This window comes from Agrobacterium deltaense RV3 (genome assembly GCF_900013505.1).
Lineage (GTDB): Bacteria > Pseudomonadota > Alphaproteobacteria > Rhizobiales > Rhizobiaceae > Agrobacterium > Agrobacterium leguminum.
On the sequence record NZ_LT009746.1, the window covers coordinates 869,163 to 926,833 of the forward strand.

At 60.0% G+C, this 57,671-nt stretch carries 50 protein-coding genes and 1 tRNA gene (2 of these 51 cut by a window edge); 21 read left to right on the plus strand and 30 right to left on the minus strand.

The genetic code is table 11. From position 1 onward, the window contains the following. From AGR7B_RS18360 to AGR7B_RS18390, 7 genes are all read right to left on the minus strand, one after another. Window positions 1–155, minus strand: partial view of a DUF6538 domain-containing protein gene (locus AGR7B_RS18360; protein WP_143240705.1) — the 5' portion only. It extends 1,183 nt beyond the left edge of the window; 155 of the gene's 1,338 nt are visible here — the first part of the coding sequence; it begins with the start codon at window positions 153–155; its stop codon lies off the left edge, out of view. 83 nt (window positions 156–238) lie between these two features. Continuing rightward, window positions 239–328 (minus strand) — tRNA-Ser (locus AGR7B_RS18365). 196 nt (window positions 329–524) lie between these two features. Continuing rightward, the gene (locus AGR7B_RS18370; protein WP_078052110.1) at window positions 525–1,406 is read right to left on the minus strand and encodes a dihydrodipicolinate synthase family protein; all 882 of its coding nucleotides are present in this window, start codon (window positions 1,404–1,406) and stop codon (window positions 525–527) included. Then, window positions 1,403–3,046 carry an ABC transporter ATP-binding protein gene (locus AGR7B_RS18375; RefSeq protein WP_080857527.1) on the minus strand — a complete coding sequence of 548 codons (1,644 nt, stop codon included), beginning with the start codon at window positions 3,044–3,046 and terminating at the stop codon, window positions 1,403–1,405. The genes AGR7B_RS18370 and AGR7B_RS18375 overlap by 4 nt, the downstream gene beginning before the upstream one ends. After that, window positions 3,039–3,962, minus strand: coding sequence for an ABC transporter permease (locus AGR7B_RS18380; RefSeq protein WP_065656588.1), 924 nt, complete (start codon window positions 3,960–3,962; stop codon window positions 3,039–3,041). Before AGR7B_RS18380 ends, AGR7B_RS18375 begins: the two co-directional genes overlap by 8 nt. A gap of 15 nt (window positions 3,963–3,977) precedes the next feature. Next, the gene (locus AGR7B_RS18385; RefSeq protein WP_035262398.1) at window positions 3,978–4,892 is read right to left on the minus strand and encodes an ABC transporter permease; all 915 of its coding nucleotides are present in this window, start codon (window positions 4,890–4,892) and stop codon (window positions 3,978–3,980) included. Between the two features lie 76 nt (window positions 4,893–4,968). Beyond that, entirely contained in the window at window positions 4,969–6,477 is a 1,509-nt protein-coding gene (locus AGR7B_RS18390; RefSeq protein ID WP_080857528.1) for an ABC transporter substrate-binding protein, read from the minus strand. A gap of 321 nt (window positions 6,478–6,798) precedes the next feature. Between AGR7B_RS18390 and AGR7B_RS18395 the strand changes: the two genes are divergently transcribed. The 3 genes from AGR7B_RS18395 to AGR7B_RS18405 are packed head-to-tail and all read left to right on the plus strand — an operon-like array spanning window position 6,799 to window position 10,072. After that, on the plus strand, window positions 6,799–7,995 hold the full coding sequence (locus AGR7B_RS18395; protein WP_080857529.1) for a sialidase family protein: 1,197 nt from the start codon (window positions 6,799–6,801) through the stop codon (window positions 7,993–7,995). Next, window positions 7,992–8,948 (plus strand): 4-hydroxythreonine-4-phosphate dehydrogenase PdxA, encoded by a 957-nt coding sequence (gene pdxA, locus AGR7B_RS18400; protein WP_078052116.1) that lies wholly within the window; start codon window positions 7,992–7,994, stop codon window positions 8,946–8,948. The genes AGR7B_RS18395 and pdxA overlap by 4 nt, the downstream gene beginning before the upstream one ends. Continuing rightward, window positions 8,945–10,072, plus strand: a complete 1,128-nt coding sequence (locus AGR7B_RS18405; protein WP_080857530.1) for an iron-containing alcohol dehydrogenase — start codon at window positions 8,945–8,947, stop codon at window positions 10,070–10,072. The genes pdxA and AGR7B_RS18405 overlap by 4 nt, the downstream gene beginning before the upstream one ends. Window positions 10,073–10,117: 45 nt before the next feature. On the opposite strand, the gene AGR7B_RS18410 is transcribed toward AGR7B_RS18405, so the two are convergent. The 4 genes from AGR7B_RS18410 to AGR7B_RS18425 all read right to left on the minus strand — a co-directional run bounded on the left by AGR7B_RS18410 (window position 10,118) and on the right by AGR7B_RS18425 (window position 14,910). Beyond that, the gene (locus AGR7B_RS18410; RefSeq protein WP_080857531.1) at window positions 10,118–10,825 is read right to left on the minus strand and encodes a FadR/GntR family transcriptional regulator; all 708 of its coding nucleotides are present in this window, start codon (window positions 10,823–10,825) and stop codon (window positions 10,118–10,120) included. Window positions 10,826–10,829: 4 nt separating this feature from the next. Beyond that, window positions 10,830–11,870, minus strand: a complete 1,041-nt coding sequence (locus AGR7B_RS18415; protein ID WP_080858164.1) for a four-carbon acid sugar kinase family protein — start codon at window positions 11,868–11,870, stop codon at window positions 10,830–10,832. Window positions 11,871–12,103: 233 nt separating this feature from the next. Continuing rightward, window positions 12,104–14,347 carry a polysaccharide deacetylase family protein gene (locus AGR7B_RS18420; protein WP_080857532.1) on the minus strand — a complete coding sequence of 748 codons (2,244 nt, stop codon included), beginning with the start codon at window positions 14,345–14,347 and terminating at the stop codon, window positions 12,104–12,106. Between the two features lie 173 nt (window positions 14,348–14,520). Continuing rightward, window positions 14,521–14,910, minus strand: a complete 390-nt coding sequence (locus AGR7B_RS18425) for an acyl-CoA thioesterase (RefSeq protein ID WP_035260778.1) — start codon at window positions 14,908–14,910, stop codon at window positions 14,521–14,523. A 172-nt stretch (window positions 14,911–15,082) separates the two neighbouring features. Between AGR7B_RS18425 and AGR7B_RS18430 the strand changes: the two genes are divergently transcribed. Next, window positions 15,083–15,277, plus strand: coding sequence for a hypothetical protein (locus tag AGR7B_RS18430; protein ID WP_003519634.1), 195 nt, complete (start codon window positions 15,083–15,085; stop codon window positions 15,275–15,277). A 30-nt stretch (window positions 15,278–15,307) separates the two neighbouring features. Here the strand turns inward: AGR7B_RS18430 and AGR7B_RS18435 are convergent, their stop codons facing one another. Further along, window positions 15,308–17,116: an ABC transporter ATP-binding protein/permease gene (locus AGR7B_RS18435; RefSeq protein WP_080857533.1), complete on the minus strand. Its 1,809-nt coding sequence runs from the start codon at window positions 17,114–17,116 to the stop codon at window positions 15,308–15,310. Between the two features lie 292 nt (window positions 17,117–17,408). On the opposite strand from AGR7B_RS18435, the gene AGR7B_RS18445 reads away from it, so the two are divergent. From AGR7B_RS18445 to AGR7B_RS18475, 7 genes are all read left to right on the plus strand, one after another. Beyond that, complete coding sequence (locus tag AGR7B_RS18445) at window positions 17,409–20,735, plus strand: transglutaminase family protein (protein WP_080857534.1); 3,327 nt, start codon at window positions 17,409–17,411, stop codon at window positions 20,733–20,735. Between the two features lies 1 nt (window position 20,736). Continuing rightward, window positions 20,737–23,142, plus strand: coding sequence for a circularly permuted type 2 ATP-grasp protein (locus tag AGR7B_RS18450; RefSeq protein WP_080857535.1), 2,406 nt, complete (start codon window positions 20,737–20,739; stop codon window positions 23,140–23,142). A 4-nt stretch (window positions 23,143–23,146) separates the two neighbouring features. Continuing rightward, the gene (locus AGR7B_RS18455; RefSeq protein ID WP_065656595.1) at window positions 23,147–24,025 is read left to right on the plus strand and encodes a transglutaminase family protein; all 879 of its coding nucleotides are present in this window, start codon (window positions 23,147–23,149) and stop codon (window positions 24,023–24,025) included. A gap of 168 nt (window positions 24,026–24,193) precedes the next feature. Further along, complete coding sequence (locus AGR7B_RS18460) at window positions 24,194–25,432, plus strand: vWA domain-containing protein (RefSeq protein WP_080857536.1); 1,239 nt, start codon at window positions 24,194–24,196, stop codon at window positions 25,430–25,432. A 110-nt stretch (window positions 25,433–25,542) separates the two neighbouring features. Next, window positions 25,543–27,165, plus strand: coding sequence for an ABC-F family ATP-binding cassette domain-containing protein (locus tag AGR7B_RS18465; RefSeq protein ID WP_065656597.1), 1,623 nt, complete (start codon window positions 25,543–25,545; stop codon window positions 27,163–27,165). Window positions 27,166–27,225: 60 nt separating this feature from the next. After that, window positions 27,226–28,236, plus strand: a complete 1,011-nt coding sequence (locus AGR7B_RS18470; RefSeq protein WP_080857537.1) for a 2-hydroxyacid dehydrogenase — start codon at window positions 27,226–27,228, stop codon at window positions 28,234–28,236. Between the two features lie 135 nt (window positions 28,237–28,371). After that, complete coding sequence (locus AGR7B_RS18475; protein ID WP_080819594.1) at window positions 28,372–29,124, plus strand: FadR/GntR family transcriptional regulator; 753 nt, start codon at window positions 28,372–28,374, stop codon at window positions 29,122–29,124. 56 nt (window positions 29,125–29,180) lie between these two features. On the opposite strand, the gene AGR7B_RS18480 is transcribed toward AGR7B_RS18475, so the two are convergent. Next, window positions 29,181–29,978, minus strand: a complete 798-nt coding sequence (locus AGR7B_RS18480; protein WP_080857538.1) for a carbohydrate-binding protein — start codon at window positions 29,976–29,978, stop codon at window positions 29,181–29,183. Window positions 29,979–29,988: 10 nt separating this feature from the next. Next, on the minus strand, window positions 29,989–31,776 hold the full coding sequence (locus AGR7B_RS18485; RefSeq protein WP_080857539.1) for a heparinase II/III domain-containing protein: 1,788 nt from the start codon (window positions 31,774–31,776) through the stop codon (window positions 29,989–29,991). A 247-nt stretch (window positions 31,777–32,023) separates the two neighbouring features. Here AGR7B_RS18485 and AGR7B_RS18490 point away from each other — a divergent pair, with 247 nt between their 5' ends. The 9 genes from AGR7B_RS18490 (at window position 32,024) to AGR7B_RS18530 (ending at window position 42,951) form a co-directional block, all read left to right on the plus strand. Further along, window positions 32,024–32,953, plus strand: coding sequence for a carbohydrate ABC transporter permease (locus AGR7B_RS18490; RefSeq protein WP_425292531.1), 930 nt, complete (start codon window positions 32,024–32,026; stop codon window positions 32,951–32,953). Window positions 32,954–32,956: 3 nt separating this feature from the next. Continuing rightward, window positions 32,957–33,793 (plus strand): carbohydrate ABC transporter permease, encoded by an 837-nt coding sequence (locus AGR7B_RS18495; protein WP_078052136.1) that lies wholly within the window; start codon window positions 32,957–32,959, stop codon window positions 33,791–33,793. 4 nt (window positions 33,794–33,797) lie between these two features. Further along, on the plus strand, window positions 33,798–34,970 hold the full coding sequence (locus tag AGR7B_RS18500) for a glycoside hydrolase family 88 protein (protein WP_080857540.1): 1,173 nt from the start codon (window positions 33,798–33,800) through the stop codon (window positions 34,968–34,970). A 13-nt stretch (window positions 34,971–34,983) separates the two neighbouring features. Then, window positions 34,984–36,093 carry an ABC transporter ATP-binding protein gene (locus AGR7B_RS18505; protein ID WP_003519648.1) on the plus strand — a complete coding sequence of 370 codons (1,110 nt, stop codon included), beginning with the start codon at window positions 34,984–34,986 and terminating at the stop codon, window positions 36,091–36,093. Between the two features lie 19 nt (window positions 36,094–36,112). Continuing rightward, on the plus strand, window positions 36,113–36,817 hold the full coding sequence (locus tag AGR7B_RS18510; protein WP_080857541.1) for a DUF624 domain-containing protein: 705 nt from the start codon (window positions 36,113–36,115) through the stop codon (window positions 36,815–36,817). Between the two features lie 48 nt (window positions 36,818–36,865). Beyond that, window positions 36,866–38,146: an ABC transporter substrate-binding protein gene (locus AGR7B_RS18515; protein ID WP_080857542.1), complete on the plus strand. Its 1,281-nt coding sequence runs from the start codon at window positions 36,866–36,868 to the stop codon at window positions 38,144–38,146. 70 nt (window positions 38,147–38,216) lie between these two features. Next, complete coding sequence (locus tag AGR7B_RS18520) at window positions 38,217–40,082, plus strand: DUF2264 domain-containing protein (RefSeq protein ID WP_080858165.1); 1,866 nt, start codon at window positions 38,217–38,219, stop codon at window positions 40,080–40,082. Between the two features lie 5 nt (window positions 40,083–40,087). Continuing rightward, complete coding sequence (locus AGR7B_RS18525) at window positions 40,088–41,755, plus strand: acyltransferase (RefSeq protein WP_080857543.1); 1,668 nt, start codon at window positions 40,088–40,090, stop codon at window positions 41,753–41,755. A gap of 50 nt (window positions 41,756–41,805) precedes the next feature. Then, window positions 41,806–42,951 (plus strand): alpha-hydroxy acid oxidase, encoded by a 1,146-nt coding sequence (locus AGR7B_RS18530; RefSeq protein ID WP_003519654.1) that lies wholly within the window; start codon window positions 41,806–41,808, stop codon window positions 42,949–42,951. Window positions 42,952–42,990: 39 nt separating this feature from the next. Here the strand turns inward: AGR7B_RS18530 and AGR7B_RS18535 are convergent, their stop codons facing one another. Next, window positions 42,991–43,335, minus strand: a complete 345-nt coding sequence (locus AGR7B_RS18535; protein ID WP_003519655.1) for a hypothetical protein — start codon at window positions 43,333–43,335, stop codon at window positions 42,991–42,993. Between the two features lie 235 nt (window positions 43,336–43,570). On the opposite strand from AGR7B_RS18535, the gene AGR7B_RS18540 reads away from it, so the two are divergent. Next, window positions 43,571–44,512, plus strand: coding sequence for a bifunctional helix-turn-helix transcriptional regulator/GNAT family N-acetyltransferase (locus tag AGR7B_RS18540; RefSeq protein WP_078052229.1), 942 nt, complete (start codon window positions 43,571–43,573; stop codon window positions 44,510–44,512). 73 nt (window positions 44,513–44,585) lie between these two features. Here AGR7B_RS18540 and AGR7B_RS18545 read toward each other — a convergent pair whose 3' ends face one another. The 15 genes from AGR7B_RS18545 to AGR7B_RS18615 form a co-directional block, all read right to left on the minus strand. Next, window positions 44,586–45,617: an L-idonate 5-dehydrogenase gene (locus AGR7B_RS18545; protein ID WP_080857544.1), complete on the minus strand. Its 1,032-nt coding sequence runs from the start codon at window positions 45,615–45,617 to the stop codon at window positions 44,586–44,588. A gap of 65 nt (window positions 45,618–45,682) precedes the next feature. After that, window positions 45,683–46,357 carry a 4-carboxy-4-hydroxy-2-oxoadipate aldolase/oxaloacetate decarboxylase gene (locus tag AGR7B_RS18550; protein ID WP_080857545.1) on the minus strand — a complete coding sequence of 225 codons (675 nt, stop codon included), beginning with the start codon at window positions 46,355–46,357 and terminating at the stop codon, window positions 45,683–45,685. 90 nt (window positions 46,358–46,447) lie between these two features. Continuing rightward, window positions 46,448–47,284, minus strand: coding sequence for an ABC transporter substrate-binding protein (locus AGR7B_RS18555; RefSeq protein WP_065656613.1), 837 nt, complete (start codon window positions 47,282–47,284; stop codon window positions 46,448–46,450). A gap of 32 nt (window positions 47,285–47,316) precedes the next feature. Continuing rightward, window positions 47,317–48,084, minus strand: coding sequence for an amino acid ABC transporter ATP-binding protein (locus tag AGR7B_RS18560; RefSeq protein WP_080857546.1), 768 nt, complete (start codon window positions 48,082–48,084; stop codon window positions 47,317–47,319). After that, on the minus strand, window positions 48,081–48,842 hold the full coding sequence (locus tag AGR7B_RS18565; protein WP_065656615.1) for an amino acid ABC transporter permease: 762 nt from the start codon (window positions 48,840–48,842) through the stop codon (window positions 48,081–48,083). Before AGR7B_RS18565 ends, AGR7B_RS18560 begins: the two co-directional genes overlap by 4 nt. Next, window positions 48,839–49,546: an amino acid ABC transporter permease gene (locus tag AGR7B_RS18570; protein ID WP_003519671.1), complete on the minus strand. Its 708-nt coding sequence runs from the start codon at window positions 49,544–49,546 to the stop codon at window positions 48,839–48,841. Before AGR7B_RS18570 ends, AGR7B_RS18565 begins: the two co-directional genes overlap by 4 nt. Further along, a complete protein-coding gene (locus tag AGR7B_RS18575; protein ID WP_059757916.1) occupies window positions 49,543–50,343 on the minus strand; it encodes an SDR family oxidoreductase in 801 nt (266 codons plus the stop codon). The genes AGR7B_RS18570 and AGR7B_RS18575 overlap by 4 nt, the downstream gene beginning before the upstream one ends. A gap of 169 nt (window positions 50,344–50,512) precedes the next feature. Next, entirely contained in the window at window positions 50,513–51,448 is a 936-nt protein-coding gene (locus tag AGR7B_RS18580) for a 2-hydroxyacid dehydrogenase (protein WP_080857547.1), read from the minus strand. A gap of 9 nt (window positions 51,449–51,457) precedes the next feature. Next, the gene (locus AGR7B_RS18585; RefSeq protein ID WP_080857548.1) at window positions 51,458–52,213 is read right to left on the minus strand and encodes an SDR family oxidoreductase; all 756 of its coding nucleotides are present in this window, start codon (window positions 52,211–52,213) and stop codon (window positions 51,458–51,460) included. Beyond that, window positions 52,210–53,196 carry a D-erythronate dehydrogenase gene (denD, locus tag AGR7B_RS18590; protein WP_080857549.1) on the minus strand — a complete coding sequence of 329 codons (987 nt, stop codon included), beginning with the start codon at window positions 53,194–53,196 and terminating at the stop codon, window positions 52,210–52,212. Before denD ends, AGR7B_RS18585 begins: the two co-directional genes overlap by 4 nt. Before the next feature lie 43 nt (window positions 53,197–53,239). Next, entirely contained in the window at window positions 53,240–54,751 is a 1,512-nt protein-coding gene (locus AGR7B_RS18595) for a tripartite tricarboxylate transporter permease (RefSeq protein WP_080857550.1), read from the minus strand. Then, window positions 54,748–55,200 carry a tripartite tricarboxylate transporter TctB family protein gene (locus AGR7B_RS18600; protein WP_080857551.1) on the minus strand — a complete coding sequence of 151 codons (453 nt, stop codon included), beginning with the start codon at window positions 55,198–55,200 and terminating at the stop codon, window positions 54,748–54,750. The genes AGR7B_RS18595 and AGR7B_RS18600 overlap by 4 nt, the downstream gene beginning before the upstream one ends. Before the next feature lie 72 nt (window positions 55,201–55,272). After that, a complete protein-coding gene (locus AGR7B_RS18605) occupies window positions 55,273–55,941 on the minus strand; it encodes a 4-carboxy-4-hydroxy-2-oxoadipate aldolase/oxaloacetate decarboxylase (protein ID WP_003505971.1) in 669 nt (222 codons plus the stop codon). Between the two features lie 97 nt (window positions 55,942–56,038). Further along, entirely contained in the window at window positions 56,039–56,992 is a 954-nt protein-coding gene (locus AGR7B_RS18610; RefSeq protein ID WP_080857552.1) for a tripartite tricarboxylate transporter substrate binding protein, read from the minus strand. A gap of 94 nt (window positions 56,993–57,086) precedes the next feature. Next, window positions 57,087–57,671: the 3' portion of a LysR family transcriptional regulator gene (locus AGR7B_RS18615; RefSeq protein ID WP_065656623.1), read on the minus strand. It continues 303 nt past the right edge of the window; only the last 585 of its 888 coding nucleotides appear in the window; the start codon falls outside the window, past its right edge; the stop codon is at window positions 57,087–57,089.

Genomic DNA, 57,671 nt, shown 5'->3' on the forward strand with positions numbered 1-57,671 from the left:
ACCGGATCGCGGGTCCTCAGCGATTCCTTGAATTCGGACTTTCGCCCGGCGAGCAACCGGAGCTGTTCGGGGATAGGACGTCGATAGACGAAATTGCCGTCACCACGGAGATACAAATATCGAGCTTCGAAGCCGGGGAGACGAGCCTTGTTCATCCACTTTTTGTACCAATAATTGTACCAAAAGTAAATCGTTAGACGATAAAGTTATGTAAAAACAACACGCTAGTGGGATTTCATGGCGGAGAGGGTGGGATTCGAACCCACGATACCCTTGCAGGTATGCCGCATTTCGAGTGCGGTGCATTCGACCACTCTGCCACCTCTCCGCATGCGCGAACGCTTGCGTTGCGCGCTCCTCTTAAACATCAATGACCGGGCTGACAAGGGGAATTTCGTGTTTGTGTCACAAATTATTCGTCATGGGTGAGGCTGGGGAAATGCATCGGCTTCTGGCCGTTTTCGCAGATATTTTTAAAGGAACGCGCACGACCCGCAGGGTGCGCGTCACATTCGATAGCAGCGTCAGATCCGTTGATAACGCCGCAAGATTTCCAGGATTTTTTCATCCTGCTCTTTATCCGGCAGAAGGGCCGGTTGACGGCTGGCGCCGACGGATGGGTCCTGGAGATAAAGTGAGCGTTTAACCATGGCCGGTGCGAAGCCGAGGGCGTAGAGATCGGTGCGGAAGTCGGCGTAGATTGCCTGCTGGCGTACGGCCTCGGTGATATCACCGGCGTTGAAAGCATTGAGAATGCCGGCAAGTACATCCGGCAGCGCGTTGCCGAGGCCGGAAATGCAGCCTGCCGCACCGTTCTGCAACGACCAGAGAACGAGGTGATCCGGGCCGGAATAGACCTCGAAGCCGGGCATCTCCTTTGCCACCTGAAGATAGGCTTCGAGCGTCTGCTGAGCGCCGCCGGAATCCTTGATGCCGGCGATATTGCCATGGGTGGCGAGTTTGCGGGCGGTTTCCGGCTCTATGTGGTTCTGGGTGCGGGCGGGAATGTCATAGAGATAGACCGGCGTTTCAACGGCGTCAGCCACCGTCGAGAAATGGCGGATCAAGCCATCCTGCGTGCAGGCGATGAAGAATGGCGTGATGACGGCGATACCGTCGACGCCGATGCGGTCGAAGGCTTTGGCAAGTTGCAGGGTTTCGAATGTGGCGGGCATACCCGCATTCACGATCACCTTGGCACGGCCGGCAACTTCGTCCACCACCTCTTCCGTCAGCCGGATTTTTTCCGCATGCGTCAGCGCGGTAAAATCGCCATTTGTGCCGGCACACATGATGTTGTTGCCGGCCGCCACCTGGCGGCGCACCTGCGCACGGGTTGCCTCATAGTTGATGGTTTCGTCCTCGTTGAAACAGGTGACGAGCGCGACGAAAGCTTGCTTGCTCATGAAAGAACTCCGCTTGAATTTCCGATGGCGTCACCGGCACCGGCCGGATGACGCTGAGATTGCATATCGGGGTCGGGATCGAGGCTCGCGGATAAAAGGGCACGGGTATAGGCCTCGCGCGGCGCTTCGAAAACCTGGCGGACCGTGCCGAACTCCACCACCTCTCCCCGCTGCATGACCATGACGTGATCGGCAAAATCCCGAACCACCGGCAAATCATGCGCGATGAAGATGAAGGAGAGGCCCATTTCGCGGCGCAGCTTGTCCAGCAGTGCAATAACCTGCGCCTGAACCGAAACATCGAGCGCCGAGACCGCCTCGTCGCAGATGATGAGCTTCGGTTCCAGCGCCAATGCGCGGGCAATCGCGATCCTCTGCCGTTGACCGCCGGAGAACTGATGCGGATAACGGCGCATATGTTCCGGCGAGAGACCCACCTGATGCAGCAATTCGGCAACCCGCTCACGCCATCTTGCTCTGGGCAAGATCTCAGGATGGATGACCCAGGCCTCGGAAATCAGCTGAAACACCGTCATGCGCGGATTGAGCGACTGGGTGGGATCCTGAAACACCATCTGCAAATCGCGCCGGAGCGCGAAGAGTTCGGCAGGCGGAAGCTTGAAGAGGTCGCGACCCTTCCACAAGGCGGTGCCCGCATCCGGCTCGTCTAGCCGCAAAAGAATACGCGCCAGCGTCGATTTGCCGGAACCGCTTTCGCCGACGACCGCGATGGTTTCGCCTTCCATGAGGTCGAAGGAAATGCCCTTCAGCGCCTCGAAGGCGCCGTAACGCTTGCGCACATCACGCACGCTGAGCAGCGCTTCGCCCGCCGCCTGCGGCTCATGCATGTCGCCCCTGCCCGGTGCTGCACTGATGAGCTTGCGGGTATAGGGATGCTGCGGATTGCGATAAACCTCGCGCACCGTGCCGGCCTCGACCAGAACGCCCTTTTCCATCACCACCACCCGGTCGGCGATTTCGGCGACGACGCCGAGATCGTGGGTGATGATGAGCACGGCCATGCCGGTTTCCCGCTGCAATTCCTTGAGCAGCGAAAGCACCTCGGCCTGCACCGTCACATCAAGCGCGGTGGTCGGTTCATCCGCGATCAGGAGATCGGGCCGAAGAGCCAGCGCCATGGCGATCATGACGCGCTGGCGCTGGCCACCCGAAAATTCATGCGGATATTTCTTCAAGGCCCCGTCCGGGTCGGGAATGCCGACGCGGGCGACAAGCCGCCTCGCCTCCGCTTCGGCCTTTGCCTTGTCCATGCCGTGGGTGGTCATCGCCTCACGGATCTGCCAGCCGACGGTATAGACCGGATTGAGATGGCTGAGCGGGTCCTGAAAGATCATGGCGATACGCCGGCCGTTGATCTCGCGGCGCGCTTCGGCCGGCATGGTCAGTAGGTCCTGACCGTCAAGCAATATCTGACCGGTGCTGATATGTCCGGGCGGCATGTCGATGAGGTTCATGATGGCCGAGGACGATACCGACTTGCCCGAGCCGCTTTCGCCGAGGATGGCCAGCGTTTCGCCACGGTCGAGATGGTAGGAGACATCCTTTACCGCATGGACGACACCGCTTGCGGTGTGGAACTCCACGGAAAGGTTGCGCACGTCGAGAAGATGGTCAGCCATGCTTGCTGCCTTTCATTTCCAGCCGCCAGCGCTGCACGGGATCAAGCGCGATGCGCAGCCAGTTGGAAAGCAGGTTGAGCGACAGGGTGGTAAGGATGATGGCAAGTCCCGGCCAGAAGGACAGCCACCAGGCATTGGTGAGATATTGCCGCCCCTGCGAAATCATCAGGCCCCAGGTGATTTCCGGCGGCTGAATGCCGATGCCGAGGAAAGACAGCGCGCTTTCCGCCAGCATCACATAGGCGAAATCGAGCGTGGCGAGCGTCGTCAGCGTCGGCAGCACCACGGGCAGGATGTGGCGGAACAGGATGCGTTTGCCCGATGCGCCCATGACCCTTGCTGCCTGCACGAACATGCGCTCGCGCACCTCCAGCACCTCTGCCCGCGTGGTGCGGATGTAAACGGGAATGCGGGTGATCGCCAGAACCAGCATCAGGTTGAGGATGGAGGAGCCGAGCAGATAAAGCACGATGACCGCGATCAAGAGCGACGGGAACGACATGATCACATCCGCAAGCCGCATGATGATCTGGCCGACACGGTTGGAGGAAAAACCGGCGATCAACCCGAGCACGGTGCCGGTGATGGCAGAAAGAAGCACCGCGCCGGCGGCGATCATCATCGTGTTTTGCGTGGCGGCGACAATGCGTGCGAGAAGCGAACGGCCGAGCGCATCCGCTCCCAGCCAGAAATACCACTCGCGCTGCCAGTCGAACGGGGCGAGGTTGCGCCCGCGCAGGTTCTGTTTCGTCGCCAGATCGCCAAGCCAGGCAGGGCCGACAAAAGCGAGGATAACGACGATGATGAGGAAGATCGCGGCGCAGAGCGCGAATTTATCCGCCCACAACATGCGCAGCATGCGTCTTGCGAAGGACGGCTCGGCGATGATTTCGGTGTCGGCGCTGGAAAGGCTCATGGCTGAACGGACTCCTCAGTGCCGGATACGCGGATCGAGGAGCGCATAGGCGATATCGATCAGAAGATTCATCAGGAAGATCGCCAGCGCGGTCACGAGAATGGCAGCGAGCACGACGTTGAAATCGCGCTGCAGAATGGAATCGATCATCAGCTTGCCGACACCGGGAAAACCGAAAATGGTTTCGACGATGACAGCACCATTGAGAAGGCTTGCTGCCTGGTCGCCAATGACGGTGATGACCGGCAGCATGGCGTTTCGCAAAGCGTGAATGAAGATGATCGGACCCGATTTCACGCCCTTGGCGCGCGCCGTTTTGACATAGGCCGAGGACAAAGCGCCGATCATCGAGCCGCGCACTACCTGCACGATAATGCCGAAGGGGCGCACAAACAGGACCGCAATCGGCAATATCCAGTGCAGCACGGAGCCCGTTCCCGACGTGGGCAGCCAGGCGAGATTGACCGAGAATACGACGATAGCGACAATCGCCAGCCAGAAATCCGGCACGGATGCACCGATGAGCGAGATGCTCGAGGCCATGCGGTCGAAGAAGCCGCCGGATCGGAAAGCCGCAAGCGAACCGATGACGATGGCGGCGGTGGTAACGAGCGACATGGTGATGACCGCGAGCCACAGCGTCCAGACGAAAGCCTCCAGCACCACATCCAGCGCTGGGCGGGCTTTTCTGAGCGATTCTCCGAGATCCCCAGTCATTACATCGCCCGCATAACGCAAAAACTGCACCATCAGCGGATCATTCAGCCCGTGCAACGCCCGGAACTGCTGCTTCAACTCTTCCGAAGCCTCCACCGGCAGAAACAGTGCGGCCGGGTCCCCCGTCAGGCGCGACAGGAAAAAAACCATGACGATGAGGCCGATCAGGGAGATCAGGCTTGCAACGGAACGTTTTCGGATGAAGCTCAGCATGGTTGCCTCCGGTTTTTCAATGCGGCGGCGGAGCTTTCGCCGCGCCGCCGCTTCTCAATTGACAAGACACGGGGTCTTATTTGATGCCGATTTCCGAAAGCTGTAGCATCGAGTTGGTGGCGATGGTGGGCTTGAAGTCCAGCCGTTCCGAGACGCGGGAGAAGCCGACCATGTGGAACAGCAGCACATCTGCCACCACATCGTCGTGCAGATAAGCGATCAGTTCCGACCAGAGCTTGGCGCGTTCGTCACCCACGGCTGCGGACGCACGTTCGATCAGATCGTCCACCTTCTTGTCCGAGAAGCCGGACTGAGTGCCCTTGGTGGCATATTTGAAGAACATGGTGAAGGACGGGTCGCCCTTTGAGTTGTCGTGCATGGCGGCGACGATCTGCGGTCCGCGGCCTTCCTTGAAGGGCTTGGAGTAATAGCTCTCGTGCTCGGCCACCTCCACGAATTTCAGGTCGATCTTGAAGCCGACATCCTGCAATTGCTGCTGGATCGCTTCCATGATCTCGGTGACGTTGGGGAAGTTAGCGGTGCGCGCGATGATGGTGATCGGCGTGTCCACCTTCACACCAGCAGCCTTGGCTTCCTCGAGCAGCTTTTTTGCGCCCTCGGGGTCATAGGGGAAGACCTTGACGTCGGGGTTCCAGCCAAGCGTGGTCGGCGGAACGAGAGCGGTGGCCAGCACGGCACCTTCCGGAACCAGCGTGCCGAGGAAGGCCTGCCGGTCGATGGCAAGGTTAAGTGCGCGGCGCACCCGCACGTCGTTCAGCGGCGCAATATTGTGATCGAGACGCATATAGACCGTCTCGCTGTCGAGATAGGAAAAGTCGGTCTTCGTATTGGTAGCGTCGAGCTGCGAAATGGAAGGCGAAAGATCGGCTTCGCCGGTCTGCACCATGGCGGCGCGAACCGAAGGATCGGCGCGGAAAAGATAGGTCGCTTCCGTCACCTGCGGCTTGGCGCCCCAATAGTCGTCGCGTGCGGTGAGGACAATCTGCTGGCCCGGGGTCCAGTTGGTCAGCTTGTAAGGCCCGGTGCCGACAGGCTCGCGGATGAATTCCATCTTGGTTTCTTCGGGCACGATGGTGACGAGCGACATGAGGAGCGGCAGAATGGGCTGCGCCGGTTCGGTCTTGAAGTCTATCGTGTGGTCATCGACGATAGACGGGGTCACCGTCATGCCGCCGAAATAACGGCGGGACTCGCAGGCGTTCTTGTCGCTCATCATGCGTTCGAAGCTGTGCTTGACGTCCTTGGCATCGAATGCCGTGCCGTCGGAAAACTTCACGCCTTCACGCAGGTGGAAACGCCAGCTTCCATCGGCATTTTGCTCCCACTTCTCGGCGAGGCGTGGCTGAACGCCCTTATTGCCGCGAACATCGAGCTCGGTCAGCGTCTCGCTGACATTTTCCATGATGATGCGGCCGATATTGGAGCGGGTGGCCATGCAGGGCTCCAGCAGGTCCGCCTCTTCCGCCAGCACGATCTTGATCGGCCCCGATGCCGCGAGCGCCGGCGAAACCGCGGCGCTGAGGGAACCCAAGACAAGGGCGCCCGCAATCAATGACTTCTTCATTCCGTTCTCCTCCCAGATTCAGAAATTCAGCAACATGGCGGCGCGCCGCAAGGGGTATCTGAAATCCCCATCTCCTGCATTGAGGAGCATGGCATGCGGATGATTGTCTCCTCCACCCGTAAACAGAGCATCGACGTTATCGCATTTTTTGTCAATTTATCTTTCGAAGGCAATTTTTATTCAAACCAAATCCATTATTTTTCTTATTTAAAAACAAATATTTAGTTCAAAAAAGCAAAAACGATTGATCCTCTTTTTTTATCAAATAAACTTGACAACTTTTTGAATATGTCATTTTCATCGGAACAAGAGGAGACCACGATGACCCCTGATGACATCGCTCAAGCCATGACCGGAGCCATACATGCCGTGTCGAAAGACCGGCAGGAAGCGTTCCTGCCGTCACCCATGATCCAGAACCATGCGAGCTTCCTGCACCTTCTGGATGACGGCACCCTGCTCTGCGCATGGTTCGGCGGCACGCTGGAAGGAAAATCGGATATTTCGATTTTCGCATCCGTGCTGACAGCGGGTGCAACCCGCTGGGGACCGCCGCAGCGCCTGAGCCACGACCCCGCTCATTCCGAACAGAACCCGGTCCTCTTCACTGCGCCAGATGGCGTTCTCTGGCTGTTTCACACAGCCCAGCCCTCCGGCAATCAGGATGAATGCCGCATTCGCATGGCGCGAATCCACCGCGACGCGACTGCACCGGAGAAGCTTATTTCCGAGGAAGGCCGTTTTCTCGATCTCCCGCAGGGCTGTTTCATCCGCGCACCGCTGCGCATCCGCGATGGCGGCGCTTGGCTGCTGCCGATCTTCCGCTGCGTCCAGCGCCCCGGCCAGAAATGGAACGGCAGCCACGATACGGCAGCGCTCGGCATATCCACGGACAATGGCGCGACTTGGCAATTGCAGGAGTTGGAGGAATCGACCGGCTGCGTGCATATGAGCCCGGTCGCGGTGACGGACGGGCGCTACGCAGCCTTCTTCCGCCGCCGTCAGGCCGATTTCGTCTATCGCACCGAAAGCACCGATGGCGGCCGCTCGTGGTCAAAGCCAAAGCCGACCGATGTGCCCAACAATAATTCCTCCATTGCCGTGATCAGTCTCAACGATGGCAGGCTGGCTATGATCTGCAACCCCGTCAACGGCGCGCAGTCGAGCGACCGCCGCGCCTCGCTTTATGACGAGCTGGGAGAGGAAGACGACAGGCCGGATGCCGATCCGAGCGGCGGCTGTGTACCGGTCTGGGGCGTGCCGCGCGCGCCGGTTTCTATCTGCCTGTCCGACGATGACGGGCGCAGTTTTACCACCCGGATACTGATCGAAGACGGACCGGGCACCTGCCTTTCGAACGATTCGACCGATGGGCGCAATCTGGAAATGTCCTATCCGTGGCTTCTGGAAGCGCCGGACGGTACGCTGCATGCGAGCTACACCTATCATCGCCGCGCAATCAAATATGTCCGGCTGGCGCCCGGCTGGGCTGACGAGAACGACGGGAGACAAAAATGAGCAACATCATTGGCATCACTATGGGCGACCCCTGCGGCGTCGGCCCCGAGATCACGGTGCGGGCGCTCGCCGAAATGTCCGCCCCGGATCGTGCGGCGACGCGGATTTACGGCAACCTCGCCACGCTGGAAGCGGCGCGGGATGCGCTCGGTGTTGATATCGATCTCACTCAATATGTGGTCGACCTGCCTGTGGAAGGCGCGCCGCTGCCCTGGGGTACATTGTCGCCAGTGGCCGGAGACTCCGCGTTCCGTTTCATCGAAAAGGCCGTTCGCGATGCCGAAGCGGGCGCAATCGGCTGCATCGTCACCGCGCCGATCAACAAGGAAGCCCTGAATCTCGCCGGTCATCATTATGACGGGCACACCGGCATGTTGCGAAGCCTCACCGGCTCCTCGGCAGCCTATATGCTGCTTGCTTCAGAACGGCTGAAGGTCATTCACGTTTCCACCCATGTTTCCCTGCAGGAGGCCATTCGCCGGGCGACGACGGAGCGGGTGCTGGCAACCATCCGAGCCGGCAACGCGCATCTGAAGCGCATCGGTTACGAGCGGCCGCGCATCGCGGTTGCCGGCATCAACCCGCATTGCGGTGAAAACGGCCTGTTCGGCACCGAAGATGACGACCGGATTGCGCCAGCGGTCGCTGCCGCCCGCGCCGAAGGCATTGAGGTGCAGGGGCCGATTTCCGCCGATACCGTGTTCCACCGGGCCTATTCCGGCGCTTTCGATCTCGTCGTCGCGCAATATCACGATCAGGGCCATATCCCGATCAAGCTTGTCGCCTTCGACACCGCCGTCAATGTTTCCGTCGATCTGCCGATAGACCGTACCTCCGTCGATCACGGCACGGCTTTCGATATCGCCGGCAAGGGCATCGCCAATCACGGCAACATGAATGCGGCCATCGCCTATGCGCGCAAGCTGGTGGCGGGCAAGGAACGGAAGGAATGAGCACCATGTCGACAGCTCCCATTCTCCTCCACCAGCCACGACGGCTCGCCGTCGGCGCCGGCACCATTTCACAGATCGGCACCTGGGCGGGAAACACCGCATCGACCCTCATTATCGCCACACCGTTGACAGCGAAATTTGCCGAACGACTGCAATTGCAGGGCCCTTTCACGATCTTCGACGCCATTCCCGGCGAGCCGGACACAACAACGCTGGAAGCCGCCCTTGCCGCAGCACGCGCTGCCAGGCCAGATCTTGTCATCGGCCTCGGCGGCGGTTCGGTAATGGATGTGGCGAAGCTGGTCGCTGCCCTCTGGAATTCCAACCAGTCGCTTGAAGACGTGGCCGGGCCGAACAGGGTTGCCGGGCGCGACACACGGCTGGTGCAAATCGCCACCACTGCCGGCACCGGCTCGGAAGCCGGCATCCGTTCGCTCATCACAGACCCGGTGAAAGGCAACAAGATCGCGGTCGAAAGCCCTTATCTGATCGCGGATTTCGCCGTGCTCGATCCGGAACTCACCTATTCCGTCCCATCAGCCGTTACGGCGGCAACCGGGGTGGATGCCATGGCCCATTGCGTCGAAGCCTTCACCAACCGCAAGGCCCATCCGATGATCGACGGTTTCGCGCGCATGGGCTTTGCACTGGTCGGTAAATATCTGGCGCGCGCCGTTCGCGACGGTGCGGATACCGAAGCGCGGGAAGGCATGATGCTCGCCTCCTATTATGGCGGCATCTGCCTCGGCCCCGTCAATACGGCGGCCGGCCACGCCATCGCCTATCCGCTCGGCACGCTTCTCAACCTGCCGCACGGGCTGGCAAATGCCATCGTCTTTCCGCATGTTCTCGCCTTCAACCAGCCTGCGGTTTCGGCGAAGACGGCGGAAGTGGCGGGAGCCCTCGGGCTTCGCGAGCACCTTTCCCCTGATGATCTACGCAAGGCGGCAACGGATTTCTGCGCCGGGCTCGGCATCGAAATGTCACTCGCACGGCATGGCGCGACTGAGGCCGATCTTCCCCGATATGCCGAGGATGCGCATGCCATCCGCCGGCTGATGGATAATAACCCCGTCGACATGAGCGTTGAGGACGTGCTCGGCATTTACCGCCACGCCTTCTGAGCAAAAATCCGGTGCGCGAACGCGCATCGGCCTTCGGCCACCCGCTTAATCCGCGTGCGAAGATTCGAACAGGCGGTCGCGCGATCCGGTCAGATGCTGGAGCATCAACTGGCGCGCCGCCTCTGCGTCCCCATCGGCAATCGCCTTTGCGATTGCCTCATGCTCGGCGAAAACACGCGTCAGGCCGGATGCGTCCCGCTTCACCGACATGCCGTGGAACTTCATTCCCATTGCAATATGGTCCTTGAGCGCTTCCATCGCGGTGGAGAAATAGCTGTTTCGCGCCGCCCGCGCGATGGCGAGATGGAACTGATAATCGGCATCCTCACGGTGGGACTGGCGATTGGTCGCATCCCGCATCAGTTCGAGCGCCTTCCGGATCGCCGCAAGTCTCTCGCCATCGTGCCGCAAGGCTGCCGCGGCCGCCGCAGCCGGCTCCAGCGTCAGCCTGAATTCGTAACAGTTGAGAAGATCAGCAACGTTTTCAAGCTGCCCGAAGCCAAGCGGCTCGCGCAGGCCAAAAGCCCTGACATAGCTGCCGGAGCCCCTGCGGGAATAAATGAACCCCTGCTCGCGCAGCCGCCGCAACGCCTCGCGCACGACAGGTCGCGACACTTCGAATTCCATGGCGAGTTCATGCTCTGTCGGCAGTCGCTCATCCGGCTTGTAGGCGCCGGATTTGATCGCCCGGTGCATTCTTTCGAAAATAATGTCTGGAAGTGCCTTGCGCGCCGTTTCTTTCATCAGCCCCATCTGGTCAGCTCTCTCCAGCGTCATTGTCGCCAAGCATCATTTTCGCGATCCGTTTCAACGTGTCAGCTTGCCCAAAACCGCCGGACTTCGCAATGATGCATTGATCGCCGGACCAGCCGACCCCGAGACCCGGCAGGCATTCGCCGGCAAGACGCAGACGCGAAACGCCCATGGCCCGCAGCACGGCTTCGGCCGTGGCTCCGCCCGATAACAGCAGCCTGGCGGCGCTCGCGGTAAGATGCGGCACGACGCCCTCCGCCAACCGGTCTGAAACCGCAAGTGGCGACAGATTTTCCATACCCTGCGTCGCTTGAACCAGCGTCAGAGCGGCACCGTCATCGGTGTGGCGGGGCATGACGCCATTCGGCGCCTCTATGATCGAGACAGGTCCAACGCTTTTGAGAACGTCGATCTGCTCCACCGTGATCGGATCGCGGGACCCGATGACAAAAAGCCCCCTGCCGGGTGGAATGATCGCCGCTTCAGGAACAGCCTGCGCCGTCATCGCTTCAGCCAGCGCCTCGGCAAGCCCACGCGCGCCAACCAGAAGATCGGCCCCTTCCGCCTGCGCAGCGGCGAGAGCTTCCCTGATATCGCCCTGTGATCGCGTGTCGGGTATCGTGCAGCGGCCGGCATGTCCGCCCAGCCTTTCATGAACCGGAATGGCAGCTTCGACGCCAAAGCCGGAAACGGCTCCGTCAGTAACGACTCGTCCGAAATCCGGAATGGCGGGCGCGACAAGCGCGTGCCGATAGGAAATCGCATCCATTTCCGTCGCAATATGCCCTTTCAGGCGGGAATCGATCTTCTTGAAAAGGACAGCATCGGCCGGAACCAGCTCCAACAGTTCCTGCGTGCGACGCCGGGCTTCATCCGCTTCGCCATCGCGGCAGCCGAGATTGACGCTAAGGACGGCGGGCGCATCCGCCAGCGCCGCACGCACACCGTCAAGCCCGATCGCAACCTCGGTCGCCAGCCCACGCCCGGCAAAGGGGGCGGCGGCGTCGAGCGCTCCGGTCAGATCATCGGCAAAAATCAGCAGCACGGGCGAGGCCTTCATAAAAGTTGTAATGTTTTACGTCGATAAATTTATTTATAATCAATAGATAAATGGATGTGAATAACAAAAATTATGGCGCATCTTTTCGGATTGGCCAATTCGGCCGCAAAGAGGCTCAAAGAACGAAATAGGAAATCGGAAACGGCAAATAGAACGCCAAACGCGGGCCGCAGCCATATATGGCGAGACGGCCGAGAGATTGCGAACGAACAACGTCGCTAGATGAACCGGAAGGGCAGGCCCGAGATGAGCGCCTTGACGAAGCGCTTTTTCTGAAAGCGTCCATTCAGCGATACACGCGGTAACTGCGTCGGCTTTTCAAGGCTGTGGGGACCGATAACGCCCGCCTGCGTGGTCACTGCCGCGGAAAATCCTGCATCTTGAACCGCTTTCGCTTCCCGTTCTCCCACGGCCTTTACCCAGCCATAGGGATAGGAAAAGGACCGTGGCCGATGGTCGGCATAGGCTTCCACCCGGCGCGTCGATTCCGCGATCTCATAAGCCAGACGCGCCGCATCGACCTTACGCATATTCACATGCGTCATGGTATGCGCGCCGAAATGCACCAGAGGGTCCTTCGCCAGCGCCCTGAGCTCATCTTCATCCATGACAAGTTCGTCCACGATCGCGATGGGATCGACGCCATGCTGCCTCGCGACACGATCGATCCTTTCCACCGCCTCGTCTTCGGAAAAGTTCTGGACAAAATCTTCAAGCCGCGTGAATGCCTCCGCTTTCTGCGAAGGGCTGGCGCATGCCACATGCTCCGGCCCCGCCCCGAAATCGAATTCGAACGACGCGACTTTCTGCGTCAGGGCAGCAGCGGTTTCCCACCAGAGGCTGCGTGTTCGCTCCACAAAACCCGGCGTGATGAAAATCGTGTAGGGAACGGCATATTTACGGAAGATCGGCGCGGCATAGTCGGCATTGTTTCGATAGCCGTCATCTAGCGTGAAGGCGCAGAACGACCGGCCCTCGTGATTATCGGCAAGCAGAGCCGGCAGATCGTGCAGATGCACGGGAACGAGACCGCATTCGAGTGCGGCCTGTATCGCCTCTTCCAGAAATTGCGGCGTGACGGACAATTGCACATTGGGTGCGAAAGCCGAAACAGCGCCTCCGGGGCGCACATGATGAAGCGTGAAGATCACACCACGGCCGGCAAAAGACGGAAATGCCGAACGGACGGCCGGGAGAGAACTCACCTCCAGCCCCGCCCTTATGGCTCCATATTTCACAAGGCGTTTTATCGGCTGAAAGAAAATTCTCCCCGATTGTCCTGATGTCAGGCCGGGAAGAAGGCGTTTTCTCACGACTCTCGAGACCGTCAACGGCAGATCGATCAGACCCGGCAAGGGATCGTTCGGCGCAAAGGCGGCCCAACTGCGGATATTGCGAAGAGAAGCGAAATAGTCGCCGATTTTCGCTTGCCCCCTTCGGGCCAATGTGAAGGCGGCAACGGTATCACGGACAAGATAGGACCAGGAAACGCCCTGACGCACATTGCCGGGCTGGCCGACCGGCTCGCCATTGGCGACCCGCCATAGCAGGGCGCCAAGGTCGATGCCCGCCGCAGAGCAAAGGCCAAACCATGACCATGGGCGCGGATTGACATCGAGAAGCTTCAGTTTTCCGTCCCGGCCGTCGAGCTTGAATTCCGCCTCGACCAGCCCGCTATGGCCGGCCGATTTCAGTATTTTTCGGGCCGCATCCACGGCCTGCCCGTTGTCGACGACCTCGACGCTGGTGCTGGTATAGCCGAAATCGACAGGATATTGCCGAGCGCGCCGGGCAGTGAATTCCGCGACCGGCTCTCCGTTCAGCCAGAGCGCGGCGTAGGAGAACTGGCTTTCTCCCCCACCCGGAATGAGTTCCTGTACGACGACATTGCCAGCGCCGATCTCTCCACTCGCATCGGCAAAAGCCGTTTTCAGAGCATGTCGGTCATCGGCGCGAATGACTTTCGCCCTCGCGATGGTGGTATCGCCACCGCCCATATTCGGCTTGAGAATGACGGGAAACAATATGTCCAGCGTATCGATGTCAGCGGCCGATGCCAGCGCATAGGTTCGCGGAATACTGACGCCAAGTTCTGCGGCGCGCTGATAAAGTAGCGGCTTTTCGCAGAGCCATTGCAGCGCGGTCCAATCCGGCAGGATGATTTTGTAGAGCGAGGACAGTTCCTCACGATGCTGCGCAACGAGCTGGACCTCTCCGTCGCCGGACGGCACCAGCAGACAGCCCTTCAAACCATGCTTGTCGGCCATTTGACGCAGGAACGGCAGTGCCCCGGCATCATGCGGGCCGGCCCAGCGGATTGTTTTCCGCACGAAACGCGACCAACCCGGCAAAGGAGAATCGTGGGTGAGGTAATAAACGGGCACATTCAGGGCGCCGAGGCTTCGGGCAAGGGCGAGCGTACCGTGAGCGCCGCCGACAATAACAACACCTGGAATGGTCAAAGCCTGATCCCCGTCCTATTCCATATCTTGATCGCAAAAATTGATAAATAAATTGGATATTTCTAAAGTATTGAGCGGACCGACATCGAATTGCGAAAAATCCGAAACGCCGATGCTTTTAATCTTTTGCAGGCGCTTCGGAATTGCTTTGAAAAGAAAATGAGGATGCCGCCTCACGCCTCCTTGCGGACAGGACGCGGATCGCCGTTGTCGTCCACCGCGACCATGATGAAAACGGCCTCCGTCACCTTCTCGCGTGAATCCTGATAGTGCCTGCGGGTCCAGGCCTCGATCTTCAACGTGACGGAGGTGCGGCCGATCTTTTCGATTTTGGTGTAGACACACAATGTGTCGCCGATCTTGACCGGCTTCTTGAAGACGATCTCATTGACTGCGACGGTGACGGTGCGGCCGCCGGCTACATCATTGGCGCGGACGAAAGCGGCAAGGTCCATCTGCGACATGACCCAGCCGCCGAAAATATCGCCGGCCGGATTGGCATCGGCGGGCATCGCAAGCGTTCTGAGCGTGAGTTCCATATCGGCGGGCGGTTGCTGGTCCATGTCTCAAAGTCCTTTCACAAGCCTCCCCCTGCCGGACTTAAACAACCGCACCCCATCCGCCAATAGCCGATTTGTCGCGGCAGCCCTTCCAAAACAGCAAGGAATCACAGAGCCATCGTAAGCTTCGGTTAACCATGATGAGGCACGATTCCAAAAAACGCGAGGCGTGCGAATGGCCTATGACTGGAGTGGAAACAACACAATACAGCAGCGCTACGACCGTATCGTCCTGGCGGTCGCCAGCGTTGTCGCCATCAGCCTGGCGACCGGCACCCTTGCCCTGCGTTCGCAGGTGGAGCCGGACACCACCATAAGCCTTGCCAAACAGCAGCGGCTCGATTCGGACAAATGGCATTTGCGGCTCTAGTCCGCTCGGATCAGCCCGATAGCCAATGCCCTATTGCGGAGCGCTCCCGGCCCTGGAGATATTTTCCTTCTGCGCGGTGTGGTCGAGATGCGCCACAGCCGGGGCGAGCACCGACAGGAATGTTTCCGACCGGCCGATATAGACGATCGCCGCACCCTCGATCCCGTTCAGAACTTCCGCCAGCGTATCCTGCGTCTGTTTTTCCAGCCCTTCGAGCAAATCGTCGATAACGACGAATTTCGGCTTCAGCAGCAGGGCATTGGCAACCCGAATGCTGGCCTGCTCATCCGAATCCAGTTTTTTATCCCAGCGAATGTTTTCCTCGAGACGGGATGCCATCTCGCCAAGGCCGCAGGCTGTGAGCGCCGAGACATAATCCGCATCGGCGAAACGCTGGGGCGCGCGCGGATAGGCGAGGATTTCACGCAGCGATCCCGCCGGCAGATAGCCGTGCTGGGCAATGAAAAGTGTATCGGACTGCTCGGGCATCTCTATTCTGCCCTGCCCCCAGGGCCACAGGCCCGCCATGGCCGCAAACAGCAGCCTTCGGTTCACGCCCTGCTCACCATTGATCATCAGCCGTTCGCCCGGCCCGATCTCGACTTCGCTCTCGCGCAGCTGGAAGCCGCGATCCAGATCCTGCCCACCCGCATCGCGGCAGATCACCACCGACTGGAGGCGGATTTTTTCATTCTCCGCACTGCGTTGCAGATCGATCGCCAGGCCGTGCTGTTCGACGCTGTCCATCTGGATAAGGGCGTTACGGAACACCGAAACGCGTTGCAACGTCGCCTTCCAGCTGGCGATTGGCCCGAAATTGTCGATGTACCAGCGCAGTGCCGTATTGACCTGGTTGAACGCACCGACAGCCATCATCAGCCCGCCGAAGGTGAGGTTGCCGGAGAAATAAACCGGAGCCGCGATCAGGATCGGCGCCACCACCGCGAGCCAGCCATATCCTGCCGAAACCCATGTCAGATGCGTCAGCGCCATGGCGAGCCCGCGAATGACGCCGAGCACCGCATCAATATCGATGCCTATCCGCCGCCTTTCGTTCTTTTCGCCACGTGCAAGGGCAATGGCAGCGAGATTTTCGCTGGCCCGCATCAGTGAGAAGCGAAGCTCCGCCTCTTTGGAATAACGCTCGGCATTCAGCCCCACCAGCCGATAACCGACGAGATTGCTGAGCAGGGAAGCGGAACCGGCGTAAAGGATCGCCGCCCAGACCATATAGCCGGGGATCGCATAGGTATCGCCGCTGATGGTGATGGCGAAGCCGGCCGAGAGCGACCAGAGGACGCCGATAAAGCTGACGAGCAGGATCGTTGCATTGACGAGACCGATGGAAAGCGCCGTGCTGCTTTCAGCAAGGTTGCGAACATCGTCATGCAGGCGCTGGTCGGGGTTGATCGCAATCGTGCCGAAACCGGCAAGACGGGCGGCTCGCCCCGGTTTCAGCCATTGATCCACCATATCCTTGGCAAGACCCTCGCGCATGTTCAGCGCCGTCATCTGGTTCAGCCAGGTCTGGATGACGTTGAGGAGAAGCAACAGCCCCGCGATGATGGCGAAGACCTCCAGCTGGTGAATGAAGGCGGCAAGATCGCGCCGCTCCAGCGCGTTGTAAAACGGCGCGTTCCATTCATTGAGCCTGATCTGCCCATAGGCGGTGAGCAATATCACCGTGAGCAGCGCTATCGACAGCAAGATCAGCCGGGTGCGCACCGGCGAGGTCCAGAAGGCACGCCCCATCATGCGCAGCTGCGCCGGGAAATCGAGATCGAAACCCGAAAGATTAGCCGCGCTTTTGCGCTGATCGTCGGTCACCGTTGTTGCCATTCATTCCATTCCGAAACGTCAGTCGGCAAAGAAAGCGGGTCGCGATTCTGCGCCTTTCGTTGCCAAGCAATAACACGCCGTTCGACCTTGTCCACAATCCCGGCGAAATCTCAGCGGCGATGATTGAAAAGCCCGGACAATTCTTACCGCGGGCAAATATCGCGACCTCGACCAACAATGCGGTTGCCCCCGGAAATGATCCTTGCTTTCTTTTCCTGCATTGCACAAAATCCGAATAATTTCAGAGGGGCGGACAAACCGCATAAGCCGGAAAACCGGGCAAGGCAGATTAATGGCGATCAAAGCGAGCATCTATCATCTGACGCATTATAAATACGACAATCCGGTTCGCCTTGGACCACAGATCATAAGATTAAAGCCCGCCTCGCACTCCAGAACCCGTGTTATCAGCCATTCGCTCAAGGTTTCGCCCTCCAATCACTTCGTGAACCTTCAGCAGGATCCCTACGGCAATTACCTCGCCCGCTTCGTTTTTCCCGAGCCCGCGACGGAATTTAAGATCGAGGTCGATCTTGTCGCCGATATGACGGTTTACAATCCGTTCGATTTCTTTGTGGAGGAAGAGGCGACAAAGTGGCCCTTCGACTATCCGCAGGAATTGCGCGACGATCTCTCCATCTACATGAAGCCGGAGCCGACAGGCCCGCTGCTTGCCGCCTTTATGGCCACCGTCGACCGCACGCCGGGGCAGCAGACGGTGGATATGGTCGTTGGCCTCAATGCCCGCCTGCAACAGGAGATCGGTTACGTCATCCGCATGGAACCGGGCGTCCAGACGCCGGAGGAGACGCTTGCTTCCGGCAAGGGGTCCTGCCGCGATACCAGCTGGCTGCTCGTGCAGGTTCTGCGGCATCTTGGCCTCGCCGCCCGTTTCGTGTCGGGATATCTCATTCAGCTCACCCCCGATCTCAAAGCGCTGGATGGCCCATCCGGCACCGAAGTGGATTTTACCGATCTGCATGCCTGGGCCGAAGTCTATATGCCCGGCGCGGGCTGGATCGGCCTTGACCCCACCTCGGGACTTCTGACGGGCGAGAGCCATATTCCGCTGGCAGCAACGCCGCATTACCGCAATGCGGCGCCGATTTCCGGCGGTTATTACGGCCATGCCAATACGGAATTCGCCTTCGACATGCAGGTCCGGCGGGTTGCCGAAACGCCGCGCATCACCAAACCTTTTTCGGATGAAAGCTGGGAGGAACTCAACGCGCTCGGTCGGGAGGTCGATGACGTTCTGAACAGCCATGATGTCCGGTTGACCATGGGCGGCGAACCGACCTTCGTTTCCATCGACGATTTCGAATCCGACGAATGGAACACCGGCGCGGTCGGACCGACAAAGCGTGAAAAGGCCGATGCCCTGATCCGCCGCCTGCGTGAACGTTTCGCACCGGGCGGCTTTCTACATTACGGGCAGGGAAAATGGTATCCGGGCGAAAGCCTGCCGCGCTGGACCTTCTCGCTCTATTGGCGCAAGGACGGCCTGCCGATCTGGCAGAACCCGGCGCTGATCGCCGAGGAGGGCGCAAATACAGACGTCAAGGCGGAAGATGCGCAAAAACTGCTGGGCGGTATAGCCTCCCATCTCGGCATCGAGCCGGAACTGGTGCTGCCGGCCTATGAGGATCCGGCCGAATGGATCATCAAGGAAGGCAGCCTTCCCGACAATGTCGACCCGTCCAATTCCAAGCTGAAAGACCCGGAGGAGCGAAACCGCATGGCCCGCGTCTTCGAACGGGGACTGACGACACCGACCGGTTATATTCTTCCCGTTCAGGCGTGGAATGCGCGCGCCGCCGGCAAGCGCTGGATCAGCGAAAAATGGAAGACGCGGCGCGGTAAAATATTCCTGGTTCCGGGTGACAGCCCGGTGGGTTACCGCCTGCCGCTCGGCACTCTGCCCTATGTGCCGCCATCCGCCTATCCCTATATTCATGAAGCCGATCCTTCGATCCCCCGCGGTCCGCTTCCCGATGTGCTGACGCCATCGGGCCGCGCCATGCCCGAAGCCTCCTTCCATGCCAGCGAAGCCCCGGGGCAGGAGCGCATCGAACAGACGCTCGGCGAAATCGGCGGCGCGGTGCGCACCGCCATGTCGGTGGAACCGCGTGACGGAAGGCTCTGCGTCTTCATGCCGCCGGTCGAGCGCATCGAGGACTATCTCGAACTGATAGCAGCAGCGGAAGCGGCAGCCGCCGATCTTGGCTTGCCCGTCCATATCGAGGGCTATGCGCCGCCGCATGACGAGCGCGTCAATGTCATCCGCGTTGCACCCGATCCCGGCGTCATCGAGGTCAACATCCATCCCGCCGCGGGCTGGAAGGATTGCGTCGACATCACCACGGCTGTTTATGAGGAAGCGCGTCAGTCGCGTCTCGGCGCCGACAAGTTCATGATCGACGGCCGCCACACCGGCACCGGCGGCGGCAACCATGTGGTCGTGGGCGGCGCCAACCCCAATGACAGCCCGTTCCTGCGCCGGCCCGATCTTCTCAAAAGCCTCGTTCTGCACTGGCAGCGGCACCCCTCGCTCTCCTATCTCTTCTCAGGCCTCTTCATCGGCCCGACGAGCCAGGCGCCGCGTATCGACGAAGCCCGCCACGACAGTCTCTACGAGCTGGAGATCGCGCTTGCGCAGGTGCCGGCCCCCGGAGAAGGCGTGCCGCCGCTGCCATGGCTGGTCGACCGGCTGTTCCGCAATCTTCTGACGGATGTGACGGGCAATACCCATCGCGCCGAAATCTGCATCGACAAGCTGTTTTCGCCTGACGGGCCCACCGGTCGCCTTGGCCTTGTGGAATTCCGCGGTTTCGAAATGCCGCCCAACGCGCGCATGTCGCTCGCCCAGCAATTGCTGGTGCGCGCCCTCATCGCCCGCTTCTGGAAAAACCCGGCCGCCGGCAAATTCGTGCGCTGGGGTACGGCGCTCGCCGACCGCTTCATGCTGCCGCATTATATCTGGGCGGATTTCCTCGACGTGCTTGCCGACCTCAGGGAAAACGGTTTCGACCTCAAGCCGGAATGGTTCACCGCCCAGCAGGAATTCCGTTTCCCCTTCTTCGGGGAAGTGGAATATGAGGGCGCGAAGCTGGAATTGCGCCAGGCGCTGGAGCCCTGGCATGTGATGGGCGAACAGGGCGCCATCGGCGGAACCGTGCGTTATGTCGACAGCTCCGTCGAGCGCCTGCAGGTGCGGCTGGAAACCTCCAACCCCGCCCGTTACGCGGTGGCATGCAACGGCCGCGCCGTTCCGCTGACCCCGACCGAAAACCGCAGCGTCGCAGTCGCCGGCGTTCGCTTCAAGGCATGGCAGCCCGCTTCCGGCCTGCATCCCGTTCTGCCCGTCAATTCACCCTTGACCTTTGACATTTATGATACATGGTCGAGGCGATCGATCGGCGGATGCATCTACCATGTTGCTCATCCGGGCGGGCGCAATTACGAGACCTTTCCCGTCAACGGCAATGAGGCCGAGGCACGCCGCCTCGCCCGTTTCGAACCATGGGGACATACGGCAGGGCAATATCCGCTACAGGCGGAAACCATGTCGCCAGAATTTCCGCTGACGCTCGATCTGCGTCGGCCTTACGGAGTGTAAATTGTCCAAAGCCCCGGCAACGGAACGCAAGACGGAAACGAGCGCGCAACCGCGCGGGCTTGAATATTCCCCCTTGCCGGGCGTTGCCGACGAAATGCTCGATACCAACGGCAAGGTCAGGCCGGTCTGGAAGACCCTGCTCGACGCCCTGTCGCGCATGTCGGAACGGGAATTGCACGAACGCTTTGCCCGCACTGACCGCTATCTGCGCGATGCCGGCGTGTTCTACCGCGATTACGGCAAGGGCAGCAGTGAAAGAAACTGGCCAATCTCCCATATTCCGGTCCTGATCGACGACAGGGAGTGGGCGGTTCTTTCCGAGGGGCTGAAACAGCGCGCCAATCTTCTGGAAGCCATGGTCGCCGATTTTTACGGCGAAAACCGGCTGGTCAAGGAAGGTTTCGTACCCCCGGCCCTGATCGTCTCCAATCCGGAATATCTGCGGCCCATGGTCGGCGTGAAACCGGCAAGCGGCCATTATCTGCATTTCTGTTCCTTCGAGATCGGGCGCGGACCTGACGGCAACTGGTGGGTGCTGGCCGACCGGACACAGGCGCCTTCCGGTGCGGGTTTCGCACTCGAAAACCGGGTGGCCACCACCCGTGCACTTTCCGATATCTATGCCGAAACCCATGTGCACCGTCTGGCCTCGTTCTTCGGCGCTTTCCGCGACACGCTGCAGGCGCAAAGAAAGCACCCCGACGACCGGATCGCCGTGTTGACGCCCGGCCCCGCCAACGAAACCTATTTCGAACACGCCTATATCGCACGTTATCTCGGCTTCATGCTGCTGGAAGGCGAAGACCTCACTGTCGTCAACGGCCGCGTCATGGTCAGAACCGTAGCGGGACTGAAACCGGTTGGCGTTCTCTGGCGGCGTCTCGACGCCTCCTATTCCGATCCGCTGGAACTGAACCAGCAATCCCATATCGGCACGCCGGGCATGGTGCAGGCGCTGCGCAATGAGGCGCTCACCGTCGTCAATGCGCTCGGCAGCGGCATTCTCGAGACGCGGGCGCTGCTCGCCTTCATGCCGCGCATCTGCCGCCACATTCTGGGCGAGGAGCTGAAACTGCCATCGATTGCCACCTGGTGGTGCGGGCAGGAATCGGAACGCCGCCATGTCGCCGGCAATATCGAAGGCATGGTCATCGGCCCGGCTTATTCCCGGCTTCCCTTCTTCGACGATAACGGTCAATCCGTGCTCGGCTCGTCGCTGCGCGAAACGGCGAAGGAATCGATCAGCGACTGGCTTGCCTCCGACGGCCACAGGCTGGTGGGACAGGAAGTGGTGACGCTTTCGACAACCCCGGCCTATATCGACAACAAGCTCGTGCCGCGCCCGATGAGCCTTCGCGTTTTTGCCGCGCGCACCCAGGATGGCTGGCAGATCATGCCCGGCGGCTTTGCCCGTATCGGCAGCAGCAACGATGTCTCCGCCATCGCCATGCAATCGGGCGGAAGCGCTGCGGATGTATGGATCGTCAGCGACAAGCCGGTGGAACGCACCACGCTACTGCCGGCGGAAGAAAGCTTTACCCGCAATATGCCGGGCAGCCTGCCGAGCCGCGCAGCCGACAATCTCTTCTGGCTCGGCCGTTATATCGAGCGTTCGGAAGGCGCCCTGCGCATCCTGCGCGCCTGGCACGGGCGTTATGCCGAATCCGCTGATCCGCGCCAGCCTCTGCTCGCGCATGTGACACGCTATCTCGAAGCGCTCGATGTGGAGATGAACGATGCCGTGCCGGAAAGCCTGCTGAACAACATCAACAGCGCGCTTTATTCCGCCAGCAATATCCGCGACCGCTTTTCGCCTGACGGGTGGCTGGCGCTGAACGACCTTGCCAAGACCGCCCGCCGTTTCCACGCGAAAGTGGCCCCTGGCGATGACGCCACCCATGCCATGACGATCCTTTTACGCAAGCTTGCGGGCTTTGCCGGCCTCGTGCACGAAAACATGTATCGCTTCACCGGCTGGCGTTTTCTGTCCATCGGCCGTTATCTCGAACGCGGCCTGCATATGACGCGGCTTCTCGGTCATATGACGGGGCCCGATGCGCCAGATGGATCCTACGACATGCTGCTCGAAATCGGCGACAGCGTCATGACCCATCGCCGCCGCTACAACGTCAATACGGCCGGCCTGACCGTGACCGACCTTCTGGCGCTCGACCCGCTCAATCCCCGCTCGATCCTGTTCCAGCTGAACGAGATCCGCACCGAGGTGGAGCAACTGCCGAATGCCTTCGTCAACGGCCAGATGTCGCCCTTCTACCGCGAGGCGATGCGTCTGCATTCCGGACTTGCGGTGATGACGCCGGAAAACATGAACGGCGCGATCTATCGCCAGCTCGAAACCGACATGGAACATCTCTCCGATGTTCTGGCCCGGACCTATCTCGGATAATCCTATGCTTTACGATCTTTCCCTGCATATGGGTTACACCTACGACACGCTGGCCCACGGCGCGCGCCACATCATCCGCGTCCTGCCGCTCTCCATCCCCGGCCGGCAGCGGCTTGTCGCCGGCTCCATCGATGTTTCGCCGGTGCCGGAAGAACGTGCCACCTTCGAGGATTTCTTTCATCAATCGGCCACGTCAGTGCATCTGCGCGCGCCGCATGAAAAGCTGGATATCCGCATGCAGGCCCGCGTGATGGTGGAGGCTCCGGCGCTGACGGCGGATTTTTCGCCCGAGCTTTCCCGCCTGCCGCAGGACCTGGCCGATGTCTGGTCGCTCGATTTCCAGTCGCCGCACCACTTCATCGGCGCGAGCCCCAGGATCGGAATGGATGCGGCGATATCCGCCTATGCCCGGGAATTGCTGAAACCGGGAATGACCATTCGCGAAATCGCGCGCTCTCTGTGCAAACGCATCCATAAGGACTTTACCTATGACGGCGAAGCGACGACCGTCGACACGACGCCATCGGAAGCCTTCAAGCTGAAGCGCGGCGTGTGCCAGGATTTTTCGCATATCATGATCATGGCGCTGCGCAGCCTCGGCATTCCCGCTGGTTATGTCAGCGGTTTCCTGCGCACCATTCCGCCACCGGGCAAGGAACGGCTTGAAGGCGCCGATGCAATGCATGCCTGGGTTCGCGTCTGGTGCGGAGAAGCAGCCGGTTATCTGGAACTCGATCCCACCAATGATATCGTCGCCGGAAGCGACCATATCGTCGTCGGTTACGGCCGGGATTATTCCGACGTCGCCCCCGTGATCGGTGTCTTGAAGAGCTATGGCAACCAGCAGATAAAGCAGGCTGTCGACGTCATCCCCGTCCAATAATGACGCGATGTGTATTATTGCGGCCATCGCGCCAAACAATTCTTGAAAATACTTCGAAAACTGCTCCAATTTGATCGATGCGTAAAATTGAACCGATCACGTTAGCGGATTTTACATCGTTTGCGGCTTCTCTGTGCTCAGTCGAATATTCTAATCCGTGAGCCCGTCATGACCGCCTCCGCACATCAAAAACCGAAGCGCCGTTTTCTTGCCGATACCAGCGGCAATTTCGGCATGATGACGGCCATTCTGCTGCCGGTGTTGCTGGGTTTTGCCGGCGCCGGCATGGAGTTGGCGAATGTGATGCAGGTGAAAGCGGATATGCAGAATACCGCGGATTCGGCAGCCCTTGCAGCAGCGACCGAGGCCCGTTTGAAAATGGGCGACCTGACGGACGAGCAGATCAAGGAAATCGCCAAGAACTTCATCGCGGCCCAGATGGAAAAGAACCTGACCGAGGAAGAGAAAAAGGAACTGGAGCAGAATTCTCCGACCAATATCACGAAGACGGAAAATGCCCGCGGCAAAACCTACACCGTCGAGACCACGATAAACCACCGCGTACAGCTTAATCCGCTGCTTGGGTTCATTGGCGCAAAAACACTCGATCTTTCGGTAACGGGCACCGCGAAGAGCACCGTCAACAAGGGCGCACCGATCTCCATGTATCTGGCGCTTGATCGTTCCGGTTCGATGTCATTCAAGACGGATACCATCAATACCGCGAAAAAATCGTGCCCGGTTTATACGGCTGACAATTGGGGTACCAGCGAAGCGAAGGCCACATCCAGTCCCTGCTATGTCAACAAGGCCACGTCGCTCAAAACCGCCGTCGGGTTCCTTGTCGCAACATTGAACAAGGCTGATCCGACCTACACGGCCAACGGCGGTTCAGAACTCGTCCGTACCGGTGCCTCGGTCTATACGCACGAGACATATGCTGCTCAGCCCATCAGCTGGGGTACGGGCAGTGTCGCCAGCTATGTCAACAAACAGATCCCGGAATTTCCCTCCGGCGGCACGGATGCCCGCAGCAGCCTGAACGCCGCCTATAACACCCTTAAAAAATCCAACACCGACGAAGCGAAAGCACACAAGGACAAAGGCAGTGAATCGTTCGAGCGCTACATTGTTCTCATGACCGACGGTGAAATGACGGGCAACAGCGCCTCGTGGAACTCCAGCATCGACCAGTCCGTGCGCACCACCTGCGAGACCGCCAAGAAAGACGGAATCAAGATTTTCAGCGTCGCCTTCATGGCGCCGGACAAGGGCAAGTCGCTGTTGCAATATTGCGCATCCAGCCTCGACAATTATTACGCGCCGGAAAACATGGAGCAGATCGTCACTGCCTTTGGCGAAATCGCCCGCAAGGCTGCCGGCAGCATAGCCACGCTCACCAACTGATCTGTTTCTGGAGCGTCTTGTCGGCTGCATGGCTGACAAGACATGCACGGCAGGTGACAGCGGCGGCGGCCCGTGGCATAGGAGGGCCGCTCCCATTCACAGGCCCTGTCATGATCCGCATCGAAAACATCAGCAAGTCGAACAGTCACCGCATTCTCTATATCGAGGCCTCCGCCGCGCTCAATCGCGGCGAGAAGATCGGCCTTGTCGGCCCGAACGGTGCCGGCAAGACCACGCTGTTCCGGATGATCACCGGCGAAGAGCAGCCCGACGAGGGCCAGGTCGTCGTCGAAAAGGGCATGACGGTCGGTTATTTCGATCAGGATGTCGGTGAAATGTCCGGCCGCTCGGCCGTCGCGGAAGTCATGGAAGGTGCAGGCCCGGTCAGCGAAGTGGCGGCGGAGCTTCGGGAACTGGAAGCCGCCATGTCCGATCCCGACCGGATGGACGAGATGGACGCCATCATCGAACGTTACGGCGAAGTGCAGGCGCGTTATGAGGAACTGGACGGCTACGCGCTGGAAGGCCGTGCGCGCGAAGTGCTGGACGGGTTGAGCTTCAGCCAGGAGATGATGGACGGCGATGTTTCCAAGCTTTCCGGCGGCTGGAAGATGCGCGTGGCGCTCGCCCGTATCCTGTTGATGCGCCCGGACGTGATGCTCCTCGACGAACCGTCGAACCATCTCGATCTCGAAAGCCTGATCTGGCTCGAGGATTTCCTGAAAAACTACGACGGCGCTTTGCTGATGACCTCGCACGACCGCGAATTCATGAACCGCATCGTCACCAAAATCATCGAAATCGATGCCGGCAATCTCACCACCTATTCCGGTGACTACGGCTTTTACGAACAGCAGCGCGCGCAGAACGAAAAACAGCAGCAGGCGCAGTTCGAACGCCAGCAGGCCATGCTTGCCAAGGAAATCAAGTTCATCGAACGCTTCAAGGCCCGCGCTTCGCACGCCTCGCAGGTTCAGAGCCGCGTGAAGAAACTCGAGAAGATCGACCGCGTCGAGCCGCCAAAACGGCGTCAGACGGTGGCTTTCGAATTCGCGCCGGCGCCCCGGTCAGGCGAGGATGTCGTGGCGCTGAAGAAGGTAAACAAGGCCTATGGCAGCCGCACGATCTATGGCGAGCTCGATTTCATGGTGCGGCGCAAGGAACGCTGGTGCATCATGGGCGTCAACGGCGCTGGAAAATCGACGCTGCTGAAGCTGGTGACCGGCACGACGGAACCGGATTCCGGCAATGTCACGCTCGGCGCCAGCGTCAAGCTCGGCTATTTCGCCCAGCACGCCATGGATGTTCTGGATGGCGACAGCACCATTCTCGAATGGCTGGAGGAGCGTTTTCCGAAGGCGGGGCAGGCGCCGTTGCGCGCCCTTGCCGGCTGTTTCGGCTTTTCCGGCGACGACGTGGAAAAACGCTGCCGTGTTCTTTCCGGCGGCGAAAAGGCCCGTCTCGTCATGGCCGCCATGCTGTTCGATCCGCCGAACTTCCTCGTGCTGGACGAGCCGACCAACCATCTCGATCTCGACACCAAGGAAATGCTGATCAAGGCCCTGTCGGATTATGAGGGCACGATGCTGTTCGTTTCGCACGACCGCCATTTCCTCGCCGCGCTTTCCAACCGGGTGCTGGAACTGACGCCCGATGGCATCCACCAATATGGCGGCGGCTATACCGAATATGTGGAAAGCACGGGACAGGAAGCACCGGGCCTTCGTAGCTAAGCCACCTGCCGGACGCGTCGCACTGTAACGGCAGCTTTTGTTTGGAGACTGGAGAAACAGATGCGGATCGTGGTCTACAGCGCCAAACCCTATGACAGGCAGTTCCTTGACGCTGCCGCCCATGCTGGCATGCGGATGCGATATTGCGAAGCACGCCTGTCTCTCGAGACAGTGGCGCTGGCGGAGGGAGCGGCGGCCATCTGCGCCTTTGTAAATGACGACCTGTCGCGGCCAGTGCTTGAAAAGCTGGCGGAAATGGGTATCCGGCTCATCGCCCTGCGCTGCGCCGGTTTCAATCAGGTCGATCTCGCCGCCGCCGAAAAGCTCGGCCTGACGGTTGGGCGCGTGCCGGCCTATTCGCCCTATGCGGTCGCCGAACACACCATGGCGCTCATCCTGTCGCTCAACCGTAAGATTCATCGTGCCTATAACCGTGTCCGCGAAGGAAACTTCGCCCTCGATGGCCTTCTCGGCTTTGATCTTCACGGCAAGACGGTCGGCATTGTCGGCACGGGTAAGATCGGAGCGATTTTCGCGCGCATTGCGGCCGGCTTCGGCTGCCGTCTCGTTGGCCATGACGTACGGCCAAATCCGGATTGCGAAGCACTGGGCATGGTCTACGTCACGCGCGAGGAACTGTTTCGGACATCGGACATTCTGGCGCTGATGTGCCCGCTTACACCGGAGACCCGTCACCTCATTCGCCGGGAGACGCTGCCGCTTTTGAAAAAGGGCGTGATGCTCGTCAATACCAGCCGCGGCGCCATCATCGACACGCAGGCGGCGATTGCGGGTCTGAAAGACGGCACAATCGGCAGTCTCGGCATCGATGTTTATGAAGAAGAGGCCGATCTCTTTTTCGAGGATCTTTCCAACGACGTGCTGCGCGACGATGTTTTCGCTCGGCTGCTGACCTTTCCCAATGTTCTGGTCACCGGCCATCAGGGTTTCTTCACGCAGGAGGCCCTCAGGAACATCGGGGACACCACGATCGGCAATATCGAAAGCTTTTTCAGGACCGGCAGGGCGCTACATGCCGTTTCCACGGAGCAGTTTGCCGGCCCGGCCTAGTGTCTCCGGGACGATTTTTAATACCATACCGCGCGTCGTCGGCATGAAGGCGGGTAAAATTGGTATGATCATTGAGTTTTACTGAAATTCATCATACATATTTGACAGGCTCTACGCCTGCCTCGATTTCAATGCATGGTGACCGACGTGCCTGAACAGCAAAAACAGCGCAGCAAATCCTCCGGTTCTCTGGTCAGCAGAGTTAGCCTCAGCCTGAGAAATGCGATTGCCTCCGGGCAATATGGACCCGGCGACCGCCTGCCCAGCGAAATCGAGATGACGGAAACCCATGGCGTCAGCCGCACCGTGGTGCGCGAGGCGGTGACGGCGCTACGCTGCGACGGGCTGGTGGAGGTACGTCAGGGGGCGGGCATTTTCGTGCTGAAGCGTGAAAAAGACGCGTCACCCACACCCGGTATCGACCGCGCCCGGCTCTCTTCCGATCTGGAGGTGCTGGAAATCAGGACGCCGCTCGAAATCGAAGCGGCAGGGCTCGCCGCCCTCCGCCGTTCGCCTTCGCAGGAGGAAGCGATTTTCGACTGTCACGCCCGGCTTCTGCAATGTATCGAGGAGAACCGCTCCATTCGCGAGGCGGATCTGGCGCTGCATCTTGCCATTGCGGCCGCCACCAACAATCCGCTTTTCACACAGTTCCTGGAGCTGCACGGTCAGGCCGTGATTCCACAATCGCGCGTGGTTTCCGAAACCGGCGAGAACGACCAGACAGCTTACCGGCGATTGATCCACAAGGAACATGAAGCCATCGTCATCGCCATATCGGACCGGAACGAACAGGCCGCGAAGCTGGCGATGCAGGCGCATCTGCGCGGTAGCCAGCACCGCTACCGCGACATGATGCGCGACATGCGCGGCATCGCGCACAGCTAAAGGGTTTTCAGTAAAACCGGGTCGTCGCTCTGTGCTCTGAAAGCCGCAATCAGGCGCTACGGTGCCTCCCGCAGATCCGCTCCCCAGACCTCGATTTGCGTCAGCGCGGGAAAAGGCGAGGGGTCGTCGGCTTTTTTAAGATCATGCAGACGGATCCATTCCACCTGGCGCGGCGCGACCGGGAAACTCTGGGCAGCCCCGGTTTTTTGCAGGGAAAAGCTCGCGCTTTCGCCGTCGGAAAAAGTGACGCTCGCTTTTTCCCACCAGGCATCATGGGGAAAGTCCGCCCGCAGGTAAAAAGTCAGCTGATCGATGAGGACTGCGCGGCCGAATACGAGGGTCAGCGAAGCTTCGGGATCGCGGTTGATGCCCCAGCTTGTATAGGGCCAGAAGCCGTGGCCCGCGCTCGCCTTTTCACCATCGATAACATTGCGGGCTGCGAAGGCCGCCTCCCCACGCGTTTCCGTGCTCGCATAAACGTGCGGAAACAGCGAGGTGTTTTCATGATCGTCAAACGGGTTGAGGGCCAGATTCCTGCGAACCCCGATTTCACCGGCGAGTGTGCGGCGCGCGGCGATCCGGTGAAGGTTACCGCTGAAAGCCTGCGGCGGATAGGATTTGCGTTTCGCCGCCGAAGGAACGGGCAGGATGAATTGGTTTCCGTGCAGGAAAACCAGCGTCGGCGGCATGCCGGCATCGAGTGCAAGCCAGATATGACCGGGCTGTGAAACCTCGACGACAAGCCTGTCACCCTCGCAATATTCTGCGCGATAGACGAGCAAAGCTTCGTCCTCCGCTCCGGCCTCCGCCAGAACATCACCCGCCGCATTGACGACCTTGAGTGTAAGTTTCATCGGCACTTCCTTAACTGATCGTCAGGCACAGACGCTGGGCTGCGATGGGGATGAGAATGCGATAGATCACGGGTGGCCAGGACTGGCGAAGGCGGGCATCGTTGATTGTTATGGCTTCGATGGCGGGTTCTCCTGCCCCTTCGCAGGCTATCTCTCCCAGCCCCGCAAAGTTCAGCCGACCCGACATGACAGCGGGCTTCTCGGCGACCATCAGCGACAGAACCGCCTCCTGCCCGCCCTGATAGTCGTCCAGGACTTCCACGTGGCTGCCACGCAGCAGTCGGACTCGGCGGCGATAGTACTCAACACGCGCCACGGCGGGATAGGCCCCGGCTATATTGAAAGAGACTTCCGCCTGATCTTCAGAGAATTCGGTCACAAGATCTCTCGCCGCAAACTCTGCCCCGGCTGCCTGCATGACGCCGCCGAAAGTCGGCAGATTGTGGAAGGCCGATTGCATCGTCCAGATGTCGTAGCGTTGCGGCGAGAAGGTTTTTGCGGTGTAGGTTTCCACCCCGACGTCGATGATGAACGGCCGGCCGTTCTTATAAAGCGTGAAACTGCCGACATCGTTGTGGTTGTGGCTCTCGCCATTATTGCCCGCCTTCACGGCAAGATCGAAGACCCCGTCGCGGGCAATCGCAAGACCGATACCGGAATAGGCGATATCGGTCTTTGCCGGTTCCGCTGGAATAAGCGCGGATAATTCCGGGATGGCGAGCACTGCCTGAATCCGATACCAGAGGTTCCACTCCTTGCACATCAGCCGGTCCGGTGAGCGGTTCCAGCAGGCGGCAGCGAAAGCCTGCAGCGGCGGCGAAGAAACGGCCTTGCCGAAAAGATATTCCCGCACGCCGGATGTCTCGACCTTCGCCGGCGCATCGGCGAAGTTGAAGAACCGGTCTTCCGCCACGTGCATGTTGAGAATGAATTCGGCCATGCTGCGCAGCTTTGGCGCATGAAAGAGCGGCGCCATGGAGCCGGGCGCAGAGACTTCGAGAATGCTCATCGCCCCGAACAGGCAAAGTGCCGCATGGCCATAATAAAGAACGCCCTCTTCGCAGGCGCCATCTTCCGCATAATCCTTCTGAAACGCATCGAGACTCTTGAGTGCCTTTTCCACGACCGAACGCCTCGTCGATTGGTCGGTGGGCAATAGCAGGGTCGAGAGAAGGACGTTCTGGGTAATCCAGGCCGTCCAGTTGTTCATCCGCTCGTCGCCATTCCCCATCCACCAGAAATGCCGGGTGAGATAAGGTGTGGTGATGCGCCGGTCGATCTCGGCGCGGACGCGGGAAACGAGGTTTGCATTTGCCCTTTCCAGTTCCGGTGCCAGCAAATGCAGGCACAAAGCGAGATTGGCGCCCGTTTCGGCAGCGAACAGGTCGATCACCGGGTTTTGCGGATCGGGCAGAGGATCTCGCGGGCCGCCGCGAATATGGGAATTATGGGCGGGCAATTGCCAGCCGCTCTCTTCGCATATGAGCCAAAGACCATCGATGATGGCGTCGAGAAAGCGGCCCTGCCCCTCGGCGCATTCTCCAAGAACCAGCGCGTTCAGCTTCAGTCGTCGGGAAAAATAAAGCGCCTCGAAACGATCGCGATTGCCGGTGCGGCTATATTCCCGGTAGTCGCCCGCCAGAATGACGGACCAGGGCTCGTCAAGGGTCTGCTCCGCCGCCTCGATGAGACTACGGGAAACCGCGCCCGGTGCTGAAGACCGTATTTTCTGCGCCGTCAGTTCCGCGCCGAAATCGGCGAACCGTTCGGGCAGAAGCCGCATCATTTCGACAAACACGCCCTCAAACCTCCCGCGCGTTCCGCAATCCGATATGGGCCTCCTATCATACGTATTTTTGAAAAACCAGAAAATTTGTCTGACTTTATGCAAAGTTGTTTGACCAATATAGATATTGTGTTATCCAGAGCGCGGGAGGCGGCAGGGCGAAGACCCGGACCGCAATGGAAAATGCAGGCAGCCGGCACCGATGAAACAGTGAAACGGCGGCAATGGGAGATATGCTGTGGCAATCGCAACCGCGACCATGTCCGACAAGCAGGCGACTCCGTATCGCAGGAAAAAACTCCGCATCGTCTCTAAACGGCGGCGCAGAATAGAAAATGCGCTCGTCGCCTATTCCTTCATTGCGCCCAATTTTCTCGGCTTTGCGATTTTCACGCTCGGACCGATCCTCTTTGCCTTTGCGCTGGCCTTCATGCATTGGGACGGCTCCAATGCCATGCGTTTTGCCGGTCTCGATAATTTCTGGCGGCTTTTCGAGGACAGGGCCTTCATCGCGGCCTTCTGGAACACGGTCATCTACACCGTCGCGTCGGTGCCGGCCACGCTCGCCTGCGCACTCGGCCTTGCGATCCTGCTCAACCAGAAAATCCTCGGCCGCAACTTCTTTCGCACGGCCATGTTCTTTCCCTATGTCGCATCGCTGGTCGCCGTGGCCGTCGTCTGGAACATGATTTTCAATCCGGAGATGGGTCCGGTCAACATGCTGCTCTATACGCTCGGCCTCGATCCCGCCGACATGCCGGGATGGGCGGCGGACCGGCACTGGGCCATGGTCACGGTCATTCTCTTCGGCGTGTGGAAGAGCATGGGTTATTACATGGTCATCTATCTCGCCGGACTACAGGGCATCAATTCGGAGCTTTATGAAGCCGCGGGGCTGGATGGCGCCAATGCCTGGCAGAAATTCATCCACGTCACCCTGCCACAGCTTGCGCCGACGACCTTTTTCGTGACCGTCATGCTGACGATCCAGTCCTTCAAGGTTTTCGATCAGGTCTACATGATCACACAGGGCGGTCCCGGCACCTCAACGCTGGTTCTCGTCTATCACATCTACAATGAGGCCTTCATCTCCTGGGATCTCGGCTATTCCAGCATGATCGCCCTCGTCCTGTTCTTCCTCGTCCTGCTGGTTACCATCGTCCAGTTCAAACGGCAGCGGGAGGATTGATCCATGCGCATCATGGGCCGCAAAATCCCCGCCGCCACGGTTGGCATCTATCTGACGGTGATCGTCGTCACCATCGTCATGCTTCTGCCCTTCGCATGGATGCTGTCGGCGTCGCTGAAGCTCAGCCGCGATGTCTTCGCGTTTCCGATCGAGTGGATACCCTCGCAGCCGCGCTGGGAAAACTATGTGGAAATCTGGACGAAAATCCCGCTGGCGCTCTTCATCTACAACACGTCGAAGCTGACGATCATCGTCACACTGCTGCAATTGCTGACCTCAAGCTTTGCGGCCTACGCCTTCGCCAAGCTGCATTTTCCCTACAAGAACACGCTGTTTCTCGGCTATATCGCCACAATCGCCATGCCCTGGCAGGTCTATATGGTGCCGCAGTTTCTGTTGATGCGCGAATTCGGGCTCAACAACACCCATCTCGCCCTGATTTTCCTGCAGGCCTTTACCGCCTTCGGCGTTTTCCTGATGCGGCAGTTTTATATGTCGATCCCGAACGAGCTTTGCGAGGCGGCGCGCATCGACGGCATGAACGAATACCAGATCTGGGCGAAGATCATGCTGCCGCTTTCCAAACCGGCGCTTTCCACCTTGACGATTTTCACCTTCGTCACGACCTGGAACGACTTCATGGGTCCGATGATCTATCTCACCAAGACCGAGCTGAAGACCATCCAGATCGGCCTGCGCATGTTCATTTCGCAATATTCGGCGGAATACGGATTGATCATGGCCGCCTCGGTCGTGGCGCTTGTCCCGGTTCTCGTCGTTTTCCTCGCATTGCAGCGCTTCTTCGTCGAAGGCGTCGCCTCCACCGGCCTCAAGGGTTGATTTCATGCTCGATTTGACCACGTCCCTCCCAACCCCGATCACCGCCGCCGAAATCGATGCGGCGCTGGCCGTGGCCGTCGCGCAGGTCAGGCGCAACCTGCCGCAATTTACCTATGCGGCGCAGAACCATTCGAGCGTGAAGAATTTTTACCCGGCAGTCGCCAACGATCAATGGACCGCCGGTTTTTGGCCGGGCCAGATATGGCTCGCCTTCGAACATACCGGCGACAGGACCTTTCAGCATGCGGCGCAGATTCAGGTGCAGAGTTTCCTGCACCGTATCGAAAACCGCATCGAGACCGATCATCACGATATGGGCTTTCTCTACTCGCCCTCCTGCATCGCCGCATGGAAACTGGTGGGCGATGAGGATGGAAGACGCGCGGCGCTGATGGCGGCAGACCAGTTGATGGAGCGGTTCCAGCCGGTCGGGCAATTCATCCAGGCCTGGGGCCGCAGGGACAATTCCAACGAATATCGCTACATCATCGACTGCCTTTTGAACCTGCCGCTGCTTTATTGGGCAAGCCGCGAAACCGGCCGGGAAGACTACCGCACCGTGGCGCTTGCCCATGCCCGCACCACGCTTGCCCACTCCGTCCGGCCGGACGATTCCACCTATCATACATTTTACATGGACCCGGAGACCGGCGCGCCGGTGCGCGGCGTCACAAAACAGGGTTACAGCGATGAGAGCTACTGGGCCCGCGGACAGGCCTGGGGCATTGCTGGCATGGCCATTTCCTATCGATATGAGCGCCTGCCCGCCTATCGCGACACCTTCGAGCGGCTTCTCGCCTTCTATCTCAAACGCCTGCCCGACGATCTCGTACCCTATTGGGATCTGATTTTTGCGGATGGCGATGGCGAACCGCGCGACAGCTCGGCAGCGGCCATCGTCGCCTGCGGCCTCCTGGAAATGGCGGAACTGGAGACGCCGGAGAAGGCGGCGGAATATCGCGATCTGGCAAGGCGCATGGTGAAAAGCCTCGCCGATATCTATTCGGTGCGCGATCCCGCGATCTCCAACGGGCAGCTTCTGCACGGCACCTATTCCAAGAAGACGCCACATAATACCTGCCGGGGCGAAGGCGTCGATGAGTGCGTCTCCTGGGGCGATTATTATTATCTGGAAGCGCTGATCCGGCTTTCGCGCAACTGGTCTTCCTATTGGTGAGCGCGAGGAACAGATGGCTAGCATTTCCCTGAAAAAACTCAACAAGACCTTCGGCGCGCTCAAGGTCGTTCACGATATCGATCTGGATATTGCCGACAAGGAATTCATCATTCTGGTCGGCCCTTCCGGATGCGGCAAATCCACGACGCTCAGGATGATCGCCGGGCTGGAGGAAATCTCCGGCGGCGAGTTGCGCATCGGCGAGGACGTGATGAACGATGTCCCCTCGAAGGATCGCGACATCGCCATGGTGTTCCAGAACTATGCGCTTTACCCGCATATGACGGTCTACAAGAACATGGCCTTCGGTCTGGAACTCAGAAAGGCGCCGCGCGATCTCATCGACACCAAGGTCAAGGATGCGGCGAAAATTCTCGACATCACCCATCTCTTGAACCGCAAGCCGAAAGCGCTCTCCGGCGGCCAGCGCCAGCGTGTCGCGCTCGGCCGGGCCATGGTGCGCAATCCGGAAGTCTTCCTGCTCGATGAGCCACTTTCCAATCTCGACGCCAAGCTGCGCGGCACCATGCGTTCGGAAATCTCCAAGCTCCACAAGCGGCTGGACGCCACCTTCATTTACGTTACCCACGATCAGGTGGAAGCCATGACCATGGCGGACCGCATCGTGGTGATGAAGGACGGACATATCCAGCAGGTGGATACGCCGCAAAACCTTTACGACCGGCCGATCAACATGTTCGTTGCGGGTTTCATCGGCGCGCCGCAGATGAACATGCTGCCAGTCACGCTGCGCCGCGACGGCGACCGCTTCACCGCCCTGTTCGACGGCAATCCGCTGCCTCTGCCGGCAGGCATCGATACCGCACGCCTGCTCCCCCACGAAGGAAAGGACATCGTTCTCGGCATCCGGCCGGAAAACTTCCACGAATTCGCCCCGGCGGATATCGATGCCGCCAATGTCGCACCCTTCCGGGCGACGGTGGAACTGGCGGAGCCGATGGGATCGGAAGTGCATCTCAACCTTGTCTCCGGCGGCAGAAACCTCGTCGCACGCGTCTCGCCGCGTTTCAGGGCGAAGATCGGCGATCCCGTCGAACTGGTGGCCGATCTGACGAATGCGCAGCTTTTCGATCCCGCCACCGAGCGATCGATCCTTTATTGAGGCGATGGGGAGAAACGCGATGCAATGGCTGGAAGGGTTATGGACGAAGGAAGGGGCCGGGATCGACAAGAACGCCCCGCCGCTGACCGGCCTTGCCCTTTTCCTCGATATCATCAAGCGCGAATGGTGGGAGATGGTGAAGCTCAACCTCCTCTTCATCATCGCCAGCCTGCCGGTGGTGACGATGCCGGCGGCGATGCTGGCCATGGCCCGCATCTCTGTTTCCTTCGCAAATGACGAGAATACCTATCTGCTGCGCGACTTTCTCGAGGCCTTGCGGAAATTCGCCCTGCGCGGCACCGCGCTTGTGGTTTTAAGCGCGCTGCTGGTGAGCGCCGGTGCTTATGCGACCGTCAGCTATGCCAGTGCCGCCCGGCTTCAGCTCGTCTATAGCCTGCCTTTTGCGATCAGCCTGGCGGTCACGCTGTTTCTCATCCTCCTCAGCGCCTATGCCAGTGTTGTTCTGGCCAAGCGGGACCCGCCGCTTGGGGAAACCCTGCGGCAGGCGGCGTTTCTGGCGCTCACCAGGCCACTGCCAATGCTTGCGGCGCTCGGCTTCGTCGCAGCGCTCTGGCTCGCGCATATCCTCTTTTATCCGGTGTCGGTGTTCATGCCGGCCACCATCAATTTTTCGCTCGGCATGTTCGCCCTCTGTTTCGCAGCGAGAAACGCCGCCGCAAAAACACGCGCGCGGATGCTCGAACCGACGGGGAGCGGCACTTAAAGCAGACCAGAATCAAAACGACATCAGTCAGGGAAGGAGAAACGGGCTATGGAGTTTAAGACAACCAGACGTGCATTCGCTCTCGCAACCGCCGGTCTCGGCATTGCCATGAGCATGGGAGGACCGGCGTTCGCTGCGGGCGATGCGCCCGTTACGCTGAAATGGGCGCTGTGGGATCTGGACAAGGGCGCATATTTCAGGCCCTTGATGGAGGCCTACAAGCAGAAGCATCCGAATGTGACGTTCGAGGTGGTCGACCTCGGCTCACAGGATTATACGCAGATGATATCCACGCAGCTCACCGGCGGCTCCAAGGATATCGATGTCGTCACCATCAAGGATGTGCCCGGCTACGCCAATCTGGTGCGCGCCGGCAACATCACCGATCTCAGCGGCTTCATCAAGGACCAGAAGATCGAGACGGCCCCCTATGGCGGCCTGATCGAGGAGCTGACCATTGACGGCAAGATTTACGCCCTGCCGTTCCGCTCGGATTTCTGGGTGGTCTATTACAACAAGGATATTTTCGACAAGGCGGGCGTGCCTTACCCCACCAATGACATGAGCTGGGCGCAGTTCGATGAGATCGCCGGCAAGCTGAAGGGCGGCATGGGCGCAAACCGCACCTATGGCGCGCTGCTGCACACCTGGCGTTCGACGGTGCAGCTCCCCGGTATTCAGGATGGCAAGCACACGCTTGTGGACGGTAATTATGAATTCCTGAAACCCTGGTATGAGCGTGCGCTTGCCCTGCAGAAGAGCGGCGCGATACCGTCCTATGCCTCGCTGAAAACATCGAACACCCATTATTCCGCTCTGTTTTTCAACGGAACGATCGGCATGCTGCCCATGGGCACATGGTTTGTCGGCACTCAGATCGCCAAGGTGAAATCCGGCGAGTCGAAAAGCGTCAATTGGGGCATCGTGAAGTTCCCCCATCCGGATGGTGTGGCGGCAGGCGCGACGGCCGCGCAGATTGCCGGATTGTCGGTCAATGCCAATTCCGGCCACAAGGAAGCGGCGCTTGACTTCATCCACTTCGTTACCGGACCTGAAGGTGCGGCGATCATCGCCTCTACCGGCACTTTCCCTGCACTCAGAACCGATGATGTGGCCGAGAAGATCGCAGCGCTGCCGGGCTTCCCGCAGGACCAGAACAGCAAGGACGCGCTGCAGGCCGGCAAGGCCTATCTGGAAATGGCGGTCAACCCGAATGCGGCGAAGATCGAAGTCGTTCTTAACCGCGTGCATGACGCGCTGATGACCGACAATATCTCCATTGATGACGGCATCAAGGACATGAATGACGGCGTCAAGGCCATCAAATAATTGCCACAGGGCCGCGGGCGATGAGCCTGCGGCCCTTTCCTTTGATCATGAATTCCGGACATCCGTCACCGTGCCTCACGAGACCGCCACAGCCAATCCGCTCTTTCACAATCCGCTTCTCGGCAGGGACGATCTCGCAAAGGCGGTGATCGATCTCTTCAACCCGCTGCTTGCCTGTTTTTCACCGGGCGGCTCGCGCGTCCGGCTTGGAGCAACGGGGGCGATTTTCGATTTTCCTGCGGCGGAGCTGGAGGGTTTTGCCCGGCCATTATGGGGCATCGTTCCGCTCGCCGCCGGCGGTTATGATTTTCCCCATTGGGATCTCTACAGGCGTGGACTGGCCAACGGCGCCAACCCCGCCCATCCCGAATATTGGGGCGATACGGCTGATCGGCACCAGCGGCTGGTCGAACTGGCGGCGATAGGATTTGCGCTTGCCATGGTTCCCGAACATATCTGGGAGCCGCTTGCCGAAACGGACAGGCAGGCTGTCGCCGCCTATCTTCTGTCCGCCCGCGAGCGGGAATTCGTCGACAATAACTGGAAATTCTTCCGCGTTCTGATCGATCTCGGGCTGGAGCGGGTCGGCTTGGAATTCGACCGGACCAAGACCCAAACCTATCTCGATGAACTCGAGGCTTTCGATATCGGCAATGGCTGGTATCGCGACGGGCCGGTGCGCCGGGTCGACCATTATATTCCCTTCGCAATGCATTTTTACGGCCTGATCTATACGGTGCTGGCGAAAGGCGACGACACGCGAAAGACACGCTTGCTCGAACGCTCCCGCATTTTCGCGCGTGACATACGCCACTGGTTCGGGCCCGACGGGACCTCGCTCGCCTTCGGGCGCAGCCAGACCTACCGTTTTGCGGCGGGCGGTTTCTGGGGCGCTCTTGCCTTTTCCGGTCTGGAAGCGTTGCCGTGGCCGGAGATCAAGGGCTATTACATGCGCCATATCCGCTGGTGGTCGAAGCGGCCTATCGCGGACCGCGACGGCGTCCTGTCGGTCGGATACGCCTATCCAAACCTTCTGATGAGCGAGAGCTACAATTCTCCCTGCTCGCCCTATTGGGCGCTCAAATTTTTCCTGCCGCTGGCGCTGCCCGCCGATCACCCGTTCTGGGCCGCTGAAGAAGCCGAACCGCAGGACTTTACCCAACCGGTTCCCTTGGCGGAGCCCGGCATGGTGGCCTTTCATACGCCGGGCAATATCGTGGTCCTATCCTCCGGGCAGCAGCACGACAGAATGCGCGGCGCGCAGGAAAAATATTCGAAATTCGTCTATTCCACCCGTTATGCCTTCAATGTCGAGGCGGATGACCGGCATTTCGCCGCTGCGAGTTTCGACGGCATGCTCGGCCTTTCCGACGACGGCGTGCACTTCCGCACCCGCGAGACGATGGAAGAGGCGTTGATCGCCAAAGACTGCCTCTATTCCCGCTGGCGGCCATGGGCGGATGTCGAGATCGAGACCTGGCTCGTGCCGCAAAACCCCTGGCACATAAGGCTGCACCGCATCCGCACACCGCGCCCGCTGCAAACATCAGAAGGCGGATTTGCCATAGAACGCGCCGATTTCAACCGCGACCGCACCGAGGCGAGTGAAGGTCGCGCCGTCTGTTACGGACAGACTGACACCAGCATCATCGTCGATCTTTCGAGAGATATAAGGCGCGAAGGCGTGTGCCATCAGGCAATCGCCAATACCAACCTCATTCACGCCAGAACCCTTGTTCCGCAATTACGCGGCACCATCGCCTCCGGCGAAACGCTGCTGGTGACGGCGGCCCTGGCACTGCCGGCCGGCAAAGAGGCAGAGGCCGCATTGGCTGCCCTCCCCGAAAGTCCCGATCTCCCGAGGTTGGAAGAGATATTCAAGCGAGCGGGGCGGCGCATTCCCGCCCATGCTCTCGATGAAAACCGCGCAGGCTGACGGAGATGACAGACGACACACCGGGTGTTCCCCAGAGACCGGATCGGCTGAACATCCTGACCTGGGAGCGGAAGCAGGAGGATATCGACAGCCCCGACCATCAGGCGCGGCTGCGTGGCCTCGAGCGCTCTGCAAACGCCGTTTTCGGGCAGGGCGTCTACATTGCCGCCAGGGCGGAGGTGCATACGGACAGGCTGTTGATGGGTGCGCAGTCGTGGATCGCCGGCTACGCAATCGTGCGCGGCGATATCGAACTCGGCGAAAATGTCTCGATCAACCCCTATGCCTGTCTTTCCGGTAAGGTCACAATCGGCAATGCTGTGCGCATCGCCTCACATGTCAGCATCGTCGGCTTCAACCATGGCTTCGACGACATTGAAACTCCGATCTATCGCCAACCGCTGACCTCACTCGGGATAGAGATCGGTGACGACGTCTGGATCGGCGCCAATGCGGTTGTGCTGGATGGCGTGAAGATAGGGCGCGGCGCAATTATTGCCGCAGGCGCGGTGGTGGCGAAGGACATTCCCGCCATGGCCATTGCGGGTGGCGTTCCCGCCCGGGTTCTGCGATATCGCGGAGAAAAAGCGGCCGCGCCGAAGCTGATGGAGCCCGATGGCCTGCTGCAAGAACTCGGTAAGGAGATTGCCGACGACTGGCTTGCAGCCATCCGCTCCTATGGCGAGGATGGCATCTATCGTTCCGCCGATGCATCCGGACGTGAGGTCGAAAGCCTCAGGCATCTGTGCGATGCCATCGAGATCGCGGCAGCCTTCGGACAGGAAAAGATCGCTTTCGATGCCGGAAAAACCGTGGCCACTCTTCAGGCCCTGCAGGATCAGGAAACGGGGCTGTTTCTTAACCGTCACCACCGCCCCTCGACGCCTCTCGAGAAGGACCCTGCCGTCCTCTATAATATTCTGGCTGTCGGATATGCGCTTGAATGTTTCGGTGCTGCGCCAAAACAGCCGATCGCTTTTGTGGAGCGTCTGCGCGCCGACGAACTCATCCTCCTGCTGGAAGAGTTGCCGTGGCAAAGCCGTGCATGGCATTGCGGCGCCACCATAGACGCCATTGCCACCGCGCTTTATTTCAACAGGCGCTATTTCACATCCGGCGACAACCTCACCGTTCTCTTCGGCTGGCTGGCGATGAATGTGGATAAAACCACCGGGCTTTGGGGTGAGCCGACTGCCGCACAGGGCCTGCTGCAACCGGTCAACGGCTTTTACCGGCTTACCCGCGGCTCTTACGCACAGTTCGGCCTGCCCCTTCCCCATCCGGAAGCAGCAATTGACTCCGTTATCGCCAATTATCGTGCCTATGGCGGTTTCCATGGCGAGGGTTTTAATGCCTGCAACCTGCTCGATACGATCCATCCGCTTCTTCTGTGCCTGAAACAGACGGATCACCGGCAGGACGAGGCGAAGGAAATCGCCCGCGAAATTCTGCGCCAAAATGAGGGACGCTGGCAAAGAAACAGGGGATTTGCCTTCGCCGAGGGACATCCGGCCGGGCTGCAGGGCACGGAAATGTGGATGTCGGTTCTCTGGCTTTCAGCGAAGCTTCTCGATGCGGAACATCTCCTGCCGTTTCAACCTCGCGGCATCCATCGCTTCGAGCCTGCGGAAATCGTCCGTGGCCTGATTGCCCGCTCTAAATCTCCGGTATAGGTTTCCGACACTCTTTTGAAAGCTTTCAAACCGGACCGGTCGAGTAAAAGATGCAACTCAAAGACTGCTATAATTTCCACGATTTTCGCCGCATGGCCAAACAGCGTCTGCCCGGACCGATCTTCAATTATATAGACGGCGCCGCCGATGACGAGGTGACGTATCGGCGAAACACGGCCGCCTTTGAAAAATGCGATCTCGTTCCCGATGTGCTGCGGGGCGTAGCGGATGTGGATATGTCGGTCACCGTCATGGGGCAGAAGCTTTCCATGCCGGTCTATTGTTCGCCGACGGCGCTGCAACGCCTCTTCCACCATCAGGGGGAACGGGCGGTTGCGGCAGCGGCGGGGAAATACGGCACGATGTTCGGCGTCTCCTCGCTCGGCACCACGAGCCTTGAAGAAGCGCGCCGGATCAGCGGCGGCCCGCAGGTCTATCAGTTCTATTTCCATAAGGACCGCGGCCTCAACCGCGATATGATGGCGCGCGCCAAGAGCGCCGGCGTCGAGACGATGATGCTGACGGTGGACAGTATTACCGGCGGCAACCGCGAGCGCGACAAGCGCACCGGTTTTGCCATTCCGTTCAAGCTCAATCTTTCCGGCATCGCGCAATTCGCCATCAAGCCGGCCTGGGGCATCAATTACCTGACGCATGAGCGCTTCAGCCTGCCGCAGCTCGACGACCACATTAAAATGGACGGCGGCGCTCTTTCCATCAGCCGCTATTTCACCGACATGCTCGACCCTTCGATGAACTGGGACGACGTGGCACAGATGGTGCGCGAATGGGGCGGGCCGTTCTGCCTTAAAGGCATCATGTCGGTGGACGACGCCAGACGCGCCGTGGAGATCGGCTGCAGCGGCATTGTGCTTTCCAATCACGGCGGCCGCCAACTCGATGGCTCCCGCAGCGCCTTCGATCAGCTGGCCGAGATCGTCGATGCGGTCGGCGACCGGATCGACGTGATGATGGATGGCGGCGTACAGCGCGGCACCCATGTTCTGAAAGCACTGTCTCTCGGCGCAAAAGCGGTGGGGCTCGGCCGCTATTATCTTTTCCCCCTGGCTGCTGCCGGGCAACCGGGCGTCGAACGGGCACTTGAGCTGATGCGTATCGAAATAGAGCGCGGCATGAAGCTGATGGGCTGCACCTCCGTCGATCAACTCACACGCCGGAACCTTCGGTTCCGTTGAACAGGCAGGACGTTAGAGGAGAACTGGGGCGGAGCGCGATCACAACCGACTACTGAAACCGCATGCCGTTTCAGTCGCGTTTCGTCGCTGTTCCTGAAGCGCCATGCCGATATTCCACACGAGCGCCAGGCAAACAAGTCCGCAAAAACAGGCTGAAATCAGCGAGCGATGGCGTTTGGCTCCGGAGAGAAACATCCAGCCGATAATTGCGTAGGCCGCAAGCGCCGGCACCGCGGCAATCAGAACGGATATGGGGCCATCGCAATCGACGGCCTCGACGCCGATGGCGCGATATTCATTCGGGGTTGCCACCAGGCCGAGGACGGCCACCGGAAACATGGCCGCTAAAACTGCGTAACGGAAAAATCGAGGCGTGTCGGGCATGCCTGCTCCATAGCCGGATAATCAACTGCCGCAAACCGCGCAGGTAAGGTCCCGCCGCGCGATCTCAGCGAATATCCATCTTGCCGATAATATCGGTTTAGCCGCCATTGTCGGCGACCGGAAGAGCAGATTGCCCGCTTTTGCTGAGAAAGCCAGCCTTTTACGTCAGGAGCAATCTTGGCAAGTCAGGCGGAATATGATTATGGTTGCATGATGCAACCATAATGGATTGAACGTGCCCCAACAGCCATTCCCCATAAACGACATCCGTTCCACCTCCCGCCGGCTCGTCCGCGAACTCGGCTTCATGGGGGGAGACTTTGCCGGCACCGATCTGCCGCCCTCCGCCGTGCATGCCCTGATCGAGATTGAGGCGCGCCCCGACATCACGGCGCGGGATTTGGGAAAACTTCTGCGGCTTGAAAAATCGAGTGTCAGCCGCATGCTGCGCAAGCTCGTCCTGTCGGGCGATGTTCGCGAAGAAACGGATGAAGGAGACAGCCGCATCAAGCGGCTGCGTCTTACGGGTCAGGGACAAGAACAGGTGAGCGCCATTCATGGCTTCGCGAACCGGCAGGTCTCCGGCGCCCTGACGCAGCTTACATGGGCGGATGCCGACACGATCCTCCAGGGACTTCGTCTTTACGCCGACGCGCTGGGGGATAGGACCGATACCGTTGCTCCCTCCATGGAGATCCTGGAGGGATACAGGCCGGGCATCATTGCCCGGATCACGCAGATGCATGCGCTCTATTACGCCCGGACATCCGGCTTCGGCCAACGCTTCGAATCCGTCGTGGCCGAAGGCCTTGCCGCTTTTTGCAACCGGCTCGAAAGCCCGAAGAATGCGATCTGGGTCGCAATGCGCGGACAGGAGATCATTGGCTCCGTCGCTATCGATGGCGAAGATCTTGGAGCGGATATTGCGCATCTGCGCTGGTTCATCGTTGATGACGGCGTGCGCGGTGGCGGTGTCGGACGCAGGCTGCTGGAAACCGCACTGGCCTTCGTCGATGAAAAAGGCTTTGCCGAAACCCATCTGTGGACATTCAACGGCCTCCTGGCCGCACGGCACCTTTACCAAGCCCATGGTTTCGCATGCGTCGAGGAACATCCGGGCAGCCAGTGGGGAAGCGAGGTTCTGGAACAGCGCTTTGTCCGGTCACGGCCCGAATGATCTTTCAACCGCGCACAAACGGCCGCAATCGGAATCGTCCTGCGGCCGTTTCGAAATCAGGTACCGGCACCCGTTAAAAGGCGAGTTGAACCTTCATCGACCTGCTTCGGTCGCCGGCGGCTTCGAATGCTGCAACTGCCTCCTCCAACGGGAAGGTTCCGGTCAAAAGGGGCTTGAGGTCGACACGGCGCTGGTTGATGAAATCGACGGCAAGCCCGAACTCCTCATGGAACCGGAAGGTGCCCTTCATCTCGATTTCCTTGGCGACCACCATATTCTGCGGAATGGACACATCGCCGCCAAGACCGAGCTGAACCACCGTGGAACGCGGTTTCAGCGCTTCAAGACCAGAACGGACGGCTCTCTCATTGCCGGACGCCTCGAATTGCACATCGAAATAACCCTTGTTTGCCGAATAGGCGGAGAGCGCATCCGGGTCATCGGCGACATTGATGACACGGTCGGCGCCGATGGCGAGCGCCTTTTGCAGAACCGCATCCATGACATCAGTCGCGACGATTTCCCGGGCGCCATGGGCGCGCGCGGCAATGATCGCCAACGCACCGATCGGCCCGCAGCCGGTGACCAGAACGCGTTTGTCGGTTAAGGCACCGGCGCGGTTGACCCCATGCAGCGTTACCGCGAAAGGTTCGGCCATGGCCGCTTCATGAATGGAGACGCCATCCCGCACCTTGTGGCACTGATACGCCTCGGCGACGAGACGCTGACGAAACGCGCCCTGAATATGCGGCATGGGCATGGCGGAGCCATAAAAGCGCATGTTCAGGCACTGGTTCTGCTGACCCTTCAGGCAGAAATCGCAATGGTTGCAGGGCCGGCTCGGCGATACGGCAACACGGTCGCCAACGGCGAGACCGGAGACACCCTCTCCCAAAGCCTTGATGGTGCCGGCGACCTCATGGCCGAGGATCATCGGCTCCCGCACGCGCACGGTGCCGAAGCCGCCATGATTGTAATAATGCAGGTCGGAGCCGCAGATGCCACCCGCTTCGATGGCGACCTCGACCTGCCCCGGACCGGGCTGCTCGGTCTCCCGTTCCTCGATCCGCAGATCCTTCGCCGCGTGGATGACAACCGCTTTCATAGTCTCTCCTCCCGTAAGGCTCACACGGCGGCAGTCGCCGCCGTTGCCCATTGTCCAGACTTGTCTCAGATATCGACCACGAGGCCCTTGGCTTTCAGAACCGGCTCGAGCTTGCTGACCTCGATCACCGACTTGCCCCGCTTGTAGGCTTCGATGTAGCCCGCCTCGGCATCTTCGCGGGCCTGCGAAAGCTTGGCCGCTTCGTGTGCCTCCTCGCGCCTGACGACCACAAGGCCATCGGCGTCGCCGACGATGATATCGCCCGGATTGATGATCTCGCCGCCGACGATCACCTGATCGTTGACCGCCGCAATGGTCTCCTTGACCGTACCCTTGATGCAGACGCTGAGCGAGAAGACCGGAAAGCCGAGGTCCCGCAGCTGCAGCGTGTCGCGCACGCCGGTATCCGTCACCAGACCACCGATGCCTTTTGCGAGGCAGGCATTGGCGAGCACGTCACCGAAGGAGCCGGCTTCTTCATATTCGCCGGCGGAAACGACGATGATGTCACCCGGCTTGGCATAGTTGATGGCAAGCTGCAGCATGATGTTGTCGCGCGGCGCGCATTTTACCGTGAAGGCCGGGCCGCAGAGCTTCATGCGATAATCGACCGGCTTCAGCCGCGAGGACAATGCACCGCGGCGTCCCTGCGCCTCATGGATCGTGGCGGGAGAGAATTTGGCAAGGGCGTCGACATCCGCCTTGGCCGGACGCTGCGCGATATCTTTAATGTGGATCATGAAAACCTCCCACGTTGAAGCTGTCGGCGAGAGCGTCTCGCCGACCGATAGTGTTGAAGAGTTGGAAATTGGCCGAGGCTGAGCCGACGCTCAGGGGATCGGGTCGAACTTCAGTTCGGACAGAGGCACGACCTTGTCGGTCCGCGTCATCTTGTATTCGGTGTTCGGGCCAAGCCACTTGTCCCAGATGCGGTTGATTTCGCCATCCGCATCGAGCTTGCGCAGGATTTCGTTGATCTTCGCAGTCAGCGCCGGGTTGTCCTTGGCCATGCCGATGCCGATGGGCTGGAAGAGCATCGGCTCTTCGATCATGCGCATCTGCTTGCCCTTGGTCTTGGATTCGTTGACGAACTTCGTCATCGTCATGGTGTTGCCGACGATGCCGCGCGCCTTGCCCTGCTGCACGGCGAGATAGGCGGATGCCGTATCCTGGAACGTCAGCGGCTCGGACTTGTTGAGCTTGACGGAGAGTTCCGATGTCGAGCCCTTGCTGGATGCGATCCGCTGGCCGACGAAATCGGACTTCTTGGTGCCGGGGTCATCGACCGGAACGATCAGCATTTCCTTCGCCAAGTAATATGGGTCGCTGAACTGGATCTGTTCGGCGCGGCTCTGGGTGTAAGCGAGGTTGGCGACCGAGAGGTCGACGCGGCCGAGCTTGACTTCGGGAACGCGCGCTTCGACCGACACTGGCTTGATCTCGGCCTTGACGCCGAGTTCCTTGGCGATAGCGCCGCACAGATCGACGTCGAAGCCTGCCATTTCGCGCGTCTTCGGGTCCGGTGAGGCGAAAGGCGGCACATCGGCGAATGTCGCGCAACGCAGCGTCTTGTTCGCCATGATCGTGTCGAGCTGGTCGGCCTTGGCCGGCAGAACCGCAGCCGAGGTTGCCAATATGGCGGTAAGAGTAATGCACTTCCAGTTCATTTCAGTTCTCCCTGTTATTATAGAGGTTGGGTCTAGTGTCTCAAATCGGCAAGAAACCGCTGGGCACGCGGATGTTGCGGATTTTTGAAAAACTCGTCCGGTTTTGCCGTTTCGAGAATGCGCCCTGCATCGATGAACCAGATGCGATCGGCCACTTCACGGGCAAAACCCATTTCATGGGTGACGCAGAGCATTGTCATGCCTTCGGCGGCGAGGCTCTTCATGACGGCGAGCACTTCGCCAACCATTTCCGGATCGAGCGCTGAGGTCGGCTCGTCGAACAGCATGACCGGCGGCTCCATGGCGAGCGCCCGCGCGATGGCGACGCGCTGCTGCTGACCGCCGGAAAGCTGGGCGGGATAGGAACTGGCTTTGTCGGCCAAGCCGACGCGGTCGAGAAGCTTCAGCGCCTTGTCATGGGCGACGGCCGGAGAAACGCCCTTCACCCGGACCGGCGACATGGAGACATTCTCCACCACCGACAGATGCGGGAAGAGGTTGAAGCTCTGGAAGACGAAGCCCACCCGGCTGCGCAGTGCATTCAGCTCCTTTGCGCGCATCTGGGCATGGATGTTCCTTCCGTCCAGCATGATCGCACCGCTGCTGATCTCTTCCAGACGGTTGATCGTGCGGATGAGGGTGGACTTGCCGGAGCCCGACGGCCCGCAGATGACCACGACCTCGCCACGGGTGACGTTTTCGTTGACATCCTTGAGCACCTGATAATCGCCATAGCTTTTGCAGACCTGCGAAAGCGTGATGGTGTAGGCGTCCTGAGTGGCGGAAACTGGCGCGGTCATAGCTGCTCCGTAGCGATATTGGCGGGGGCCGGTGCCGTGTCTGCGGCAAGCTTGCCGCGCGGGCCGGCCCGGCGGCGGGCGATGCGCCGCTCGAGAAGGTTGGCGACATGGGTGAGCGACCAGCAGATGATGTAATAGACCAGCGCCAGAATGAGGAAGACCTGGAAGGGCTGGGTCAGAAGCTGATTGTTCACCTGGTTCGCCGCAAAGGTCAGGTCCGGCACATTGATGACGTAACCGAGCGTCGTATCCTTGATGGTGGATACGAAGGTCGAGATCAGGCTCGGGATCATGTTGTAGAGCGCCTGCGGCAGGATGACATAGCGCATCGCGCCGAAATAACCGTGGCCGAGCGCCCGTGCCGCATCCATCTGCCCCGTGCCCAGCGATACGATGCCGGCACGGACGACTTCGCTCATGAAAGCGCCCTGATAGATGACGAGCGTGGCCAGCATCGTCACGAAGCTCGGCACGTCTGCCCCGGTCCAGAGCGGAACGAGAAAATAGCTCCAGAGAATGAGCATCAGCAGCGGCACGCCACGGGTGAAATAAACCACCGCGGTCACCGGCCAGCGCAGTGCCCGCCATTTCGACAGCCGCGCCAGCGCCATCAGGATGCTGACGGGGAAGGCAAGCGCAATGCTAAGCGCCGACAGGATGAGCGTGTTGGCAAGGCCGCCGAGCGGACCGTTGGGATATTGGCCGATCAGGAGCAGCAGCCAGTAATCCTGGATGATTGCGATCATGTCGTGGATCATGCCCGCGCCCTCCGCAGAGGATCGGCACGCATGGAGATATAGGCTCCGAGACCCATGATCAGCAGCGAGAAGAACAGATAAAGCACGGTGGCGACCAGATAGACCTCAAACGTCCGGAAACTCAGATTTTCGACTTCCTTAACCGCATGGGTGAGTTCCGGTGCGCCGATCAGAACGCCGAGACTGCTGTTCTTGAAAAGCGAGGTACTGTGGTTGATAAGCGGCGGCAGCGCGTTGCGAACGCCCTGCGGCATGATGACGAACCGCATGGCCGAGACATAGCTATGCCCGAGTGCACGTGCGGCCTCCATCTGGCCGGGATTGATGGAGCGAACGCCCGAACGCAGATCCTCGCTGAAATAGGCGGCCTGACAGAGACCGAGGCCGATAATGGCGAAGATCGCTTCCGCATTATGGCTGGAAAGCCAGCTGGCCAGCCCGCTCGGCAGCAGCGTGAAGACGCCGAAATACCAGAGCATCAGCTGCACGAGCGTCGGCACATTGCGGTGATAGGACACATAGGCCGCCACCAGCGGATCGCCGAAGCGGAAGGGCGAGAGGCGGATGGCGAGAAGCACGATGGCGAGCGACATGGCGAGCAGCCACGAGCCGGCATAGATGATGAACGTCATCTGGATGCCATGCAAAAGCATCGAGACGTAGTCCGCATTGTTCAAAATTGCGCCGAGGTCAAAACCGCTCACGCGACTTTTCCTCCGGCTCCGCCCGCCGCGACCTTTTCAGCCGGCCGATTTTCAACCGTTTGGGGCTTGGCCGTCTGCAGCCCGCCCATGACCTGAAGCGTCGGGGTAATTTCCATGTGGCCGATATTCATGGCCACGGGTGCGGCGATGGCAAACGCAATCGCATCGGCGATATCGGATGCCTGCGGCAATTCGAAACCATCGATGAAACGTTCGCGAATGCTCGGATCATCGCCATGCACATGGTTGAAAATATCGGTCGCGACGCGGCCGGGGCAGATTTCCGTCACCCGCACGCGTTTACCGAAAGCATCGATGCGCAGCTGGTTGGACAGCATCGCCACGCCGGCCTTGCTGGCATGATAGGTGGAATTGCCGCCGAAATTATAATTGCCGGCAATGGAGGAGATGTTGATGACATGGCCGCGATCGCGCGCCACCATGCCCGGCACCACCATGCGGCACAGATGCAGCACGGCGCGCAGGTTGACGTCGATCAGGAGATCGATATCGCTCTCATCCGCTTCCAGAAACTTCTTCGGGCGGTCGACGCCGGCATTGTTCACGAGGACATCGAACGCAACTTCGCTCGTCAGCTTTGCAAGCGCCGGCCGGTCCGTCACATCGATGGCATGGGCAAAGCAGCCCGTGCGCTTCGCCAGCTTGTTGAGAGCGTCCGCGCTTCTGGCAACCGCATGCACTTCCAGCCCTTCGCGGCAAAGGCGCTCAACGACGGCGGCGCCAATTCCGGAAGATGCGCCGGTTACGAGTGCGGTCTTGTAGTCTGAGAATGGCATGTTTGTCCCCTATCGTTGAGCAAACATTAGTGAAGCTTTCATCGCTTGCCTAAGACCGATTTTTTTTGGAGTAATAAGCAACTTGTATGGATGGCGATTGCACCACTTTAAGCGATGCGGCAATCCGGCCGGCGGGGCATATGTTCCCCGTGCCGGCCACAGGTACATTCTAGACCACCGCCGTCGGCAGGTCCTGTCCTGCGAAATGCGCATCCAGATTGGCGAGAACCAGAGCGCCCATCTGAAGCCGCGTCTCATGGGTCGCAGCGCCGATATGCGGAGCGAGAACGACATTGCGCATGCCGATCAAGGCCTCGGGAACATGCGGCTCGTTCTCGAAAACATCGAGCGCCGCCCCCTTCAGCCCACCTGCCACAAGAATATCGACCAGCGCCTTTTCATCCACCAGCGATCCTCTGGCGACGTTGACAAGCACGCCATCCGGCCCCAGCGCCGCCAGCACCTCGCGGTTGATCGCGTGCCTAGTCTCCGGCGTCGCCGCCGCCGCGACGATCAGGACATTGCAGGCGCTTGCGAGCGACACTGCCGTTGAATGATAATCATAGGCCACGTCCTGTTTCCGCCGGCTGAAATAGGAAATCTCCGCGTCGAAGGCTTCCAGCCGCGCCGCGATGGCGCGGCCTATGCGGCCAAGCCCGTAAATCCCGTAACGCCGCCGCGAGGCCTTGTTGCCAAGCGGCATCTCGGCTTTTTTCCACTCCCCCGAGCGGACATGGTGATCCGCGCTGACGAGCTGGCGCAGCAGCATGATGGAAAGGCCAATGGCGAGATCGGCGACATCCTCGGTCAGCACGTCCGGCGTGTTCGTCACCCTGAAGCCGCGCACGCGGGCCTGATCGAGGTCGACCTTATCGAAACCGACACCGTTAATGGCGACGATTTCGAGAGCGGGCAGGCAGGCGGCGAGATCAGGGGCAAGGCCGATATGACCGCCGGTGACGACAGCCCTTATCGAAGCCGCCTCCGCCTGCAGAAACGCCTGTTTGTCGGATATTTCGTGCCAGCGATGGACCCGGAAGCGCTTTTGCAGTTCGGCTTCTATCTGTGGCTGAAGCGGATAGGTTTGCAGAAGATCGGGCTTCATGCGCGCTCCTTAGCCACGACCGACGAAAGGCATGCCGCTCGCCATCACCGTCATGGTGAGTACATTCGCCTCGAGCGGCAGCGAGGCCATATGCACCACGGCTTCGGCGACGATGCTGGCATCGATGGTCGGTTCGACGGCGGTGCTGCCATCCGCCTGCAACACACCGGTTGCCATGGCGCGCGTCATTTCCGTGCTGGCATTGCCGATATCGATCTGCCCGCAGGCGATGTTGAATGCCCGGCCATCCAGCGCGGCCGACTTGGTAAGGCCGGTGATCGCGTGTTTGGTCGCGGTATAGGGCGCCGAACGCGGCCGCGGCGTGGTGGCCGAAATCGAGCCATTATTGATGATGCGCCCGCCCTGCGGCGATTGCGCCTTCATCTGGCGAAATGCCGCCTGGGTGCAGAGAAAGGCGCCCGTGAGATTGGCCCCGACCACCGCGTTCCAGGTTTCGAACGGCACATCTTCGATATGGACAGCCGGCGCCGACATGCCGGCATTGTTGACCAGAAGGTCGAGGCGGCCAAAACGGCCGGTGACCTCCGCAAACAGCCGTCCGACATCGGCCGGAACGGAAATATCGGCCGCGGCGGTCAGAATACGGTCTCCATATTCGCGCCATTCGCCAACGGCGGCATCCAGAACCTCACGCCGCCGCCCGGTGATCGCGACGCTGTAACCATCTTCCAGAAGCGCCTCGGCAATCGCCTTGCCAACTCCTGTTCCTCCGCCCGTAACGAGCGCGATCTTTCCATTACTCATGCTGCTTTCCCCTCCAGCTCATCTTCCACATGCGCCTGAATGATCTCGGCAAAGGACGTTTCCGCCCTGAAGCCAAGCGACAGCGCCAGTTGCGGATCGTAATCCTCGGCCCAGCCGTCGACGATCCGGATGATACGCTCGTCGGGAACACGCTTGATAAGCGCCACGGCCTTTTCCCCGGCAAAGGCGCGCAGGGCCTCGATTTCATCGGCCACCGTCGCCGAAAGTCCCGGCATGATGAGATTGCGGCGAACGCCGAGCCCGGAGAGATCGACGCTCGCGGCGCGCAGCAGGAAGGCGACGGCCGAGCGCGGGCTGGCGAACCAGTGGCGCACGGTATCGGCAACGGGCAACACCGCTTCCTGGCCCACCAGCGGTTCGCGCAGAATATTGGAGAAGAAGCCGGAGGCAGCCGCATTCGGCTTGCCGGGGCGGATACAGATGGTGGGCAGGCGGATGCTGACGCCATCGAAGAAACCGCGACGGCTATAATCCGCAAGCAACAGCTCCACGATCGCCTTCTGCGTGCCATAGCTGGTCAACGGCGCCGGCAGGAACTCGTCGCCAATTACCTTGGGGAAAGGCGACCCGAAAACCGCGAGCGACGAGCAGAAGACCACACGCGGGCGGTAGCCATCCTTCTGATGCTCCAGACGAATGGCTTCGAACAGCGAACGTCCGCCATCGAGATTGATGCGATAGCCCTTCTCGAAATCGGCCTCCGCCTCGCCCGAAACCACGGCGGCGAGGTTGAAGATCACATCCGGTCGCTTGGCAATCAGCTTTTCGGCGACGCCGGCATTCGACAGATCGCTGCGCTCGATGGTCAGCTTGCCGCCAAAGCCCTTCGGCGCGGTCGGCTCGAAAACATCCGTCAGCGTCATTTCGGTGATATTCGCACCGCCAAGCTCTCCGTCAGAAGCGAGACGTTGCGTCAATTTGCGGCCGATCATTCCGGCGGCGCCGATTATCAGAATATGCATTGTTTCACCTTTGTTTGGCCGGCCGTGCCGGCTCGATTGATCGTCAGTCGTCATCACCCTGGAACACCACCTCGCGACGGCGCATGATCGCCGGCATCGCCATCATGATGACGACCATGCCGGACAATGCGAGCAGGGTGGCGCTGATCGGATGGGTGACGAATGTCGAGAAACTTCCCTGCGAAATCAGCAGCCCAAGGCGCATGTTCTGCTCCAGAAGCGGACCGAGAACGAAGCCCAGCACCAGCGGTGCTGGCTCGCAGCCGATCTTGCGCAGGAAGAAGCCGACAATGCCGAAAACCGCGCAGAACAGAACGTCGACGACGCTGTAGGAAAGCCCGTAAGCCCCGATGGCGCAGAACATCAAAATGGCGGGGCACAAGAAGCGGTAGGGAATGCCGAGAAGGCGAACCCAGATGCCGATGAGCGGCAGGTTCAGCACCAGGAGCAGAAGATTGCCCACCCACATGCTGGCGATAAGCCCCCAGAAGAGATCGGGCCGCGACTGCATGACTTCAGGTCCCGGTGTAATGCCCTGTATCATCATCGCCCCGACCATCAGCGCCATCAGGCCGTTGGCGGGAATACCGAGCGTCAGAAGCGGGATGAAGGAGGTCTGCGCGCCGGCATTGTTGGCGCTTTCCGGCCCCGCCAGCCCTTCGATTGCGCCCTTGCCGAAACGGGATGGATCCTTGGCGATCTTGCGCTCCAGCGCGTAGCTCGCGAACGAACTCATAATCGCACCACCGCCGGGCAGCACGCCGAGGAAAGAGCCGAGCGCCGTGCCGCGCAGCACGGCCGGAAAGGCCTGTTTAAAATCCTGCCGGGTCGGCATCAGCGATCCGGTTTTTACCGTGTCCGCATCGCGCTCCACGCCCTGCTGCAGGTTGAAGAGGATTTCGCTGACGCCGAGAAGCCCGATGGCAAGAACGACGAAATCGATACCGTCGAACAGTTCCGCCATGCCGAAGGTGAAACGCTGCTCGCCCGATGTCGGATCGATGCCGACGAGGCTGAGTGCAATGCCGAAGGCGACCATGCCGACCGCCTTGACCGGCGATCCGCTCGACAGGAACACGGCAAACAGCAGCCCGAAGATCACCAGACTGAAATAATCGGCCGGGCCGAAGGCAAGCGCAATGGCCGAAAGCGGCTTTGCGACAACGACGATCAGAACGGTCGCTACCGTGCCGGCGAAAAACGACCCGAGCGCCGCCGTGGCCAGCGCCACACCCGCCCTGCCCTGCCGGGCCATGGCATATCCATCGATGCAGGTGACGACGGATGAGGATTCACCCGGCAGATTGACGAGGATCGCCGTGGTCGAGCCGCCATACTGCGCGCCATAAAAAATGCCTGCGAGCATGATCAGCGCCGCCGTATCCGGCATCGTATAAGTGATGGGCAGAAGCAGCGCGACGGTGGCGGAAGGGCCGATGCCCGGCAGGATACCGATCATCGTGCCGAGCGTGACGCCAAGCAGGCAGTAAAAAAGGTTTACCGGCGTGACGGCCACGCCAAAACCGAGAACGATATTGGAAAGAAGATCGGTCATGGCAGCAACGGTATCCTCTGTCCGAGGCCCACAACGAAAATGAGGATGCAGGCGAGGATGAGCACGGCGGAAAGCAGCAGAACCTCAACCGGCCGGATCCTACCATAAGCGATGCAGGCGAGCACGATCAGCACGAAGGCAGCGGCGATAAAGCCCAATGGCTCGATCAGCAGCGCAAAACCGGCAATACCGGCCACCGCCAGAAACGGACGCGTTTTCGGCGCCACCCAGGCTTCGGACGGTGTCTTTCCCAGCAAATCCTGCAAAAGCAGAACGATACCCAGCGCGAACAGCAAGGCTGCGATGACCGTTGGCATATAGCCGGGCCCGGGCTGGAAATTGGTGCCCATGCTCAGCGGCCGCGCGCCATAATAAAGCCCGGCGGCGGCCGCCAGAAAGAAGGCCCCCGACAGAATATTCGCCGTCAGTTTCGAGCCGTGTCCGGCCATGATTATCTCCCCTCCTCATCGAGGAATACGCCATGCCTCCCGACACGGCGTATCCAACGTTTAATCACTGGCTCAATCGGCCCAGACACATCCCTTCGAGCGCATCATGTCGTAACGATCCTCGATATCCATCTTGCCCTGCCGGTGCAGTTCCATCATGTGGTTCTCGTGGTCGTCGCGTTCCTGGCAAGCCTTGACGAGCTTTGCGATATCCTTCTCGCGAACGACGACGACGCCGTCATCATCGCCGCAGACGATATCGCCGGGGCTGATCAGTTCACCGCCGACCACGACCGGATGGTTGATGGTGCCGAGCGTGTCCTTGGAGGTGCCCTTCATGCAAAGCCCGAGCGAAAACACCGGGAAACCGATCTCACGCAGCCCCTTGCCATCGCGCACGGCGGCGCTGACCACGAAACCGACAATGCCCTTGCCGATGCAAGCGGCAGCCAGCACATCGCCGAAGCCGCCCTGATTGGGATTGTCACCGCCATCGATGACCAGCACATCGCCGGGCTTTGCCAGATTGATAGCTTCGAAAATCATCAGATTATCGCCGATATGGCATTTCGCGGTGATTGCCGGGCCGCAGATTTTCAGGCCGGGCTTGATCGGCTTGATGCGATAATCGAGAGCACCGAGCTTGCCCTGCGCCTCGTGAATGGTGGCAGGGCTGAATTTGCTGATCGCTTCGATATCGGCTCTGGAAGGGCGCTGGAAATTGCGGATGACATGGGCCATTGGCCGGATTCCTTTCAACAGTGGGTCATAGCCGGGCCGCAGGCTGGCCCAGGCGTCATTTTGGTTAAGGGTGAGAGAAGCGGTCGGTGCCGGCCGCTTATTTTGTCCAGGGCTTGCTTTTCCAGAGCTCGGCCAGATTGGCGTTGCCCTTCTTGAGCGCCTCGGCAAATTCGGCCTGTGTCAGCGGCAGCATCGTCAGCTCGCGCTTTTTGGCATCGGCAAGATAACCCGGATCCTTCAGCGCCTTCTGGAAGGCATCGACCAACTTTGCCTCCACATCCGCCGGCAAGCCCTTCGGTGCGCCGAAGCCCGCCAGCAGGCTGAACTGAACATTGTAGCCGGCTTCCCTGAAGGTCGGCACATCAGGCGAAAGCGGCGAACGCTCGGCACCGGAGGTCGCAAGCACACGCAGCGCGCCCGAGCGATTGTCGGCAAATACCTCGTTGAGGTTCATGAACCCGAGTGTGACGTGGTTGCCGAGCATCGCAAGCCGTGCCGGCCCACCGCCATTGAAGGGCACAAAATTGAGCTTCACGCCCGCCGCCTCTTCGAACAGCAGCGCAGTGATCTGGCTCGGATGACCGATGCCGGTCACGCCGACGACGACCGGGTTCGCCTTGGCCGCTTCGACGAATTCCCTGGCGGTCTTGATCGGCGACACCTTGTTGACGGTCAGCGCCAGATCGCCGCCGATCTGGTTTGCGAGCGGCGTGAAGGCGTCCTCCTTGTAGCTGGCGTTGCCCTGCACGATCGGCGAATACATGGATGGGAAATTCAGCGCTCCGATGGTGTAACCGTCAGGCTTCGCATTGGCGATATAGGTCGCGCCGATCAACCCGCCGGCACCTTCGCGGTTTTCCACCACGACCGGTGTGCCGAGATATTTTTCGAGATAGGGCACCAGCGCCCGCGACTGGATATCGGTGCCGCCGCCGGCCGGATAACCGATGACGAGCGTTACCGGCCGCTCCGGATATTCCGCCGCCGCCCCTCCCGCAGCCAGCATTCCCGCCGCCGCCAGCATGCCAAACAGAGATGTCTTCAAACGCATATCTTTTCCTCCCCGATACGCTTTCATCGGGGAGGCTAGGAAGAAGCCATCAACAATACAAATACCGAGTTTTCAATTTACCCATACAGATCGTTTATGGGTTGAATGCCGGTTCACGTCTTGCGACAGCCCGCAAAAGGTCGCGGAACAGCCTGAACGTTCGCTCATCCACTTCCCTGCCCTTTAACAGATGTATGGAGCGATAAATGACGGGCTGGGTGATATGGGCGGCCTGAAGCTGACCGGCCTCCTGCTCCTGCTGCACCGAATTCCATGACAGGATCGTCGCACCGATGCCGGCGCTGACGGCGCGTTTGATCGTATCCTGCCCGTCGATCTCCATGGTCACGTTCAGTGTTATTCCGGCGCGGGCGGCGGCCTCGTCGATCGATATGCGCAGTGGATTGTCTTTCGGCGGCAGGATCAGGTTGAGCCCTGCTGCAGCCTCAAGCGGTATCGACCGGCCGATAGGCCTTGAGGAAACGGCAAACAGGCTCTCCTTGACGATAAGATCGTCGGCCTTGTCCTCCGCACCCACCAGCGCAACGGCCATATCCACCTTGCCGAGACGAATAAGGCGCAGGGATTCGTCATTGCGCGCCTCTATCAGCCGCAGCGAAACCTTGGGCATCGAAGCGGCAACTTCGCTGATGATGCTCGGCGCAAAGGCGGTCGCCCA

What these genes read in the sequence shown, in the direction of transcription:
- AGR7B_RS18375 (WP_080857527.1), bottom strand. Translation starts at nt 3,046, where the DNA reads ATGGCTGACCATCTTCTCGACGTGCGCAACCTTTCCGTGGAGTTCCAC.
- AGR7B_RS18510 (WP_080857541.1), top strand. Translation starts at nt 36,113, where the DNA reads ATGCAATGGCTGGAAGGGTTATGGACGAAGGAAGGGGCCGGGATCGAC.
- AGR7B_RS18460 (WP_080857536.1), top strand. Translation starts at nt 24,194, where the DNA reads ATGACCGCCTCCGCACATCAAAAACCGAAGCGCCGTTTTCTTGCCGAT.
- AGR7B_RS18410 (WP_080857531.1), bottom strand. Translation starts at nt 10,825, where the DNA reads ATGGGGCTGATGAAAGAAACGGCGCGCAAGGCACTTCCAGACATTATT.
- AGR7B_RS18560 (WP_080857546.1), bottom strand. Translation starts at nt 48,084, where the DNA reads ATGACCGCGCCAGTTTCCGCCACTCAGGACGCCTACACCATCACGCTT.
- AGR7B_RS18385 (WP_035262398.1), bottom strand. Translation starts at nt 4,892, where the DNA reads ATGCTGAGCTTCATCCGAAAACGTTCCGTTGCAAGCCTGATCTCCCTG.
- AGR7B_RS18605 (WP_003505971.1), bottom strand. Translation starts at nt 55,941, where the DNA reads ATGGCCCATGTCATCCGCAATTTCCAGCGCCCTTCCAGAGCCGATATC.
- AGR7B_RS18585 (WP_080857548.1), bottom strand. Translation starts at nt 52,213, where the DNA reads ATGAGTAATGGAAAGATCGCGCTCGTTACGGGCGGAGGAACAGGAGTT.
- AGR7B_RS18445 (WP_080857534.1), top strand. Translation starts at nt 17,409, where the DNA reads ATGGCGATCAAAGCGAGCATCTATCATCTGACGCATTATAAATACGAC.
- AGR7B_RS18475 (WP_080819594.1), top strand. Translation starts at nt 28,372, where the DNA reads ATGGTGACCGACGTGCCTGAACAGCAAAAACAGCGCAGCAAATCCTCC.
- AGR7B_RS18555 (WP_065656613.1), bottom strand. Translation starts at nt 47,284, where the DNA reads ATGAACTGGAAGTGCATTACTCTTACCGCCATATTGGCAACCTCGGCT.
- AGR7B_RS18370 (WP_078052110.1), bottom strand. Translation starts at nt 1,406, where the DNA reads ATGAGCAAGCAAGCTTTCGTCGCGCTCGTCACCTGTTTCAACGAGGAC.
- AGR7B_RS18530 (WP_003519654.1), top strand. Translation starts at nt 41,806, where the DNA reads ATGCAACTCAAAGACTGCTATAATTTCCACGATTTTCGCCGCATGGCC.
- AGR7B_RS18525 (WP_080857543.1), top strand. Translation starts at nt 40,088, where the DNA reads ATGACAGACGACACACCGGGTGTTCCCCAGAGACCGGATCGGCTGAAC.
- AGR7B_RS18580 (WP_080857547.1), bottom strand. Translation starts at nt 51,448, where the DNA reads ATGAAGCCCGATCTTCTGCAAACCTATCCGCTTCAGCCACAGATAGAA.
- AGR7B_RS18395 (WP_080857529.1), top strand. Translation starts at nt 6,799, where the DNA reads ATGACCCCTGATGACATCGCTCAAGCCATGACCGGAGCCATACATGCC.
- AGR7B_RS18480 (WP_080857538.1), bottom strand. Translation starts at nt 29,978, where the DNA reads ATGAAACTTACACTCAAGGTCGTCAATGCGGCGGGTGATGTTCTGGCG.
- AGR7B_RS18575 (WP_059757916.1), bottom strand. Translation starts at nt 50,343, where the DNA reads ATGCCATTCTCAGACTACAAGACCGCACTCGTAACCGGCGCATCTTCC.
- AGR7B_RS18505 (WP_003519648.1), top strand. Translation starts at nt 34,984, where the DNA reads ATGGCTAGCATTTCCCTGAAAAAACTCAACAAGACCTTCGGCGCGCTC.
- AGR7B_RS18595 (WP_080857550.1), bottom strand. Translation starts at nt 54,751, where the DNA reads ATGACCGATCTTCTTTCCAATATCGTTCTCGGTTTTGGCGTGGCCGTC.
- pdxA (WP_078052116.1), top strand. Translation starts at nt 7,992, where the DNA reads ATGAGCAACATCATTGGCATCACTATGGGCGACCCCTGCGGCGTCGGC.
- AGR7B_RS18495 (WP_078052136.1), top strand. Translation starts at nt 32,957, where the DNA reads ATGCGCATCATGGGCCGCAAAATCCCCGCCGCCACGGTTGGCATCTAT.
- AGR7B_RS18545 (WP_080857544.1), bottom strand. Translation starts at nt 45,617, where the DNA reads ATGAAAGCGGTTGTCATCCACGCGGCGAAGGATCTGCGGATCGAGGAA.
- AGR7B_RS18490 (WP_425292531.1), top strand. Translation starts at nt 32,024, where the DNA reads ATGTCCGACAAGCAGGCGACTCCGTATCGCAGGAAAAAACTCCGCATC.
- AGR7B_RS18465 (WP_065656597.1), top strand. Translation starts at nt 25,543, where the DNA reads ATGATCCGCATCGAAAACATCAGCAAGTCGAACAGTCACCGCATTCTC.
- AGR7B_RS18435 (WP_080857533.1), bottom strand. Translation starts at nt 17,116, where the DNA reads ATGGCAACAACGGTGACCGACGATCAGCGCAAAAGCGCGGCTAATCTT.
- AGR7B_RS18535 (WP_003519655.1), bottom strand. Translation starts at nt 43,335, where the DNA reads ATGCCCGACACGCCTCGATTTTTCCGTTACGCAGTTTTAGCGGCCATG.
- AGR7B_RS18565 (WP_065656615.1), bottom strand. Translation starts at nt 48,842, where the DNA reads ATGATCCACGACATGATCGCAATCATCCAGGATTACTGGCTGCTGCTC.
- AGR7B_RS18405 (WP_080857530.1), top strand. Translation starts at nt 8,945, where the DNA reads ATGAGCACCATGTCGACAGCTCCCATTCTCCTCCACCAGCCACGACGG.
- AGR7B_RS18515 (WP_080857542.1), top strand. Translation starts at nt 36,866, where the DNA reads ATGGAGTTTAAGACAACCAGACGTGCATTCGCTCTCGCAACCGCCGGT.
- AGR7B_RS18470 (WP_080857537.1), top strand. Translation starts at nt 27,226, where the DNA reads ATGCGGATCGTGGTCTACAGCGCCAAACCCTATGACAGGCAGTTCCTT.
- AGR7B_RS18430 (WP_003519634.1), top strand. Translation starts at nt 15,083, where the DNA reads ATGGCCTATGACTGGAGTGGAAACAACACAATACAGCAGCGCTACGAC.
- AGR7B_RS18550 (WP_080857545.1), bottom strand. Translation starts at nt 46,357, where the DNA reads ATGATCCACATTAAAGATATCGCGCAGCGTCCGGCCAAGGCGGATGTC.
- AGR7B_RS18390 (WP_080857528.1), bottom strand. Translation starts at nt 6,477, where the DNA reads ATGAAGAAGTCATTGATTGCGGGCGCCCTTGTCTTGGGTTCCCTCAGC.
- denD (WP_080857549.1), bottom strand. Translation starts at nt 53,196, where the DNA reads ATGCATATTCTGATAATCGGCGCCGCCGGAATGATCGGCCGCAAATTG.
- AGR7B_RS18380 (WP_065656588.1), bottom strand. Translation starts at nt 3,962, where the DNA reads ATGAGCCTTTCCAGCGCCGACACCGAAATCATCGCCGAGCCGTCCTTC.
- AGR7B_RS18425 (WP_035260778.1), bottom strand. Translation starts at nt 14,910, where the DNA reads ATGGACCAGCAACCGCCCGCCGATATGGAACTCACGCTCAGAACGCTT.
- AGR7B_RS18500 (WP_080857540.1), top strand. Translation starts at nt 33,798, where the DNA reads ATGCTCGATTTGACCACGTCCCTCCCAACCCCGATCACCGCCGCCGAA.
- AGR7B_RS18610 (WP_080857552.1), bottom strand. Translation starts at nt 56,992, where the DNA reads ATGCGTTTGAAGACATCTCTGTTTGGCATGCTGGCGGCGGCGGGAATG.
- AGR7B_RS18455 (WP_065656595.1), top strand. Translation starts at nt 23,147, where the DNA reads ATGCTTTACGATCTTTCCCTGCATATGGGTTACACCTACGACACGCTG.
- AGR7B_RS18600 (WP_080857551.1), bottom strand. Translation starts at nt 55,200, where the DNA reads ATGGCCGGACACGGCTCGAAACTGACGGCGAATATTCTGTCGGGGGCC.